Source organism: Erythrobacter dokdonensis DSW-74, assembly GCF_001677335.1.
GTDB classification, from domain to species: domain Bacteria; phylum Pseudomonadota; class Alphaproteobacteria; order Sphingomonadales; family Sphingomonadaceae; genus Erythrobacter; species Erythrobacter dokdonensis.
This window is the reverse complement of record NZ_LZYB01000003.1, coordinates 342,422-400,092: the sequence shown is the minus strand read 5'-3', so window position 1 is coordinate 400,092 and position 57,671 is coordinate 342,422. Positions and strand designations below refer to the sequence as shown.

Genomic DNA, 57,671 nt, shown 5'->3' with positions numbered 1-57,671 from the left:
TCAGGATCGGATCGCCCATGCCGAGCGTCGCCACCTGGATCTCGCAGGCGCGCTGGAGCGCCCACATCTTGACGAACATCCCCTGAATGGTGCGGTCCATGACCACGGGGCCATGGTTGCGCAGCATCAGGATGGTATGATTACCGAGGTTCTGCACCAGCCGCTCGCCCTCCTCGGGCCGCACCGTGACGCCCTCGAAATCGTGATAGCCGATCTGGCCCTGGAAATTGCATGCGTAGAAATTGGTCGGCAGCAGCCCGTCCTTGTGGCTCGCCACCGCCATGGTCGCGGTGGTGTGAACGTGGCAGATAGCGTCGGCCCGCGCGCCCAGATGCTTGTGGAAATAGGCGTGCTGGGTGAAGCCCGCCTTGTTCACCATAAAGGGCGAGCCGCCGACATTATTGCCCTCGACATCGATCTTGACGAGATTGCTCGCGGTGACTTCGCTGTAGAGCAGCCCGAAGGGGTTGATGAGGAAGGTGTTCTCCTCTCCCGGCACCTTGAGCGAGATGTGGTTGTAGATCGATTCCGACCAGCCGAGGTGATCGAAAATCCGGTAGCACGCCGCCAGATCAAGCCGCGCCTGCCATTCTTCCTTGCTGCATTCGCCTTCGAGACTGTTGGGCGTGGGTTTCAGCTGGGTTGCCATGGGCCGTTCCTCTCCGTCTGTCCTTGCCCCATGCTATCGCACGCACAGGGAATGCTTTGCAAGGCGCACGCGGCTCGCTACGCCTGAAAGCGCATGAGCGCATCACAGCAAAGCCTTCCCAAACTGGTCACCGGCTCCATCCCGGGCCACCTCGTCAGCCAGACGCTGCCGATGGTGATCGGGGTGGCGGCGATCATGTCGATCGGGCTGGTCGATTCCTATTTCATCGGCCAGCTCGGTTCGGATGCGCTGGCGGCGATTTCCTTCATCTTCCCGGTTTCGGTGGCGATCACATCGCTGGGGGTGGGGATAATGGTCGGCATCAATTCGGTGGTCGCCCGCGCTCTGGGGGAAGGCGACCACGAGAAGGCCGCGCGGCGCGCCAATTTCGGGATTGTCTTCGCCTGCCTGTGCGGCGCTGTGATGGGACTCGCCCTGTGGCTGGCGATCGATCCGATCTTTACCGCGATGAACGCGCCCGCAGACCTGATGCCGATCATCCGCGAATACATGCGCCCCTATGCAATCGGCTTCCCGCTGATCTTGGCGATCATGGGCTTCAACGGCGTGCTGCGCGGACAGGGAGAAGCGCGCAAGACCAGCACCATCAGCATTTCCTATGCCGCGGCCAACTGGGTACTCGACCCGCTGCTGATCACGGGAGCCTTCGGGTTCGAGGGTTACGGCATGGCAGGGGCAGCCTATGCCACGGTGATCGGCTGGGCGCTGGGCGTTGCAGTGGCGGTGTGGCTGGTGCGTTCGACCAGCTTGCCGCTCGATTTCACGCTGCTCAGGGATTGCTCGCTGATCGATCCGGCCAAGGCGATCATCCGAGTCGGACTGCCGGCGGCTTTTTCCAATGCGATCAATCCGCTGGGCCTTTCGATTCTGACCGCGCTGGTGGCGCTGGAGGGCGAGGCGGCGGTGGCGGGCTTCGGCGCGGCAGGCCGCCTGCAGAGCTTCGTGATCGTGCCGCTGCTCGGCCTGTCGGGAGCGATCGGGGCGATTGTCGGGCAGAACTGGGGCGCGGGCCGCTATGACCGCTCGCGCGAGGCAGCGCTGTGGGCCGCGGGCTTCTGCGTGGTCTGGGGGCTGTTCGTGGCGGTCGCAATGGTGCTCGCCGGAGAGAACTTCGCGCGCCTGTTTACCGAGGATCCCGCCGTCATCGCCGAATTCGCGCTCTATCTCGAAATCGCCGCCTGGGGCTATGCCGGGTTCGGCCTGCTGATTGTCGGCAACGGGATCATGAACGCTGTCGACAAGGCGGGCCTTGCGCTGATGCAATCGGTCGGCCGGGTGTTTCTGGTCATGCTGCCGGTGGCGCTGGTGCTGCAAGGCGGCATGGGCAGCGCGGCAATCTACACCGCCGAACTCGCCGCCAATCTGTTCGGCGCGGTTTCGGCAGTGGTGCTGGTGCGCTTCATCTTTGCGCGTCCCCGCCCCGCCTGGGCGTGACGTTGGCGACCCCGCGCTAGGTCTTCATTAACCAACCTTACCGCATAGCAGTACGCGCGAGACAAAGGGGCGTGCTACTGATGGATGATCTGCTGGCGGAGTTCATCGCCGAGACCCGCGAAATGCTGGAAGCTTCGGGCGGCGAGATCGTCGCTTGGGAAGCCGATCCGGCCGATCGCGCGCGTCTGGATGCGATCTTCCGCTTCGTCCATACGGTGAAGGGCAATTGCGGCTTCTTCGACTTCCCGCGCCTTGCTGCCCTGTCCCACGCCGCCGAGGATGCGCTGGCCGATTGCCGTGCAGGACGGCGCGAACCCGATCAGGCGCTGGTCTCGGCTGTGCTTGCCGTCATCGACCGGATCGCGCTTATGATCGATGCCATCGAAGCAGGCGAGGGTCTGCCCGAAGGCGATGACGCGGCGCTGATCGCGTTGCTGGATGTTTCACGTGAAACGTGGTTCGAAGAGGGGTCAGACGCGAGCGAACCGGCCGTGAACCCCGCGCAAGAGCCCCGTGAAGAGGCTCCAGAGCCGGGCAACGCCGACCAGCCCGCCCCGCTCCGGCGGAGCGATCCGGCCGCCCAGCGCACTATCCGCCTTCCCGTGGAACTGCTCGACCGGGTGATGAGCGGTGTCTCGGACATGGTGCTGGCGCGCAATGACCTGGCCCACCGTTTGCGTCAGGCAGGCAACCAGCCGACCATCGACGGGCCGTTCGAACGGCTCACCGCGATTCTCTCCGACGTGCGCGACGCGATCACGCGGATGCGGATGCAGCGCATCGAGACCCTGTTCGGCGTGCTGCCCCGTCTGGTCCGCGACCTCAGCGCCGAACTCGGCAAGCAGGTGATGGTCGACCTTGACGGCGGCGATGTCGAGCTTGACCGCGAGATGATCGAAACCATCCGCGATCCGCTGACCCACCTCATCCGCAACGCCATCGATCACGGGATCGAAGCCCCTGCCGCCCGCCTTGCCGAGGGCAAGCGCGAGATCGGCCTGCTGACCATCGCCGCAAGGCAATCGGGCAACACCATCGCGATCCAGATCAGCGACGACGGGCGCGGTCTCGACGAGGACCGCATCGCCGCCAAGGCCATTGCCACCGGCCTCATCACCCCTGCAGAACGCAGCGCCATGAGCCGCGAGAAGCTCGTCAATCTGATCTTCGAGCCCGGTTTCTCCACCGCCGAGACCGTCAGCAGCGTTTCGGGCCGCGGGGTCGGGCTCGACGTGGTGCGCCAGAACCTCGAAAGGGTCGGCGGCACGATCAGGGTTGCCAGCCAGCCGGGCGAGGGCACCCAGTTCACCCTGCAACTGCCGCTCACGCTCAGCATCATCGCCGGGCTTACGGTCGATGTCGGCCCCCAGCGCTTCGCGATTCCGCAAGCCTATGTCGAGGAAATCGTCCAGGCTACGCACCAGGCGCTCGACTTCACCCGTATGGGCGAGGCCGCGCTGGTAACCTTCCGCGGCAACCGCATCCCCTGCCTGATGCTGGCCGAGGTTCTGGGACTGGAGGATGCCGCAAGCGATGCGCGCGAACTGACCCTGGTCCTGCTGCGGCTGGCGAGCGGCGATCTGTTCGCGCTGGCGGTTGATCGCATTCACAGCCACGGCGACCTTGTGGTCAAGCCGCTGGCCCCGGCGGTTATGAAATGCGGCCTCTATGCCGGATCGACCCTGCTTGATGATGGCCAGCCGGTGCTGCTGCTCGACGTCGCCAATATCGCCGCCAGCCACGCGCTGGTCACCGACGGGCGAGCGCGGGTGCTGCAGCCGAGCATGCCGGAAACCGCCGTCGAAGCCGACGCGCCGCGGGCCATGCTGTTCACCGATTTCACCGGGCGCCGTTCGGCAGTGCGGCTCGAACTGGTGCAGCGCATCGAAACCGCGCCGACCAGCGCGATCGACACTTCGGGCCAGCGTCCGCGGGTCGTGATCGACGGAACGATCCTGCCGCTTGTCGGCCTGCCGGAGACGCCGGTTACCCGCGACAAGCTGCGCCTGCTGCGCCTCGCCGACGGGGTCTGCGAGGTGCTTTACGCCGTGCGCGAGGTCGAGGATGCGGTCGCGCTGACCGGCGCACTGGTGGCAGTGCCGGAAGATCCGTTGATCGAAGCCATGACGCTCGTCGGCGGCGAGCCTGTCGTTCTTATCGATGCCCATGCCCTGTTCGCCGCACACGGCACGCCGGCCCCTTCCGCCACAATTGCAAGGCCGCGCTGCACCCTGCCGGACAGCGACTGGGCACGCACCATCCTTGCACCGCTGGTGACCAGTGCGGGCTATGACATCCTACCCGAAGGCAGCGCAGCCGAGCCCGGCGCGGTGGCGATCATGTCCGAGGACATGTTCGAGGTTGCCGAAACGCTCGGCCGGGTACCGGAAGGTCCGGTCATCCGGCTGCGCGACCATCCCGAGGAAACGCCGGGCAGCGCCACCATCTACCGCTACGACCGCGAAGCCCTGCTGGCCGCGCTTTCCGCCTTGCGCCATGCCCGCGCCGCCGGAGACAACCGCCCATGACCGAACTGCTTGTCGTCCTCCAGATCGCCGGTCGCCGCTGCGCGGTCAGCGCCCATGACGTGAAGTCGGTGATCGAGCTCGGAACCGTCACCCCGGTGCCCCGCACACCCGATTTCATCGCCGGGATCGCCGCCCTGCGCAGCCAGTCGCTGACCGTGATCGACTGCCGCCGCGCGCTCGGCTTCGAAAGCTCGCAATGGCCGACCGACGAGCGCGCTGCGGTGATTGCAAACGGCGGCCATTCCTACGCGCTGGTCGTGGACCGGGTCGAGGACATCACCACGGCCACCGGCGCTCCCGGCCAGGTGCCGGGCGGATTTGGGCCGGCCTGGTCGCGCGTTGCCACCGGCATGACCGAGACCCGGACAGGGCCAGTGCTGCTGCTCGATCTCGCCATGCTGATCGCCGGCCCCGAAGGCGCGCGCGGGGAAATCGAGACGGTGGCTTAATCCTATGCTTACCAAAGGTTTCTAGTTTCAGGCCGGGTCCAACGCAGGAAATGCCATGAAAACGTGCCTTATCGTCGATGATTCGCGGGTAATCCGGAAGGTTTCGCGGCATATCCTCGAGACCCTCGGCTTTGCCGTGGAAGAGGCCGAGAACGGTAGGGATGCGCTCGATGCCTGCGACGCGGCCATGCCCGATGTCGTGCTGCTGGACTGGAACATGCCGGTGATGACCGGGATCGAGTTCCTCGCCCATCTTCGTCAGCGCCCCGGCGGGGACCGGCCCAAGGTGGTCTTCTGCACGACCGAGAACGATGTTGCGCATATCCGCGAGGCGATCGAGGCCGGCGCGGACGAATATGTGATGAAGCCGTTCGATCACGAAACGCTCCAGATCAAGCTGCAGCTCGTCGGCTACGCGTGACCTCCCCTGCCCGCCCCTTGCCGGTAACCGCCCGGCGCGCCGCGGCAGGCGCCATCCGCGTGATGATCGTCGATGATTCGCTGACCGTGCGCACGATCTTCAAGCGCATGGTGGAAAGCGATCCGACGCTGGTGGTCGCCGGAACCGCGAGCAGCGCCGAACGCGGCATCGCCCAGCTTGCGACCGAACCTGCCGACGTCGTGCTGCTCGATCTCGAAATGCCCGGCATGGGCGGGCTCGACGCGCTGCCCGCCATTCTCGCCACCCCTGCCCGACCGAAGGTGCTGGTGGTATCGTCCCTGACGGTGGACGGGGCCGAACATAGTCTCGCCGCGCTCCAGATGGGCGCCGCCGATACTCTGCTCAAGCCGCGACCGGGCGGGTTTACCGAGGATTACCGCGCCCAGTTGCTCGGCAAGATCCGCGCGCTCGGCACGCCCGCGACCGACGTCGCCAGCGAGGCGCCCGAAGCCGCCCGGCGCTCCTTCGCCCGGCCCGACGCGACGGGATTGCCGCCGCGCCGTCCGGAGGTTGTGGCAATCGGCGCTTCGACGGGCGGGATCCACGCACTGGGCCTGTTGCTGGGCGCGCTCGGTCCACGCTGCGAACTGCCGCTGCTCATAACGCAGCACCTTCCCCCCTCCTTCGTGCCGGTCTTCGCCCGGCAGGTCGAGAATGCCTGCGGCCGCCCTGCCGATATCGCCGCAGAGGGGACCGAGGTTCGGCCGGGCCGGATCCTGATCGCTCCGGGGCATAGCCACATGCTGGTGCGCCGCAGCGGTGACCGGCTGACCGCGCGCCTGTCCACCGAGCCCGTGCCGAGCGGCTGCCTGCCCTCGGTCGATCCGATGCTCGCCAGCCTGGCCCAGGCCTGTGACGGCCGTGCGCTGGGGGTGATCCTGTCGGGCATGGGCCGTGACGGGGTGCTCGGCGCGCAGGAACTGGTGAATTCCGGCGGTACGGTCTACGTTCAGGATGCCGATAGCAGCGCGGTGTGGGGGATGCCCGGCGCCATCGCCAAGGCCGGGCTCGCCAGCCTGATCGCATCGCCCGGGAAAATCGGCGAGACCATCATGGCCAGGCTCGCCGCCCCGCTGGCCAGGCAGAGCTGAGACGGCACCTTGGAAACCAGCGAAGCCTCGCACCAGATCATCGCCGATCTGCTTGCGGCCCGGACCGGCCAACAGCTCACCGAAAGCCGGCGCTGGCGGGTCAATTCGGCGCTGGCAGGCGTGTTCCGCGAACACGGCATCAGCAATGTCGACCAGCTGGTGTGCCTGCTTGCCACCCCGGAAGCTGAGCATGGCGGCCCCGACCTGTCGCAAGAGGTGGTCGAGGCGCTGCTGAACAACGAAACCTATTTCTTCCGCGACAAGCCGACCTTCGACCAGCTCCCGCAGGACATCCTGCCCGAACTCGCGCGTCGCCGCGCCGACACTAAACGGCTTTCGATCTGGTCAGCGGGCTGTTCGACCGGGCAGGAGATCTATTCGCTGGCGATGCTGTTTGCCGAGCAGGCGGAGCGCTGGCGGGGATGGACCATCGAGCTGCTGGGCACCGATGTCTCGCACCGGGCGATCGATGCCGCGCGCAGCGGGCTGTACAGCCAGTTCGAGGTGCAGCGCGGCCTCGGCGTCACGCAGATGCTGCGTCACTTCGACGAAACCCCGCAGGGCTGGCAAATCCGCAGCGAGACCCGCCGCCTCGCGCATTTCCGCCAGCACAACATGCTCGGCCCCCATCCCGGACGCCAGCCCTTCGACCTGGTACTGTGCCGCAACGTGCTGCTCTATTTCGACCGCATGACCCGCGCTACCGCTTTCGACCGGCTTGCCAATGCCCTGACGCCGGACGGTTTTCTGATGCTGGGTGCGGGCGAGACCACGGTTGGACAGACCGAAAGGTTCCGTCCCTCGGCACGGCGGGCGAGCTTTTTCGAACCGCTATGTGCGGCGGACGAGATGCGGCGCCTGCGCTTCGGCTGAAGCCGTGACCGCGGCGTGCCTTCGGTCGCCTTCGGGGTCAGGGTTTACGCTTCCTTAGCCGCTGTCTTTTACGACGATCCCGATCGCAGGCGGCACGCTCCGCACTGCGTTGCTCGGGAACAATATCTTGTCGGTGACCCAAAAGCCCCTGCGTCTGACACCTGCCGGCCTGGTGCTGGCACCGCTGCTCGTCGCCAGCGTGATGACAGGGGCCACGGTGCTGGCCGTCAGCCTCAATGACCGGCTGACCATCACCGCTCCCGGCCCGCTGCTCGCCGCCACCCTGCTTGTCTATTCGGCGGTTCTGCTGCTGCTCGGCCGCACCGCGATCGCCAGTGTGCGCGAGCTGGAGGAACTGGGCACAACCGATTCGCTCACCGGCCTGCCCAACCGCCGCGCGCTGCATGATGATATCGAGCGGTTCTCGAGCGGCACCGAAGAGGTCGCGCTGGCGCTGATCGATCTTGATGCCTTCAAGCAGGTCAATGATCACTACGGCCACGCGATGGGCGACGAATTGATCGTGCAATGCGCCCGGATGCTGCGCGAGGCGTGCAGCCAGGAGGCCCGGTGCTACCGGCTTGGCGGAGACGAGTTTGCTGCCGTGATGCGCGGGAAGGTCGCGGGCACCATCCTTGAAGGCATGTGCCGCACCCTGCTCGAACGGCTCGTGAGCCCGATCCCGATCGGTGATCGACAGATTTCGGTCGGTGCCAGCATCGGACTGGCACGCAGCATCGAAAACCATCGCCTGCCCTCGTCCGAATTGCTGCGGCGTAGCGACGTGGCAATGTCCATGTCCAAGCGCAGCGGCAAGATGCGCTGCACCTGGTTCAACGAGAGCTTCGACCGGCGGCGCGAGCGAATGCGCGAGATCGAGGACGAGATCCGCACCGGGATTGCCGCAGGCGAATTCGCGCTCGCCTATCAACCGCTGGTCGATGCCGGGGATGGCCGGATCGTTGCCGTGGAAGCACTGCTGCGCTGGGATCGGGGAACGCGCGCCGCGCTCGGCCCGAACGTGTTCATTCCGGTGGCCGAGGAATCGGGGCTCATCAACCCGCTCGGCCTGTGGGCGCTGCGGCAGGCGGTCGCCGATGCGCTGCGGTGGGAGGGGATCACCCTGTCAGTCAACATCTCCGCCGCCCAGTTGCGCAACCCGGAATTCCCGATCAAGCTGGGCGAGGTGCTGGAAGAAACAGGCTTTCCCCCGCATCGGCTCGAACTGGAAGTGACCGAAACCTGCCTGGTGCTCGATCCGGTCATTGCAGAACGCACGCTGGACGTGATCCGCGCCTTCGGGGTGCGCATCACGCTTGATGATTTCGGCACGGGTTACGCCTCGATCGGCTTCCTGCGGCGCTTCCGCTTCGAGAAACTGAAGCTCGATCGAAGCCTTGTCGAACTGGCGGGCGGGGATGACGGCAGCCGGGCCATGATGCTTTCCAGCATTGCCCTTGCCCGTGCGCTCAACATGGGGGTCACAGCCGAGGGGGTCGAGACCGAGGAGCAAGCCGAGCTGGTGCGCCTTGCCGGATGCGACCAGATCCAGGGCTGGCTCTATTACCACGCCCTGCCCGCCGACGAGATCGACCGTCTGATTGCGGCGCAGGCCAAGACCGCCCGCGGAGAGCAGGCCGCATGAGCGCGGTCCAGGATATCGCGCTTGACCTTGCTGCCGAGCGCGCCGCGCAGCCGCAGGAAGACACGGCCCGCCCGAACAAGGACGTGCGCAGCTGGTTCGATGGCCTGTCGGTTGGCGGGAAGGTCACCTTCTTCTTCACCGTCAATCTCGTCTTCGCCTTGTGCGCCGGGCTGTTCGCGATCGGCGGCTTCATCGAACTCGGCGAACGCGCGCAGCGGATCAACCTCACGCATGATCACGCAATCGAAGCCGAGCGGCTGCTGGTCCACCTCAGCGAAAGCCAGCGCCACGCCGAGATGCTGGTCGCCGGCGGGGATGACGCACGCGCGCGCAAGGCGCTCGACGAACTGGCAGCGGCCGACCGGAACATCACCGGCCTTGCCGAAATCATCGGCAAGAGCAATGTCGCCGCCTATGACCGGCTGGCGCTGATCCGTGAAGGCGTGGCCGATTTCCGTCGCCAGATCGCGGCCTTCGAAGCGAGCGCTGGCGACCGGCTGCGCCGCGATGCCCAGGCCCGCGAAGTCGGTGCGACCGGCGGAGCGGTGCTGGAGGCTGGCCGCGACATGGCGCAATTGCTGGGCCGGGACGCGGATGCACTTTCCGACGCGGGTGCCGACCTCATTACCACGCTGCTGTTCGTGTGGATCGGCATCGCGACGGCGCTCACGCTGATCACGCTGGTGGCCCATCGCTATGTCAATCACAATGTCGGCGGCGCGCTGAAGACCATGGCCGGCCAGATGACCCGGCTTGCCACGGGCGAGAAGGATGTCGCCATCACGGGTCACGAACGTCGCGACGAGATCGGTGACATGGCGCGTGCGCTGCAGGTGTTCCATCGTGCGGGGGTCAGGCTGGAACGCCTGAGCAGCGAGCGAGCCGAACGCGCCGCCGCCGAGCGCGAGGAACAGACCCGGCTGCAGTTACAGCAGGAGGAGGCCCGCCTCGCCCGCGAGACCATGCTGCGCGATCTGGCCGACCAGTTCGAGCGCACCGTCGGCGAAGTCGTCACCGGGGTCGTCGCCGCGTCGAGCCAGTTGCAGACAACTTCGAAACTGATGGCAGCCACCGCCGAGGATACCAGTCGCCGCAGCACCGAGGCGGCTGGCGCGATGGAGGAAGCCAATATCGGCGCGACTGCCGCCGCCTCGGCGAGCGACGAGTTCGCCATGTCGATCGGCGAAATCAGCCGTCAGGCCGCATCGTCGGCCGAGCTGGCGCGCGAGGCCACACTGTCCGCCCGCGAGGCCGACAGCACCATCGGGGCGCTGACCAGCTCGGCACAGCAAGTGGGCGAGATCGTCGAGCTTATCCAGACCATTGCGCGGCGCACCAACCTGCTCGCGCTCAACGCGTCGATCGAGGCGGCGCGCGGCGGCGAAGCCGGGCGCGGGTTCGCGGTCGTTGCCAGCGAGGTCAAGGAACTCGCCAACCAGACCAGTCGTGCGACCGAGAAGATCGCCGAGCAGATCCGCACGATGCAGGACACCACCGGCGCCAGCGTTTCAGCGCTGCGCATGATCGCCGGGCAGATCCAGCAATTGGAAACCACGGCCGTCTCGATTGCCAGCGCCGTCGACCAGCAGTCGGTCGCCGGACAGGATCTTGCCCGCAGCATCGATCTGGCCGCCCGCGGCACCGAAAGCGTCGCCGGACATATCGAGGACGTGCGGCAGATGGCACTATCGACCGGAGCGGCTGCCAGCCAGGTGCTTTCCAGCGCCGACAGCCTCGAAACCCAGGCGGCAACCTTGCGCCAGCAGGTGCAGGGCTTCCTTGCCAGGGTGCGCGCCGGGTAATCCGTGCAATTCCCTAGGCTTCGGACGCCATTCAAGCATTTGGAAAGGATTTTCCTTCACAATTGCTTGAACCAGAGCCCCGGGGGATTGCGGCATGAACATGATGACTGTCCAGGAGCGCCGCGAGGAACAGGCCGTTCCCGAATTCGTGCGCGACCTCAGATCGGAGTTTGAATCCGAAGATTCGAATACTGGTGCGGTGATCGGCAATGCACCGGCGCAGAGCAGTTTCCTCGAACGCTTCGCGTGGTTCCGCGATCTCAGTCTCGCGAACAAGATCAACGCGATTTTCGGCACCTTCTTCGCTGTCGGTTTCGTCATGTCGCTGGTGCTCGGGCTCGGGCTCGGAGAGCTCTGGAACCGCTACAATGCCACCGCCCGGGTTCAGGAGGCGGTCGTGGCGGCGGGCGAACTGCAATCGGCCGCGGGCGAACTGCGCTATCATTCGGTACGCGCGCTCTATGACAGATCCTCCAGCCTGCGCGAAAGCCAGCGGGCGAGCGAAGCTGCCGTCATGACGCAAGTCTCGGCCCTCGACGCCATGATGAATGAACACGTGTCGGACATGGCCCCGCGTGCCGAAGCCCTGCGCGCGCGCATCGACGCGCTGCGCACCGAATTCGACCGGGCGCAGGAGGCTGTCCGCTCCGGAGACAGAGCCAATGCCGTAGTCACTGCTGTCGCCGCAGAAGGCGATCGTGTGCTGGAAGAAGCGCGCAGCCTGACCATGGACCTGACCGCCCGTGCCGAAAGGCAGGAGACCAGCGGCATCGCCTATTTCTTCAACATGATCCTTATTCTGGCGGTGCTGGCGACGATTGGCGGCGTTGTGCTGCTGCTCGGCCTGGCCTATCTCTCGCGCGATTTCTCGCGCAAGATTGTCGAGATTGCCAGCGGCATGAACCAGCTTTCCAGCGGTGATCGCCACTTCACCATCGAAGGGGGCGATCGCAAGGACGAGGTCGGGCAGATGGTCCGTGCGCTCGAGCTGTTCAAGCGCGCGAACAAATGGATGGAAGACCGCGCGCGCGAACGCTCCGAACGGGTCGAGCAGGAATTGCAGATGCAGCAGGAGCGCGAGCGCGAACGGCTCGAAGCCGAGGCCAAAAAGGCCGCGCTGCTCGACGAGGTGGCGCGCCAGTTCGAGCGCACCGTGGGCGATGTCGTGAACGGCGTCGCCGCGGCATCGAGCCAGCTCCACACCACGGCCACCCGCATGGCATCGAGCGCCGAGGAAGCGAGCCGCCGCACCGGCGAAGTCGCCGCCTCGATGGAAGAGGCCAATGCCGGCGCCACCGCAGCAGCTGCCGCGAGTGACGAGTTCGCGCTTTCGATCAGCGAAATCAGCCGCCAGGCGGCTTCATCCAGCGAACTCGCGCGGCTCGCGACCGAAGCAACGGGCGAAGCGGATGAGACCATCTCCGCGCTCGCCGCCTCGGCCGAGGAAGTCGGCCAGATCGTCGAACTGATCCAGACCATTGCCCAGCGCACCAACCTGCTCGCGCTCAATGCCAGCATCGAAGCCGCGCGCGGCGGCGAGGCGGGCCGCGGGTTCGCGGTTGTCGCGAGCGAGGTCAAGGAACTGGCGATGCAGACGAGCCGCGCGACCGAGAAGGTCGCCGACCAGATCCGCGCGATGCAGTCCACCACCGGCGCGAGCGTCAAGGCGCTGCGGTCGATAGCGGGGCAGGTCAAGGAACTGGAAGCCACAGCCGTCTCGATCGCTACCGCGGTCGACCAGCAGTCGGTCGCGGGACGCGATCTTGCCCAGAGCATCGACCTTGCCGCGCGCGGCACCGAAAAGGTCTCGGGCCATATCGAGGACGTGCGCCAATTGTCGCTCTCGACCGGCGCGGCTGCAAGCCAGGTGCTCTCCAGCGCCAACGAGTTGGAGGCGCAAGCGGCCCATCTCAGCGATCAGGTGCGCGGCTTCCTGGGTCGGGTGCGGGCAGGCTAGGCAGGGGCTGTGCGGGGGGCTAGGGGGTGGCCATGACCACGCCCTTCCTCCTGCTCCAGCGCATCGTCCCGCAACACGCGCTTTCGCGTCTGGCAGGGTCCGTCGCCGCCAGCGAGCGCAGGTGGATCAAGGCACAGCTGATCCGCCGGTTTGCCGCAGCCTACGAGGTTGATCTTGCCGAGGCAGCGCGCGGGATCGACGAGTTCGAAAGCTTCAACGATTTCTTCACGCGCGAGCTGAAATCGGGCACGCGCCCGCTTGCCGATGCGGAGCGGTTCATCCTCAGCCCCGCCGATGGCGCGGTCAGCCAGCTCGGCACGATCAGCAAGGGTCGGATTTTCCAGGCCAAGGGCCGCGATTTCAGCACGGCGGAGCTGCTCGGCCACGGCGATGAAAGCGCGCAACGTTTCGAGGGAGGGACGTTCATCACGGTCTACCTGTCGCCGCGCGACTATCACCGCGTGCACATGCCGGCGACAGGGCGGCTGCAATCGAGCGTCTACATCCCGGGTGACCTGTTTTCGGTCAACCAGCAGACCGCCGAAGGGATCGACCGCCTGTTCGCGCGCAACGAAAGGCTGGCCTGCATGTTCGAAGGCGAGGATGGCCTGTTTGCCAGTGTGATGGTGGGAGCGATGATCGTTGCCGGCATCGATACGGTCTGGCCCCATGCCTTCACCGGCCACGCCCGCGCGCCTGTGCGCGAGGACTTCGGGGCGGATGGCATGGCGCTGGAGGCTGGAGCAGAGATGGGCCGCTTCTATCTCGGATCGACCGTGATGTTGTTGTTCGAACCCGGCCGCGTCGAATGGGATGCGAGCTTATCACCTGGCGCCCCGGTCAGGATGGGGCAGGCGCTGGGCCGGCGGCTGAAGGCCTAGGCAAAGCGCCGATCGTCTGCACGGCGAACACGAAAAGCGCCCGGCAGCGGGGCTGCGGGCGCGATGACCGATGGTGAAGGGTTTTGACGGTGGTTGCGGGAGTTGGATTTGAACCAACGACCTTCAGGTTATGAGCCTGACGAGCTACCGGACTGCTCCATCCCGCGATACCGTTCTTGTCGGCGTTCCTCGCTCATACGACCCTGAGGTCGTGTCGCTGCGGGCGGCCGGTCGGCCTTGCGGACCCTGCGGGTCCGATCAGCCAGCTTCCTTTGCTGTCGCGGAAGGAAGCCTGTGTTTTGCGCCGAAGCGCAAAGACGCCAAAAGGGCCGCCCAGATGGGTCGGCCCTTTCGACTTTGTGAATGGGTTTGTTTCCGCGCATCCACCGGCTGCAATGCCTGGCGACGACCTACTCTTCCGTGCCTTAGGACACAGTACCATCGGCGCTGTCTGGTTTCACGGCCGAGTTCGAGATGGGATCGGGTGGGTCACAGACGCTATGGCCACCAAGCAATGAAGCCGGTGGAATGCGGGTTTAAATCGATGCACACTCACTGCGGGTGAGTGGTAAAGGGCGTATCTGGCTGACCAATTCTCACCTTCAAGCCGATCCTGCAGTGCAGGACTGACGTTGATGGCGGGATTCATCAAGCGCGATATGAACTATTAGGACCGGTTAGCTCCATGCATTACTGCACTTCCACACCCGGCCTATCAACGTGATGGTCTATCACGGTTCAAAGATACCTAATCTCAAGGGAGGCTTCCCGCTTAGATGCTTTCAGCGGTTATCCCGTCCGTACATAGCTACCCTGCGGCACTCTTGGCAGAATGACAGGTACACCAGAGGTACGTTCACCCCGGTCCTCTCGTACTAGGGGCAACTCCTTTCAAGTATCGACGCCCACGGCAGATAGGGACCAAACTGTCTCGCGACGTTCTGAACCCAGCTCACGTACCACTTTAATTGGCGAACAGCCAAACCCTTGGGACCTGCTCCAGCCCCAGGATGTGATGAGCCGACATCGAGGTGCCAAACGATTCCGTCGATATGAGCTCTTGGGAATCATCAGCCTGTTATCCCCGGCGTACCTTTTATCCGTTGAGCGATGGCCCTTCCACGAGGGACCACCGGATCACTATGACCGACTTTCGTCTCTGCTCGACTCGTCAGTCTCGCAGTCAGGCAGGCTTATGCCATTGCACTCTCGCAGACGGTTTCCAACCGTCCTGAGCCTACCATCGCGCGCCTCCGTTACTCTTTAGGAGGCGACCGCCCCAGTCAAACTACCCGCCACAGAGGGTCCCTACACCGGATAACGGTGCGAGGTTAGACATCAGAAAACAGCAGGGTGGTATTTCACCTATGGCTCCACGACAGCTGGCGCCGTCGCTTCAAAGCCTCCCACCTATGCTACACAACTCTTTCCTAATGCCACTCTGAAGCTGCAGTAAAGGTGCACGGGGTCTTTCCGTCTAACCGCGGGTACTCCGCATCTTCACGGAGAATTCAATTTCGCTGAGCATATCCTGGAGACAGTGGGGAAGTCGTTACGCCATTCGTGCAGGTCGGAACTTACCCGACAAGGAATTTCGCTACCTTAGGACCGTTATAGTTACGGCCGCCGTTTACTGGGGCTTCAATTCGGAGCTTTCACTCCTCCTCTTAACCTTCCAGCACCGGGCAGGCGTCAGACCCTATACGTCGTCTTGAAGCCGACTTAGCAGAGTCCTGTGTTTTTGATAAACAGTCGCTACCCCCTGGCCTGTGCCCCCCACCAAAAGTTGCCTTAAGATGGGGCCTCCTTCTTCCGAAGGTACGGAGGCAATTTGCCGAGTTCCTTCAGGATACTTCTCTCAAGCGCCTTGGTATACTCTACCTGACCACCTGTGTCGGTTTCGGGTACGGTCTATACGGAGAGGCTATTTCCTGGAACCTCTTCACTGCCCCACCAATCCAATAAGGAAGGACAATTTACGAGATCCGTCACACATCTCCAGGCCCACGAATATTAACGTGGTTCCCATCGACTACCCCCTTCGGGCTCGTCTTAGGGGCCGGCTCACCCTGCGCCGATTAGCGTTGCGCAGGAACCCTTGGTCTTTCGGCGAGAGGGCATCTCACCCTCTTTGTCGCTACTCATGTCAGCATTCGCACTTCCGATACGTCCAGCGTCGGTTACCCTTCGCCTTCACTCGCTTACGGAACGCTCCGCTACCGCTGCAGTAAACTGCAACCCTAAGCTTCGGTGCATATCTTTAGCCCCGTTACATTTTCGCCGCAGGAACCCTTATTTAGACCAGTGAGCTGTTACGCTTTCTTTAAAGGATGGCTGCTTCTAAGCCAACCTCCTGGTTGTTTTGGGATTCCCACATGCTTTCCCACTTAGATATGACTTGGGGACCTTAGCTGTAGGTTAGGGCTGTTTCCCTTTTGACGACGGACCTTAGCACCCGCCGTCTGTCTGCCAGACAAGACTCGATGGTATTCGGAGTTTGGTTAGGTTTGGTACCGCTCGCGCAGCCCTAGCCCATCCAGTGCTCTACCCCCATCGGCATACATCTGACGCTCTACCTCAATAGATTTCGCGGAGAACCAGCTATTTCCCGGCTTGATTGGCCTTTCACCCCTAAACACAAGTCATCCGAGCATTTTTCAACATGCAACGGTTCGGCCCTCCAGTGCGTGTTACCGCACCTTCAGCCTGCTCATGCCTAGATCGCCGGGGTTCGGGTCTAATCCAACATACTCAGTCGCCCTATTCAGACTCGCTTTCGCTTCGCCTACACCTAACGGCTTAAGCTCGCATGCTAGATTAAGTCACTGACCCATTATGCAAGAGGTACGCTGTCACCCCCTATGGGGCTCCAACTGCTTGTAAGCATCCGGTTTCAGGTACTGTTTCACTCCCCTAATCGGGGTGCTTTTCACCTTTCCCTCACGGTACTGTGTTCGCTATCGGTCATGTACGAGTATTTAGGCTTGGAGGGTGGTCCCCCCATGTTCAGACAGGATTTCACGTGTCCCGCCCTACTCAAGTCCTTCATCATCACTTTCGCATACGGGGCTGTCACCCGCTACGGCCACACTTTCCAGAGTGTTCTGCTAGTTGAAATGAAGGCACTGGCCTGGTCCCGGTTCGCTCGCCACTACTACGGGAATCTCTGTTGATGTCTTTTCCTCCGGGTACTGAGATGTTTCAGTTCCCCGGGTTCGCTTCACCAAGCCTATATATTCAGCTCGGTGATACCTTATCCACCTCGCCCGGCTGGCCCGAAAGCCAACTGGAAGAAATGGTGAAGGTGGGTTTCCCCATTCGGAAATCGCCGGATCAAAGTTTGCTCACAACTCCCCGACGCTTATCGCAGCGTGCCACGTCCTTCATCGCCTGTACATGCCAAGGCATCCACCAAATGCTCTTACCTCACGCTTGAGAATCCACACCATCAACGACAGGCCTGCATAAAAGCCTGATCGCTTGAAGATGGTGGGAGAATTATCTCAGCCAGATAATCAATTTGATTGATTTGTGATGCATCGATCGCCGGCACGAGGCGAACCCCGTCCGATACAATCCATGCGCCACGGCATCGATTTAAAAACCCATTCACAATGTCAAAGATCGGCAACCGAAGTTGCCTGACCCGCCGTAGCGGGATCCGCTTTCGTTTCATCTATCGGACTGAAGTATGCCTGGTGGAGCCTATCGGGATCGAACCGATGACCCCCTGCTTGCAAAGCAGGTGCTCTCCCAGCTGAGCTAAGGCCCCTTAAAGCAATGGTGGGCCTGAGAAGATTCGAACTTCTGACCTCACCCTTATCAGGGGTGCGCTCTAACCGACTGAGCTACAGGCCCACTCCACTGCGTCCGGCCACCATTCCCGAAGGAACAGGCTGCCGCGTGGGCGTGAGCCGGCTCAGGCACACAACCTATCGCAAGCGACAGGCTGTATCCGATTGATGAAAGGACATGAGGACGACGGCAATGTTCTTTGGAAACCGCGAAGCACTTCCCCGGGCTGGCCGAGGCGCTTTCGCGAAGATCCTTAGAAAGGAGGTGATCCAGCCGCAGGTTCCCCTACGGCTACCTTGTTACGACTTCACCCCAGTCGCTGAACCCACCGTGGTCAGCTGCCTCCTTGCGGTTAGCGCACTGCCTTCGGGTGAATCCAACTCCCATGGTGTGACGGGCGGTGTGTACAAGGCCTGGGAACGTATTCACCGCGGCATGCTGATCCGCGATTACTAGCGATTCCGCCTTCATGCTCTCGAGTTGCAGAGAACAATCCGAACTGAGACAACTTTTGGAGATTAGCTCACCCTCGCGGGATAGCTGCCCACTGTAGTTGCCATTGTAGCACGTGTGTAGCCCAGCCTGTAAGGGCCATGAGGACTTGACGTCATCCCCACCTTCCTCCGGCTTATCACCGGCAGTTTCCTTAAAGTGCCCAACTAAATGATGGCAACTAAGGACGAGGGTTGCGCTCGTTGCGGGACTTAACCCAACATCTCACGACACGAGCTGACGACAGCCATGCAGCACCTGTCACTAGGTCCCCGAAGGGAAGAAATCTGTCTCCAGAAGTCGTCCTAGGATGTCAAAGGCTGGTAAGGTTCTGCGCGTTGCTTCGAATTAAACCACATGCTCCACCGCTTGTGCAGGCCCCCGTCAATTCCTTTGAGTTTTAATCTTGCGACCGTACTCCCCAGGCGGATAACTTAATGCGTTAGCTGCGCCACCCAAGTTCCATGAACCCGGACAGCTAGTTATCATCGTTTACGGCGTGGACTACCAGGGTATCTAATCCTGTTTGCTCCCCACGCTTTCGCACCTCAGCGTCAATACCTGTCCAGCGAGTCGCCTTCGCCACTGGTGTTCTTCCGAATATCTACGAATTTCACCTCTACACTCGGAATTCCACTCGCCTCTCCAGGATTCTAGCTTCCCAGTTTCAAAGGCAGTTCCGGGGTTGAGCCCCGGGATTTCACCTCTGACTTAAAAAGCCGCCTACGTGCGCTTTACGCCCAGTAATTCCGAACAACGCTAGCTCCCTCCGTATTACCGCGGCTGCTGGCACGGAGTTAGCCGGAGCTTATTCTCCCGATACTGTCATTATCATCTCGGGTAAAAGAGCTTTACAACCCTAAGGCCTTCATCACTCACGCGGCATTGCTGGATCAGGCTTTCGCCCATTGTCCAATATTCCCCACTGCTGCCTCCCGTAGGAGTCTGGGCCGTGTCTCAGTCCCAGTGTGGCTGATCATCCTCTCAGACCAGCTATGGATCGTCGCCTTGGTAGGCCTTTACCCCACCAACTAGCTAATCCAACGCGGGCCCATCCAAAGGCGATAAATCTTTGGTCCGAAGACATTATCCGGTATTAGCTCAAATTTCTCTGAGTTATTCCGAACCTAAGGGCAGGTTCCCACGCGTTACGCACCCGTGCGCCACTAGACCCGAAGGTCTCGTTCGACTTGCATGTGTTAGGCATGCCGCCAGCGTTCGTTCTGAGCCAGGATCAAACTCTCAAGTTGTGTCACACACCAATCAGGCATGGGGAAAACCCCATCGACCTCACTGGCATGAGCTTCAAGGAGCCGATACCTGCACTGTCAAACGTAATGGATACGAATGAACATGCTTGCCATCCGGGCAGGCGTGGAGCCCGCGTCGGATGTGGCGATCGGCTTGAGTTAACCGGTTACCGGAGCCTTGAGGTCCCCGGACCGGGCGCCGTCGCCCACATGTCCCTTCATCAAAAACCAACGATGTCAAAGAACCGCCAGACAGTAATAGCGGACAGCGATGGTTTCCCCGATTTACACCGGGGGACCGGCTATCCGAATTTGTTGGCGACCGTCGCTAGCGGGGCCGGTCGAAACCGTCAGCGCCGCGTCGGTGAGGGCCATATATGGGCGGCCTCAGATTCGGTCAACGCCTTTTTGCAATTTTATTTCACGCGGGCGCAAGAACCGCAGAAATCCCTCATTTTTTTCCAATTCCAGGCCGCGCTCCGGCACATCTAGCCGCAGGAATCGCGCGGCGGAATCGGGCCGGTCGGGCGATTCAGCCCTCAAATGCCCCCCTGCCGGGCCCGCAGGCCGGGTGAATCGCTCCGTTTCACCCCGGCCTGACGGAGCTCCGGCCATCGCGGATCGATTCGTTGGTCGCGTTTGGGAGTCGCACGCTTCGATGGTAGTCTTGTCGCCAGCGGTGCCCGGCCCGGGGCCGGACCGCCGGGAGAGACCTATGACGTGTCATGCGCCGCAAGGCCTGCCCTTGCTTGCCGCCATGCTGCTGGCGAGCCAGGCCGCAGCCCAGCAGCCGCTGCAATCCGCCGGGACGGGAATCATCGATCCCGCCGCCGCCGAAGTGCTCGCGCTCGAGGAAGAGGCGAACCGCCGGCTCACCGTGCAGGTGCATATCGATGGCAACGGTCCCTATGATTTCATGATCGACACGGGCAGCCAGGCGACCGCCGTCACCCGCGAGATTCACGAGGGACTGCGCCTGCGGCCTGCGGGAACGGCGATGCTGGTGGGGATGGCATCGCGCCGCGCGGTTGATCTGGTCGAGGTCACACGGCTCGACATCGGCAGCCACACCATCACCGATCTCGCCGCACCGGTCCTCGACCGCGAGAATATCGGTGCAGACGGAATCGTCGGGCTCGATTCGCTTCAGGACCTGCGGGTGATGATCGACTTTCGCGACCGGACGATCGCGCTCGAGGACGTTCGCGGCAAGAACGCGCGCAACCGGGGGTTCGAGATCGTGGTCCGTGCGCGCGAGCAGCTTGGCCAGCTGCTGATCACCGATGCGCTGGTCGAAGGCATCCGCGCCACCGTGATCATCGATACCGGCGCGCAGACGAGCCTTGCCAATAATGCCCTGCGCGAGCGCATCAGGACCAAGCGCGCGGCCGAAGTGACCACCACCGACGTGAACGGCGTCGATCTTATCGGACAGATGTCGCTGATGCGCAGCGTCACCATCGAGGGGCTGTCGCTGACCAATATCCCGCTGACCTTCGCCGATGCGCCCGCTTTCGATGCGCTGGGCCTGAGCGAGACGCCTGCATTGTCGCTCGGGATGCAGCACCTTGCACTGTTTGACCGGGTCGCAATCGATTTCGCCAACCGGAGGGTCCTGTTCGACGTGCCGCGCGACGTCGCACGCGCAATCCGCGAGAACCGCTCGAAGGGATATCTGCGCAGCTTCTGACAGGTCGCCCGCGCGCTTGCGGGTTGCGCATCATGGCGTAGGCGACCACATGAGGGCGGCCATGCCACCCGACAGTCAGCAACCCGCCGATCCCGACAAGCCCGCTCGCGCCGTCGAGGGCTGGCCCACGCTGCGCCGTTTCCTGCCCTATCTGTGGCCGAGCGACCATCCCGCCCTGCGCACCCGCATCGTGGTGGCGATGGGGCTGGTGCTGGGGGGCAAGGCGATCACGCTGGCCCTGCCTTTCGCCTACAAGGGCGCTGTCGACGCGATGTCGGGGAACGTCGATGAGGGGCTGATGATCGCGCTGGCGATGGTCGCAGCCTATGCGCTGGGGCGTTTCACCGCGGTCGCTTTCGACAACCTGCGCAACATCGCTTTCGAGCGGGTCGGGCAATATGCCTCGCTGGCGCTTGCAGAGGACGTGTTCCACCGGCTCCACCGCCTGTCGCTCAGGTTCCACCTCGCGCGGCGCACGGGCGAGGTCACCAAGATCATCGAACGCGGCACCAAGAGCATCGACCAGATGCTCTATTTCCTGCTGTTCAATATCGCCCCGACCATCATCGAGCTCGTCGCGGTTGCCGTGATCTTCTACATCAATTTCGGGATCGAGCTGGTGGCGGGCACGGCGCTGACTGTGCTCGCCTACGTCTGGGTGACGCGCGCGATCACCGAATGGCGCACCAAGCTGCGGCGCGAGATGAATGAATTGGACGGCAAGGCGCTGCACCGCGCGGTGGATTCGCTGCTCAATTTCGAGACGGTGAAATACTTCAATGCCGAACATCGCGAGGAGGTCCGCTATTCGCAGGCCGCGCGCGCCTATGCCGAAGCCGCGATCCGTTCGGAAAACTCGGTCGGCCTGCTCAATATGGCGCAGTCGGTCATCACCAATGCGCTGGTGGCAGGCGCGATGGCCTATACCGTGTGGGGCTGGAGCAAGGGACAGTTCACCGTGGGGGATCTGGTGCTGGTCAATACCTACCTGATCCAGCTGTTCCGCCCGCTCGATGTGCTGGGCTGGGTCTATCGCACCATCCGGCAGGGGCTGGTCGACATGGCCGAGATGTTCCGCCTGATCGACACCGATATAGAGGTGAAGGACGTAGCAGGCGCGCCCGCGCTGATCGTGCGGACGCCCACTGTCGTGTTCGACAACGTCACCTTCGGTTACGAGCCGGGGCGTACGATCCTCGACGGCCTGAGCTTCAAGGTGCCTGCCGGTTCGACCACCGCGATCGTCGGGCCTTCGGGTGCGGGCAAGAGCACCATCGGGCGGCTGCTGTTCCGCTTCTACGACCCGCAAGGGGGGCGTGTGCTGGTCGGCGGAGAGGATATTGCGCTCGTCACGCAGGACAGCTTGCGCCAGCAGATCGGTATCGTCCCGCAGGATTCGGTGCTGTTCAACGAAAGCCTCGCCTACAATATCGGCTACGGGGCCGAAGGGGCGGACGAGGCGCTGATCGAACAGGCCGCGCGCGATGCGGCGCTGATGCCGCTTATTTCCCGCCTGCCCGAAGGCTTCGGCACCATGGTCGGCGAACGCGGCTTGAAGCTGTCGGGCGGCGAGAAACAGCGCGTCGCCATCGCCCGCACGCTGGTCAAGAACCCGCCGATCCTGCTGCTGGACGAGGCGACCAGCGCGCTCGACACCCGCACCGAACAGGAAATCCTCGGCACGCTGAAGCGGCTGGAGGAAGGGCGCACCACCATCGCCATTGCCCACCGGCTGTCGACCATCGCGGATTCGGACAACATCCTGGTGCTCGATCACGGGCGGCTTGCCGAAAGCGGCACCCATACTGCACTTCTGGCGAAGGGCGGACTTTATGCCGAAATGTGGTCGCGCCAGGCGAGCGAGCAGCGCGGCGAAGGCGAAGCGGTCGCCAGCGAAGCGGCCGAATAATAGCGCCGCGCCGGGCATTGCCCCTGACCATCGCGCTGGTTAGTCCTGCTCCATGCCCTCAACCGGGGCCCGCCGTATGGAGAGAGAACCCGCCGATGCGCCATATCCGCCTGATTGCCGCCCTGCTTGCCCCCCTTCCCCTTGGCGCTGCGCTGCCCGCTGCCGCGCAGGATGCCCCCGCCTCCGCCGAAACGCCCGCCATTCCTGTTCCCGCCGCCCTGACTGCCGAAGACATGCCGCCGGTTCCGCTCACGCTGGCGGAACGCGCCCGGCCCTATCTCGAGGCGCGCGGCGCTTCCTTTGCGGGCTGGGACCCGAATGCCCGCGCGGTGCTGATCTCGACCCGCTTCGCCAATGTCAGCCAGCTGCACCGCGTCGAGGCGCCGATGGGCGCGCGCACCCAGATCAGTTTCGAGGCCGAACCTGTACGCGGCTCCTACGCGCCCAAGCGGGGTGACATCATCCTTGTCACCAAGGATCGCGGGGGCGACGAATATTACCAGTTCCACACGCTCAAGGAGGGACGCCTAACCCTGCTGACCGACGGCAAGAGCCGCAACCAGCTCAATTCCTGGAGCGAGGACGGCGAACTGATCGGCTTCAGCTCGACCCGGCGCAACGGAGTTGATTCGGACCTCTACGTCATGAACCCGCGCGACCCTGCTTCGGCCCGGCTCGTGCACGAAAGCAAGGGCGGTGGCTGGGCGCTGACCGGCTTTTCGCCTGACAAGAAGACCGCCTATGTCGCCGATTACCAGTCGGTGCAGAACCTCGATCTTTACACGCTCGACCTTGCCAGCGGTGCGATGACCCCGATCGGCGATCCGGCGGAAGAAATCGCCTATGGCGGCCTCGCGGTCGCTCCTGACGGCAGCCTTTGGGTAACCAGCGATTACGGCGCCGATTTCCAGCAATTGGGCCGTCTAGACCCGGCTTCGGGGGTGTTCACCCCTGTTTCACGTGAAACATGGGACGTCGACAGCTTCGACCTGTCGGAAGACGGCAAAACCATCGCCTATGTCGTCAACGAGGCCGGGACCGACCGCCTGCGCCTGCTCGATGTGGCGACCGGCAAGGTAACCAGGGTCGATGCCCTGCCCGCAGGCCAGATCAGCGGCGTGAGCTTTGCGCCATGGGGCGAAATCGGCTTCGCCTTCTCCAGCGCCAAGAGCGCGGCGGACGTCTGGTCATTGGACCCCAAGACCATGAAGCTCACCCGCTGGACGCAGAGCGAGACCGGCGGGCTTGATCCGAAGACGAACGTCGAGCCGCGCATCGTAACCACGAAAAGCTTCGACGGGCTCGAGGTCTCGGGCCTGCTCTACCAGCCCGATCCGGCGAAGTTCAAAGGCCCGCGTCCGCTGATCGTGTCTGTCCACGGCGGGCCGGAGGGGCAATCGACTGCAGGCTTCATGGGCCGCAACAACTATTACCTGAACGAACTCGGCATCGGCATCTTCTACCCCAACGTGCGCGGCTCGACAGGCTACGGCAAGACCTTTGTCAGCCTCGACAACGGCCCGTTCAAACGCGAGGATTCGGTCAAGGACATGGCCGCGTTGATCGATGCCGTGCGCGCCGATCCGGCGGTCGATGCGGGCAAGGTGGGCCTGACCGGCGGCTCCTACGGCGGGTACATGTGCTATGCCGCCGCCGTCCAGCTGAAGGACAAGCTGGCCGCGACCCAGTGCACCGTGGCGATCAGCAATTTCGTGAGCTTCCTCGAAAACACCAATCCCTACCGGCAGGACCTGAGGCGGGCGGAATACGGCGACGAGCGCATCCCCGAACAGCGCGCCAAGCTGGCCGAGATCAGCCCGCTCACCCGCGTGAACGAGATCGAAAAGCCGATGTTCGTCATTACCGGCGCCAATGACCCGCGCGTGCCCAAGTCCGAAGCCGACCAGATGGTCGCCGCGATCCGCGCGAACGGGGGCGAGGCCTGGCACCTCGTTGCCGCCGATGAAGGCCACGGTTTCCGCAAGAAGGCCAATTCGGACTACGCCTTTCTGGCGCAGCTGATGTTCTGGCAGGAACACCTGCTCGGGAAGTGATTACCCGGCCCCGCCGGCGAGGCGCTGGAGAATGACCAGCGCCTCGTCGCGGCGCTCCCACGGCACGAACAGGTGATCGTGGTGATATCCGGCCACGACATTGCAGGCGATTCCCCCATCCGCCAGCGCGGCAGAGACCGCCGCGGTCAGCCCTACGCCTTCAAGCGCGGAATGCACCGTCAGGGTAATCCTCGCAAAGGGTGTTCCCGCCCGCTCGCCGGGGACGATCGCGGTGATGCCTTCATCCTCGCGGATCACCGCAAACGCATCGGCGGGAGGCGGACCATCGACCACCTCGAAAAACCACGCCCGGGCGTCCAGCGCGGGAGCCATGCCCGCCAGCATCGCCGCAAGCTCGCTGACGGGCTGGCGCGCGGTCACAGGATATACTTCGAAAGATCGGTATTGCCCGCCAGCCCGGCCAGCCGGTCACGGACATAAGCGGCGTCGATCCGGATAGTCTCTCCCGCGTGGTCCTCGGCCTCGAAGCTGATTTCCTCAAGCAGACGCTCCATCACGGTCTGCAACCTTCGCGCACCGATATTCTCGACGCTGGTGTTAACCTGTGCGGCGATGGCAGCGATTTCGGCAATCGCATCCCCGGTAAAGTCGAGCGTCACCTCCTCGGTGCCGAGCAGCGCCTTGTATTGCGCGACGAGATTGGCGCGGGTTTCGGACAGAATGCGCACGAAATCGCTTTCCGTCAGCGCGCGCAATTCGACCCGAATCGGCAGGCGGCCCTGCAATTCGGGCAGCATGTCGGACGGCTTTGCAACGTGGAACGCACCCGACGCGATGAACAAGACGTGGTCGGTCTTCATCGGGCCGTACTTGGTGGCAACCGTGGTGCCTTCGATCAGTGGCAGCAGGTCACGCTGCACCCCTTCGCGCGACACCGAGCCGCCGCGCACGTCGCTGACCGCGATCTTGTCGATCTCGTCTAGGAAAACGATACCGTTGGTCTCGGCATTCTGGAGCGCGGCACGGGCAACATCGTCCTGATCGAGCCGTTTGTCGGCTTCCTCATCCACCAGCCTGTCCCAGGCATCGGGCACGCGCAGCTTCTGGCGGCGGGTGTTCTTCCTGCCGAAGGCCTTGCCCATCATGTCGGAGAGGTCGATCATCTGCATCGAACCGCCCATGTTGCCCATGTCGAACGGGGCGGAAGGGCTGTCGGCGACCTCTATCTCGACCTCGACATCGTTCATCGCATTTTCGACGATCCGCTGGCGGAAGGCCGCGCGGGTCGCCTCGGAGGCGTTCTCGCCAACCAGTGCATTGAGCAGGCGGTCCATCGCCGCTTCGGACGCCGCCTCGCGCACCTTCTCGCGGCGGCGTTCCTTTTCGAGCCGGATCGCCTCTTCCACCAGATCGCGGGCAATTTGTTCGACATCGCGTCCGACATAGCCGACCTCGGTGAACTTGGTTGCCTCCACCTTGACGAAGGGAGCCTCTGCGAGCTTGGCCAGCCGGCGGCTGATCTCGGTCTTGCCGCAACCCGTGGGCCCGATCATCAGGATGTTCTTGGGCGTGACCTCGTCGCGAAGATCAGCGCCGAGCCGCTGGCGGCGCCAGCGGTTGCGCAGCGCCACGGCGACGGCGCGCTTGGCATCCGTCTGGCCGATAATGTGTTCGTCGAGCGCGGCGACGATCGCCTTGGGGGTAAGATTGTCGATCATGGAATTCCGGTTGCTCAGACGGTCTCGACCGTCAAATTGCCATTGGTGAAGACGCAGATTTCGGCCGCGACCGCCATCGCCTTGCGCGCGATCGTCTCAGCATCGCTTTCGTAATCGGCGAGCGCCCGCGCAGCGGCGAGCGCGAAATTGCCGCCCGAGCCAATCGCGGCGATATCGCCCACCGGCTCCAGCACATCGCCATTGCCGGTCAGCACCAGCAGCGTGTCATGGTCGGCGACGATCATCAGCGCTTCCAGATTGCGCAGGTATTTGTCGGTGCGCCAGTCCTTGGCCAGCTCGACCGCGGCGCGCATCAGCTGGCCGGAATATTGCTCCAGCTTCTTTTCCAGCCGTTCGAACAGCGTGAAGGCATCGGCGGTCGCCCCGGCGAACCCGGCGATCACCTTGCCATCGCCGATCCGGCGCACCTTGCGGGCATTGGGCTTCATTACGGTGTTGCCCATCGACACCTGCCCGTCACCTGCAATGACAGTGGTGCCGCCGCGCCGGACGCCGATGATGGTGGTGCCGTGCCACTGGATGAGGCCGTGGCTCGCCGTGTCGCTTGTCATGCCCGCGAATATGGCGCGCCCGCCGGCAGGATCAAGCACGCCGCCACTGACAGGTCAGGGGCCGCCCGGTCCACCTGCCCCCGGAATGCCTCCACCGCCGACCTGGCCGATATTGCCGAACAGGTCTTCAAGGAAGCCGCGTTCACGGCCAAGGGTCGGGGTCTTGTCGCCATCGGGATCGAGATAGACGACCTGATCCACTCCGCTGCGATCGACTTCGATTACCCGGCCACCTTCGTCAAAGCGCACCGCAAGCACGGAATGCTGCCGGATCCGCGGGCGTGTGAAAGGCCGCTGTCCGGTGATGCTGGAGACATAATACCAAGTTGGCTGACCGAACTGGCTGGTGAAGGTCGGGCGACCGAGGGTGCCTTCGACCGAACGCTGGTTGTCGATTCCGGGCTGGATAACCTCGGTCAGCAGCGGATCGGTGATATAGCCGCGCGATTCGCGGATCGCCGAACAGGCCGGCAGCAGCGCGGCCAGGCCGAGTACAACGGCAGCACGCGCCAAACCGGTCTTGCGACCTGCTCCGGAGTTCATTTTCGCTACTCGCGTCAAAACCTGTCTGTCCCGTCTCTTGCCTGCTGATCGCGGCGGTCTCATATCCCTTGGGTCTTGCGCTTTAAGGGGCTAGGCACAAGCTTGCAACGCACCATCTGCCCAATGCAAGTCGCGCGTAATGACGCAGCGGGCTTGAACCGGGCTTGAACGCATCCCCACGGGAGCGGCGTGCGTAGTCTGCGAGGCACCCGGGCGCAGGGCCGGACCGGCGCAATTGAAAGGCAAGGACACCGCAATGTCGTTTCTCTCCCGACTATTGGGCACCGCTCCCGACCCGCGCGAAGCCGTGCGCCCGCTTTGGCACCGCGTGATCGAACTGGCGCGCGAGCCGGCCTATTATGCCGAATGCGGTGTCGCGGATTCGATCGCCGGACGCTTCGATCTCATCACCGCCATACTAAGCACCGTGATGGTGCGTATCGAGGCCTCGGAAATGCGCGCCGAAAGCGCGCTGCTGGCGGAACTCTTCGTCGAGGACATGGACGGGCAGCTGCGTGAATTCGGCGTCAATGACGTGGTCGTGGGCAAGCGCATCGGCAAGCTGATGAGCGTGCTTGGCGGGCGGCTTGGTGCTTATCGCGGCGCGCTGAATGCGGGCGACGCAGAGCGGTTGACCGCAGCCGTGGCGCGCAACGTGACCTTTGCCGAAGGGGCCGACGAGGCCGCCGGCGCGGCAATGGTCGCCGACCGCCTGCTCAAGCTGTCACAGCGCCTCGCCCGGTTCAGCGACGAGGATATGCTGAAGGCGAGCGCGATCTGGTGACTATGCCCCTGCCCCCTTCCGAACTGTCCCGGATGATCAAGACCCGGCCGCTGCCGGGCGCGCCGGTAGTGATCGAAGCGGACGAGGTTGAGCGTGCAGCGCTGGCGGAACGCTTCGGCCTGGGCGCGGTTCGCTCGCTGCGGGCCGAAGTCTCACTCGAGGCCAAGCCGCGCGCGATCCGTGCGACAGGCAGCCTGCGGGCGGACATCATGCAGCCCTGCGCGGTCTCGGGCGAGGATTTCCCTGTGACCATCGAGGAACCCATCGATCTGCGCTTCGTCGAGGAAGACGCCCGCTCGCTGCCCGAAGATGAAGATGCCGAAATCGAACTCGAAGCCGATGACTGCGACGAGATCGGCTATGCGGGCGACATGTTCGACCTTGGCGAGGCGGTCGCGCAGACGCTGGGCCTGGCGATCGATCCCTATGCCGAAGGGCCCAATGCCGACGCAGCGCGCAAGGCCGCCGGGATCGTCAGGGAAGGCGAACAGGAAGGCCCGCTTGCAGCAATGCTCGCGGCACTGAAGAAAGACTGACGTCTGCGCCTGTCCAATTAGGCCGGCAGCGCCAGGTGCTTCGCGCCGAACACCGCCTGCCAGCTTTCAATTTCGTCCACCACCGCTTCGTCCACCGCATGGACAAGCGCCGCGGCTGCCTCATAGGTCAGCGCCTGCCCGGAACCGGACAGCAGCAGGTCGATGCGCTTCTCGACCTCGCCGAGCCGTTCCGCAGCCGCGCGCGAGATCGCTCCGAAACGCTCGAAATCCCCGAAATAGCGCACGCCGGCGATGTTTGCGCCGAGCGTCGGGAAGGCCACGCCGAGAAAGGTGAACAGCGGGGAGAGCCCATCGGCCCAGCTCCTGGGCGCAATTGCGGTCACGGTTGCGAGTTTGAGAAGGAGATAGGCCAGCACCGAAATCACCGCGAGCGTAAAGCAAGTGGCCGCGACCCGGTCGAGCCGGTGATGAACCCGCTCCAGCCGTTCGGCCTTGGCTTCGTGATAGGCACGCTGGGCCGCAACATGCGGGCGCACGACGCCTTCGAGGCAGGCGCGCAGATAGTCGCGGGTCAGGCGCGCACGCGGCAGGCCGACTTCGCGCAGTGCGTGGCGGGCAAAGTGTTCGGGCCACTCTCCCTCGCTCCCTTCCCGGCCTGCGCGCGGCCAGCGCCCGATCGGACGCGAGACACCGAGCAGCAGGAGAGCGGGCGCATGGCGCAGATATTCCGCCACCCGGCGCAGCTCGAACCAGCGCCGGTGCCAGCCGCGCCGCGATCCAGCCCAGGTGATGGCGAGAATCCCTGTCAGCAGCAGCAATTCGACCGAGGCAAACACCCATTTTACCTTGCCCAGTCCCAACGGATAGAACGCAAGGCCGACGATCACCGCCAGGGCCGCCAGCACGAAGTTGACGCACATGCCGCTGCGATAGGCATCGGACAGGCGGCTTGCGATGCCGTCCGCACGCGCGAATATCGGCAGCAGCGTATCGCGCAGTCGTGCCGCAAGACGGAGATCGGCCCCGGGCGCCTCCTGTGCTGCCCTGAGCAGGCCTGCCGCGCTTCCTGCCGCGATGGCGTCGGGCGCCTCATAGTCGATCTGCAGGCGTCCGGGCAGCAGTCGGCCATCGCCGAACACCTGCTCGATCATGCGGTATAGACCGAAAACACGGCTTGATCGCGGGCGCCATTGCTCGCGCGCGAGTTGCTCCGGTCTCCAACCCTCGACCACCACCGCTGCGCGAATGATTGCCGCCAACCGGGCATCATCGCGCGCTGCATCGGTGCCGAGGGAACCGAAATGGCCGAGCTCCTCGGGCCGCGTGAGGATCGACCAGGCTTGCGGCATGGCCGGATCGATCAGCAGCACCGGGGTGCCCATCGTCAGCGCGGCGACCACGGTATGTCCCGTACCGCCCGGGAGGTTGGAAATCTTCCCGTCCCATATCGCGATGACCAGATCCGTGCGCTCGACCATCACGCGGCCCGCTAGCGCAACATTGTCAGAGGCCAGCGCCTCGAAAGCCCGCACCGCGGCGCGGTCTTCCGGCGCATCGAGCATGGCCAGGAAAAGCGCCTCCAGTTCGGCATCGCGATCGGCCAGCTCGAACAACTGAGCCTTGGTGGTGATCGCCCGGATCGCCGCAGCGCGGCGCTCGACCTCGGGGTCTGCGGCCCGCTCGCCACGGCACAGCGCGGCCGCATCCGCGCTGGTCACCGGATGGGCGTTGATCGCGAGATTGAGATCGGCGCCAAAGGGCATGGGTACCGCAAGGTCCCAGCCGCGGGCCAGCGCGAGTTCGGCAGCGACCTGATCCGTGCCGTCCACCAGCAGGCTGTGCAGCCGGACCGTACCGCGTGTGCCGGGAAAGCCCTTCTCGATCGCGTCGATCCGACCGAACAGCTGGTCAAGCGCGGCGGCAATCGCTTCGGCGTGGGCGGAGAAGGAAGGGTTCGTGGCCCGATGCCCGGTGATGCCGAGCGCCAGTCGCGGCTGCCACTCGGCTTCGAGATTGGCGAAAGGCAAGGGATGCATGGGTTGGCTGTCACTCCTTGCCGGGCAGACCATGTGGCCCACATTTAACGCCTTGGCTCGCCCAGTTACAAGGGGCGATGCGCGCGAAGTGCGGTTTGACGCGCCGCGCGCAAGGGCGCATTGTCGCAATGGGGAAACGGGAGACGGGGTGATGGCGCGCGGATTTGTTTTGCTGCTGGGAGCGCTCCTGGGCTGCGCGATACCGGCAGCGGCGCAGGATATGTCGCCGGGCAGCTTTCCGACGAGCAGCGCCTTGGTAGAACGCGCTGACCCCGACGAGTCGCCCGCCCGCCGCGAGCGCGAGGAAGCCGCGGCAAGAGCAGACCGGACGGCTTGTGATGAAGGCAAGAGCAGCGGCTGCGCGGCGCTCGGCCTTGCCTATCTGACCGGCGCCGGCGTGCCGCAGAACCGGCCGCTTGCCGAAGTGCTGCTGCGCGAGGCCTGCGATGCGGACGAGGGCACTGCGTGCATGGGGCTGGGCCAGCTCTACTTGCCGCGCGTGGCCTTCAGCGAAGAGGACAAGGCGATGCTGGAGCAGGCGGGCAGCGCCTTCGATCGCGGCTGCCGCCTCGGTGTGCTGGATGCCTGCGAGCGGGTGGCCGCTATCCTCGACGGCACCGATGAGGTGGCCGCCGATGCGCTGCGCCGGGATACTTGTGCGAAAGGCGGAACCGCCTCCTGCCGTAGGCTTGCCGACGACTTGTCGATGCGTGATGAAAGCGCTGCGGCCCAAACCGAAGCACAGCGCGTCTTCGCTCGGCTGTGCCGCTCAGGCGACCGCGAATCCTGCGTCAGCCACGCACGCTGGCTGACGCAACAACAGGAGCGTGACGAGGATTCTCGCTCACCCGAACTTCGGGAGATCCAGTCGCTAGGTTGCCGCGCAGGCGATGGCTACCTGTGCCATGATCTGGCGATGGCCGTCTTCGCCGAAGGATCCGGTCCACCCGAACAGCGGGTCGAGGCGCTGGCCTTGTTCGACCGGGCCTGTGACAATGAATCGGACTTTTGCAGCATTCGGACAGCAATCCATGCCCGCCCGCTGCTGGTGCAAGGCTGCGAGGCAGGCAGGGCGCAGGATTGCTATGCCCTGGGCGAACTCTATCAGGCGCCGGGATCGCCACTGGAGTCCGCTGCCGATGCGCGCGCACCGATGGGCAAAGCGTGCGAGGGCGGCATCATCGAGGCTTGCACTATCGCCGCCGAACTCGCGCTGCAGGACAGCGCGCCCGATGCCGCAGCGCGGGCCGAACGCTGGTACCGGACCGGCTGCGCCGGCGGGCAAGCGGGTTCATGCATCGCTTTCGGCCGCAGGCTGGTTGACGGCGATGGCTTCCCCCGCGATCCCGGACAGGGCTATCCGCTGCTCGCGTCGGCATGTGCGAGCGGGCGAACCGATATCTGCGACGAGCTTGAGACCCGGACGGCCACCGATCCCGAGGCTCCCGTGCCGGTCGCCGACAATAGCTATCTGCCCGATGACCCCGAAGCTCTGGAAGAACGCCAGCGCCGGATCAACGAGGAAAACGCCGCCGAACGCAGGGCTTGGCGCGAGTCGGTCTGCACCAGCACCGCGGTCACGTTCCGGGGCACACTCTACGAGGATACCATCTGCGATCCGTTGCAGCGGCTGATCGGCGGCTACCGCCTGCGCCCGGGGCAGGCGCCGTGGCAAGCGCTGTTGTGGCGTCCCGAAAGGCTGGGCACGGAAATCCTGCGCCCGGGCGCACGGGTAGCCTGCGGCGGCGCGATGGTCGCCACTGGCTGGATTCTTACTGCTGCCCACTGCATCGTCGACAAGAACAAGAAATCGCTGCTCGGGCCGGGCCACCGCATCAGGCTCGGGGTATACAATCCCCAGGCCGATGAAGGTGTAAGCTATCCCATCCTGCGCGCGATCCCCCACCCGCGCTATCACGAGCCGAGCCGGGCTTTCGATATCGCGCTGGTGAGGATCGATCCGCGCTCGGGCGTCAAAGGCGAGGCGACCAATTCGATCCGCGCTATCCGGCTGGATCCCGTCTCGCTGGACAAGCGCACGATCACGAACGGCCTTCCGGTCTATACCTATGGCTGGGGCCTTACCGCGCTTGAGGGAGAGACGAGCACATATCTCAAAGGCGCGAAGCTGCGGCTGGAGGATCCTGCGGCCTGCACCCGGCGCACGAAGTTTCGCGGACCACTGCTGGAAGGCGCAGTTCTGTGCGCCAGCGCGCCCGATAACTCCCAGGCATGCTACGGTGACAGCGGAGGTCCGCTGATTACCTATGGCGATACCGGCAACGTTCCAACGGTAATCGCGGTGGTCAGCGCCGGAGAGGACTGCGGCACGACCGGCGTGCCGAGCCGCTATACCCGGATCGCCAAGGTGCGCGACTGGATCGACGACACGATGGCCGGGCGTCCGCACAATCCGCGGCGCCGCTAGGCAGGCTGGCCGTGTCTGGATGCGTGGCCAGCCTGCCGCGTCATCTTATTCGCCGACGCCGGTCTCGGGACCGACTGGATTGCCGGGCGCCATCGCCGGGCCAACCGGGTTGCCGTTGGGGTCGGTACCTTCCGCAGCCTCAGCCGCAGCTTCAAGCGCCGCAGCCTCCTCATCGGTCATGGCCTCACCCTCGGCGGGTGCGGCTTCGGCGGCCTCGGCAGCCGGTTCCTCCGCCGGAGCTTCGGGCGCTTCGCCGCCGCACGCCGCCAGAGCCAGCGCAGCGCCGGAGAGCACGGCAACAGTGAGAATCTTCTTCATGTCTTTCCCCTTCATGTCCCCCTATCGGGCGACGAGGGGCTATCATGAGGAAAGGCGCAAAAGCAAATCCTCAAACGCAGGTTGCCCGCGCAAGGGATTTAGCAACGGATCGTTGCGCGCAAACAGCATCCCCGGATCGCGCGATCCGTAGGCACGTTCGAGCAGCGCCAGCGCCTCGGACGGCTCGCCGCGCTGGGCGCGGATCTGCGCCTGCTGATAAAGGCTAGCGTCCCCGTATTCGGCAACAAGCTGCGACAACGCGTTCTCTGCCGCGGGTGCGTCGTCCAGTTCCCAAGCGGCTATGGCCCGCGCCGTAAGCGAGAATACCGACACTGGCTCCGCCTTGGCAGCAGCCAGCGCTGCGGTGGCATCGCCCTGCATCAGGCGGGCATTGGCAATCGCGAAATGGGCACTGGCGAGGCTGGGATTAAGCTCCAGCGCGCGCTGCATATGGTCAACCACCGCCGAATAATCATGCGCCAGCAGGGCAATATAACCGGCGGTACGGAACGCACGCGCGTTGAGCGGGTCGAGCGGGAGCACCCGGTCCATCATGGCCATCGCGCTTTGCGGGTCGGCACCATAGGCATTGAACATCGCCACCGACCGCAACGCGTCGGCATCACCCTGCGCCAGCCGCTCGGCGGCCTGGTAATGCGACAATGCGGCGCCACGATTGAGCTGGCCGTTGTTGAGCGCAAAGCCCAGCGCAAGATGGCCCTGGGTCAGCCGTTCCTCGAGCGCCAGTGCACGCTCGGCGGCCTCGATTGCAGCGGCGAACAGTGGTGCCACATCGGCAGGGTCGCTGGCAGCGTTGGCGATCGCGGAGAGCATGTTTGCGCGCATCGCATGCGCTGCGGCATAATCGGGATCCGCGGCAATCGCCGCATCGAACTGGGCGAGCGCGCTGCGATCACTCTCTACCCCGGCAGACAGGTCGGCCAGCGCACGGCCGCGCAGAAAGGCTTCGTAAGCGGCGATACTCGCAGTCCCGCCGACATCCTGCTGTGCGGCGATGCTGGTCCTTGCTTCCTCATCAGAGGCAACCTCGGCGACAAGCGAGAGGGCGACCGTCTCGGCAATCTCCGACTGAAGCGCGAACACGTCCTCCAATGCGCGGTCATAAGTCTCCGCCCAGCGCACCAGACCTCCCTCGATCTGGACCAGTTCGGCAGAGACGCGCATGCGCGCCTCGTCGCGCTGCACGCTGCCGCGCAGGATATGATCGACCCCGAGCGTGCGTCCGATCGCGAATTCATCCTCTCCCGCGATTGCGCCCGAGGATGTAGGCGCAGCGACCTTGAGCCGCGGATTGCGCACCAGCACCGAACGCAATTCGTTCGACAGACCATTGGAAAACCACGACTTGCTGTCATCGCCAGTGAGATTGGCAAAGGGCAGCACCACCATCGATACCGCTCCGGCGGCGCTCGGGGCGAAAAGTCCGGTGGCCCAGGCGCCCGCCAGCGCCACAGCTCCGGCCACGCCGACCCCGCCGATAATGGCCGACCGGCGGGAAAGAGTGATGCCCTTCGCTGCCTGCACGGTGCCGGACGGGGATGGGGCAAGGGCTGCACCCGCTGACGCATTGCCCCCGGCGATCGGTGCCTCGCCAGCCTGGCGCGTGACGGCAGCAAGGATCTTCTGCGCCTGGGATGCCGCCGGATCGCCTGACCAACCGGCAATGTCTAGTAATTGGAACTGACGGAAGCCGAGCGGAGCCATGGTGCCATCGAGTGACAGCGGCACCAGGCAGCCGCGCTCGCGTCCGCGCTGCGCCTCGTCGCGCACCCAGTGCGATGCGACCGAGGTCTTCGACCACAGCACCACGACACAATCCGCGGCTTCCAGCGCACCTTCAGTGGTGGCGAGATAGTTCTCGCCACCTTCGAGCCTGCCGTCCCACCAGACATCGAAGCCGTGATCCTCAAGCAGCCCGATCACCGGACGCGAACGGTCAAGGTCCGCACGCGAATAGCTGAGAAAGACTGTCGGGCGGGGCCCGTCAGGCATCTCTTCAGCATCGTTGCGCGTCACCATCGTCGCCGCTCCATCGAGTTCAACAGCCTGACCGTTACATCGAAACCGGCTACCGCGCCACGCCGTCGTGCAACCGGCAGGCTTGCCGCGCCTGTCATCGCGCCACCGTCCGGCTGACGCGATAGTCAGCGAGGGACATCAGGTAGACAAGCCGCCAGCGCAAGCGGTTGAGCGGCGTAGCCCGCCGCGCGTACCAGTGCGGGGTGACCTTCGTGCTGCCCGTCTCGAGATGGTCGATCAGACCGCGCAGCGCCTCGGCCACCTGCGGGTCGCGGATCCGCACCATCAGTTCGACATTGATCCGGAACGAACGCTTGTCGAGATTGGCGCTGCCCACATAGCTGGCATCGTCAACCACCAGCAGCTTCATGTGAAGCTTGCATGCACCGAACTCGAAAATGTGCACGCCGGCCGCCAGCAGTTTCTTGTAGAGCAATCGCGCCACATCGATCGCGGCACCAATGTCGGATTTGCCGGGCATGATCATCCGCACCCTGCCCCGCCTGGCGACCTTGGCGATCTGAGACCGGAAACTGCGGGGCGGAGAAAAATAGGCCGAGACCGTATCCAGCCGCCGCGCCCGGGCGAGGTCCTTCCGGAACTGCCAGGCCCAATGGCCGCGCCGCACCAGAGGGCCGCCGACCAGCAGTTGCACCGCCCCGTCGCCGCCGTCCCACTGCCTGACCATGTCGCGCAGGTATCGCAACTGGCCGCCCTGACCCGATTGCTCGCTTCTGACCCAGTCGGCGACCAGTGCGAACCACGCGGCGAAGCGCTCCACCACGGGCCCCTCGATGACCACCGCCAGATCGCACCAGCCGTTGGCCTCCGGCGGATTGAAATAGTGATCCGAGACGTTGGCTCCGCCGGTCATCACCCGGCCTCCATCGGCAATCACCAGCTTCTGGTGGTTGCGCACCAGATAGCGGGTTCCCCAGCGCGCGGAAAAAATCGCAAAACCGCCGCCTGCGCGGATCAGCGGGTCGAAGAAGGCGCGGCGGGCATCATTGCCGAAGTCGTCGACGATCAGTTGCACCGCGACACCGCGCCCGGCGGCCGCGACCAGCGCATCGCGCACCTTCGTGCCCGAGGCATCATCATCGAAGAGATAATAGAACAGGCATAGGCTGGTGCGGGCGTTGTCGATCAGCTCGAGCAACGCTGCCAGCCGGTCGGCACCGTGCGGCAGGAAAGTGAAGTCATGCCCTTGAGCGGTGATGCGAAAGCGCGGCGGATCGGTATAGCGATCAGTTTCCGGTAGCCTAGCCATGCGTGGGTTATGCCCGTCCATGAGCGGACCATAGCCCGAAACCGGGCGGCGCGCATTATCTTGACTTGCGGGCCCTGCATCCCTAGCTGCTCGGTCTTCCCGATCATTCCGAATCCGAAAAGGCCGCCCATGGCACGCGTTACCGTTGAAGATTGCGTCGACAAGGTTCCCAACCGCTTCGACCTCGTCCTGCTCGCCGCCCAGCGCGCGCGTGAAATCTCCGGCGGCAGCGAGCTGACGATCGATCGTGACCGCGACAAGAACCCGGTCGTGGCTCTGCGCGAGATCGCGGAACAGACCATCGCCCCCAAGGAACTTCATGAAGCGCTGGTCACCAGTCTGCAGAAAATCCTGCCGGACGACGAGGACGAGGCGGACGAAATCGGCTCGCTCAGCCAATCTGCCGAAGCGCTGCGGATCACGGCCTCGGCCCCCGCCCGCACCACCTCGCTCGGTGGCGATTACGACGGCTGAGACGCTTCGTCCGATGCTGCAACCCGAACAGGGCCACCCCGCGGGGTGGCCTTTTTCGTATTCGCGCCCATGACAGCTTTCTGACCCACAGCGGGCCGCACTTGCCTTTGCACCTTGCGCCCCTATCCCTCCGCCCTGTAATCAAACCGTAACACGGAAGGGCAGGCAGTTCGGCATGGCATCGATTGCGGTCTACAGCGTCAAGGGCGGGGTCGGAAAGACGACGCTGGCGGTCAATCTCGCGTGGTGCTCGGCAGGGATTTCGCGCCGCAAGACGCTGCTTTGGGATCTTGATCCGGCCAATGGCTCGGGCTTTCTGCTGGGGATCGACCCGAAGAAGAAACGCGCTGCCGACAGCGTGTTTGCCGATGGCACCGACCCGCTCAAGCTGGTTCAGACCACAGCCTATGCCAATCTCGACTTGCTGCCTGCTGACGAGAGTATCCGTACGCTCGGCCGCCAGCTCGACCGGCTGGGCAAGAAGAAGCGGCTGGCAAAGCTGGTCGAGGGACTGTCCAAGCACTACGACCGGATCATCTTCGATTGTCCGCCGGTCCTTAACGAGGTGAGCGCGCAGGTGATGCGCGCCGCCGATCTGGTCATAGTCCCGCTCCCGCCCTCCCCGCTCTCGGCCCGCGCCTTCGATGTCGTGGTCGAGGAAGTGCGCGGCAGCGGCAAGGGTCATCCGCCGATCCTCCCGGTGCTGTCGATGGTGGACATGCGCCGCACGCTCCATCGCGAGGCGCGCGAGGCCAATCCCAAATGGCCCGTGATCCCGCTCGCCAGTGCGGTCGAACAATGCGCCGTCGAACGCAAGCCGGTCGCCGCCTTTGCCCCGCGCTCACCTGCCGCACGCGCCTTCGCGCAATTATGGACAGCGATCGAACGCAAGCTCGCCTCGCGCTGAGCCGGAGCTGGAGTCCGACAAGCCGCTGGCATCATTCACACTATGCCGCCATAGTCAGGCTCCGCAAATCGGGTCAGGGGGCGCAGCGATATGAACGGAGTTGGCGAAGGGATCGGTGCGGCGATCGAAGGCGGCATCCTTTCGCGCGCGGTCGAACCTTCGCGCGGAGAGGCCACGGGCGCACCCCCTGCGACCAGCGAATGCCTCAATTGCGGGGCGATGGTCACGGGCCCTTACTGCGGCGAGTGCGGGCAGAAAGCCCATGTCCACCGCAGCCTTGCCGCGATCGGGCACGACATCATGCACGGTGTGCTCCATCTCGACGGCAAGCTGTGGAATACCCTGCCGCTGCTCACCTTCAAGCCGGGCCAGCTGACACGCCGCTATATCGAGGGCGAACGGGCGAAATTCGTCAGCCCCATGGCGATGTTCCTGTTCAGCGTATTCGCGATGTTTGCGGTGTTCCAGATGGTGGGGCTTTCAGTCGCCGACGACTTCGCCGAAGGTTGGGCCAATTATGAACAGGACAAGGGACAGCCGTCAGCATTCACGGAAAATATCCGCAAACAGATTCAGACCCTTGAGCGGGAGCGCGCGAGCCTTGCAAGGAATGACCCGCGCCGGATCGAGATCGACAATGAACTCAAGGGTCTCCAGACGATCCTCGACGGCAGTCCGCTCGATCTCGACGATCAGGGCAGCATCGAATTCACCGCAACCGGGATCGAGACGCTCGACAATGGCCTGATCGAGAAGTGGAAGAAGAACCCCAGTCTGATGCTCTACAAGCTGCAGGCGAACGGCTACAAGTTCAGCTGGCTGCTGATTCCGCTATCCCTCCCGTTTGTATGGCTGATGTTTGCCTGGCGGCGCCGATACAAGGCCTATGATCATGCCGTCTTCGTGACCTATTCGCTGGCCTTCATGTCGCTTTTGTTCATCGCGATTTCACTGATAAGCGCGATCCCGGGAGGCGGCGGCTGGGCCGTTGCGCTGTTTATGATCGGCGCGCCGCTGCATCTCTACAAACAATTGCGCTACGCTTATGGACTCACGCAGTTTTCGACGACATGGCGACTGACGGTGCTGCTGTTGTTTGCGATGCCGATCGTGCTCTTGGCGTTCGTGCTGATCCTCGGCGTGCTGGGCGCCTTCTGACGGCCAAAACAAAGGGCGCCGGAATTGCTCCCGGCGCCCGCTTGGTGATCTTGGTCTCGGGATCAGGCTCCCTGCGGAGCCTCGTCGCCGTCCGCGCCCTTGGCGCCGCCGAAGCGCTTGCCCGCCTTGGGGATCGCCGAACCGCGCACCGGAGCCGGAATACTCGGCCCGCGCGGGGAATCGGGGCGGTCGACTTTGCCGGTCTCGAGCAGGGTCTTGATCTCCTCGCCTGTCAGCGTCTCGTATTCGAGCAGCGCCTGGGCGAGCAGGTGGAGCTGGTCCTCGTGGGTCTTGAGGATGTCGGTCGCACGCGCATGGGCGCCTTCGACCAGCCCCTTGATTTCGGCATCGATCAGCTTGTTGGTCTCGTCCGAGGCCATGGTGCGCATCGTCTGGCCCATGCCCAGATAGCCGTCCTGGCTCGATTCGTACTGGAGCGGGCCGAGTTTGTCGCTCATCCCCCAGCGGGTCACCATGTTGCGGGCAAGATCGGTGGCATACTGGATGTCGGACGAGGCGCCCGAAGACACCTTGTCGTGCCCGAAGATGATCTCTTCCGCCACGCGCCCGCCCATGCTGACCGACAGGTTCGCATGCATCTTGTCGCGATGGTAGGAATAGCTGTCCCGCTCCGGCAGGCGCATCACCATACCCAGCGCGCGGCCGCGCGGGATGATGGTAGCCTTGTGGATCGGATCGGACGCGGCCTCGTGGACCGAGACGATCGCATGGCCGGCCTCGTGATAGGCGGTCATCTTCTTCTCGTCGTCGGTCATTACCATCGAGCGGCGTTCCGCCCCCATCATGACCTTGTCCTTGGCGTCCTCGAACTCCTGCATCGCCACCAGCCGCTTGTTGCGACGCGCGGCCAGCAGCGCGGCTTCATTGACGAGGTTGGCAAGGTCCGCGCCCGAAAAGCCCGGCGTGCCGCGCGCGATCACGCGCGGGTTCACGTCGGGAGCCAGCGGCACCTTCTTCATGTGCACGCCGAGGATCTTCTCGCGCCCGTCGATATCGGGCACGGGGACCACCACCTGCCGGTCGAACCGGCCCGGACGCAGCAGCGCGGGGTCAAGCACGTCGGGACGGTTCGTCGCGGCGATGATGATGATCCCTTCGTTGGCTTCAAAGCCGTCCATCTCGACAAGGAGCTGGTTCAATGTCTGCTCGCGCTCGTCATTGGAATTACCGAGCCCGTGGCCGCGCGAACGGCCGACCGCGTCGATTTCGTCGATGAAGACGATGCAGGGCGCGTTCTTCTTGGCCTGTTCGAACATGTCGCGCACGCGGCTCGCGCCGACGCCGACGAACATTTCGACGAAGTCCGAGCCCGAGATGGTAAAAAACGGCACGCCCGCTTCGCCAGCAATGGCGCGGGCCAGCAGGGTCTTGCCGGTGCCGGGCGAGCCGACCAGCAGCGCGCCCTTGGGGATCTGGCCGCCAAGCTTGGAGAAGCGCTGCGGATCGCGCAGGAATTCGACGATTTCCTGCAATTCCTCGCGCGCCTCGTCGATGCCGGCAACGTCGTCGAAAGTAACGCGGCCCGAACGTTCGGTCAGCAGCTTGGCCTTGGACTTGCCGAAGCCCATCGCGCCGCCGCCGCCGCCCTTCTGCATCTGGCGCAGCGCAAAGAAGGCAATGCCGAGGATCAGCAGGAAGGGCAGCGAATTGAGCAGGATGAACAAGAGCACGCTTTGCTGTTCGCGCTGCTTGCCGGTGAACTGCACCCCGTTGTCTTCCATCAAACGGGTGATTTCGATGTCGTTGGGAACCGGAACGGTCGAGAAACTCTCGCCATTTTTGAGCGTGCCTGTGATGATCTCCTCACCCAGCTGCACGTCCTGAACCTCGCCCTGCGCCACCGCATCGCGGAAATCGGAATAGCGGATCGAGGTGCCGGGGTTCTGGCCCGCATTGCTGAACAGGGTCACGACCAGCAACAGGGCAAGGAAAATCCCGCCCCAGATCATCAACTGCCTGACCCACGGATTGGGGCCGTCAGGCTGCTGCTGCGGATCGTTCTGCTCGCTCATCGGCTGGATTCCTTTCTCACGCCTGCAATGTAGGGCGCGCGGGATGAATGGCAAGATAATGCGCAGGCTCGCGCATGATGCTAATTTTCGAACAGCGTAATGCGAATTATCGATGCTCCGCCCGCGGTGCGGACGGGGCATAGGCGGCAAGAAACACCTCGACCGCGCCCGAGATACGCAGCCGGCGCGCTTCGGGAGGCACAGTCGCGCCGAAACGCCGCTCGAGATCGCCCATGCCCTTGCACATCGAGACGAATTGTTCGGCGGCCAGCTGGGGATCGGCGATGGCCAGCTCGCCCGCCGCCACGGCATGGCCCAGCCAGGCGGCGAAAGCCTGCTTCATTCGCCTCGGCCCGGCCTCGAGAAAGGCTTCGCCAAGCGCGGGTTCGGTTTCCGTCTCGGCGGCGATGCGGCGCTCGAACTGGATCATTTCGGGGCGGAACAGGAAGGCGGACATGGCCTCGCCGATCGCGGTCAGGCGATCGCGGATGCTGCCCGCCGGCATGGCCTCGAGCGAGAAGTGCCCGCGCATCTTCTCGCATTCGCATTCGACCGCAGCGGTAAACAGCGCGCGCTTGTCACCGAACTGGTTGTAGATCGTCACCTTGGACACACCGGCATCGGCCGCGACCTGCTCGATCGAGGTGGCGGCATAGCCGTTATAGAAGAAATGCTGCGCGGCGGTTTCCACGATCGCACGGCGCTTCGCCGCGTCGAGCGGGCGTCCGGCCCGGCGCGGTTTTGCGGAATTTTCCGTGGCGGTTGAACCGCATGTTGACAAAATGAACGGCTCCGTTCAATTAAACGCTGCCGTTCAATAATGGTGTGATTCGGCTATCGACGCAACCCTCCCTGCGTACAAAGGTTCCGCTATCGTGCTTTGGATCGCTATCCGGATGCTCACCGGTGATGCCCAGAAGTTCTACGGGCTATTGTTCGGCATTGCCTTCTCGACGCTGCTCATCACCCAGCAGATGACGATCTTCGTCAATCTCGTGCAACGCGGTGCCAGCGGCGTCTACAACGCGCCCGAGGCCGAGGTGTGGGTGATGGATCCGGTCAGCCGCACCACCGATGTGAGCTATGCCATGCCGCCGACCGCGCTCGACAAGGTGCGATCGGTGCAAGGCGTGGAATGGGCCGTGCCCCATCTTCGCGCCGTGGCCAATGTCCGGACCAAGGAAGGCGATCTCGAAGGCGTGGGCGTGATCGGGGTCGATGACGCGACGCTGATCGGCCTGCCGGCGCGCATGGCGAAAGGCGACAAGTCGGTTCTGTTCGCGCCCGATGCCGTGGCGGTGGATGATACCGGCTCCTTGCGCTTCTTCCCGCCGGAGATCGATCCGGTGGGCCAGCGGCTCGAACTCAACGACCAGCGTGCCGTGATCCGTGGCATCGCGGATTCGATACCCAGCTTTACCAGCACGGTGGTGCTCTACACCCGCTATTCCAACGCGCTCAATTTCGTGCCCGGGACGCGCAACCGGCTGAGCTTCGTGCTGGTCGGCGTGAGCGAGGGCCAGACCCCTTCGGAAGTCGCCGCCCGGATCGAGCGCGAGACCGGACTGAAAGCCCGGACGCGCGAGGAATTCGCTCAGGCGGGGATCGATTTCATCATCGAGAACACCGGCATCCCGACCAACTTCGGTATCACCGTGTTCCTCGGCTTCGTCGTCGGCGTGGCGATCGTCGGTCTGACCTTCAGCCTGTTCATCCGCGACAACATCAAGCAGTTCGGCGCGTTGAAGGCGATTGGGGTAACCAACGCCAAGATCGTGCGCATGGTGGCGGCGCAGGCGGGCCTTGTCGGCCTGATCGGCTATGCGCTGGGGGTGATCGGCACGGTGGTGTTCATTCTGGCCTTTTCCGCCAACCCGTTCTTCAAGGGCTTCTACATCCCCTGGCAGGTGCCGCTGATCAGCCTTGTGGCGGTGGCGATCATCCTTGCCATCACCGGCTTCATCGCGCTTCGCAGCGTGCTCAAGACCGAACCGGCGGCGGTGTTCCGGTGAGCGAGACAGCCATGACCGCCACCGTCAGCCCCCCCTGCGATGCCGAAGCGGCCATCTGCGCGCGCGGGATCGTGCGCGAGTTCGAGGCGGGGCAATCCACCATCCGTGTCCTGCACGGGATCGATGCCGACATCCGTTCGGGCGAGATGACCTATGTCGTGGGCGAAAGCGGATCGGGCAAGACCACGCTGATCTCGATCATGTGCGGCATCCTCTACCCGACGGAAGGTGAGGTGAAGGTGTTCGGCACCGACATCTACAAGCTGTCGGACACCGAACTGGTCAACTTCCGGCTCGACAATATCGGCTTCATTTTCCAGCAATATAACCTGATCCCCTCGATCGACGCGGCTTCCAACGCAGCCGTGCCGCTGATCGCGCAAGGGGTGCCGCTCCACGAAGCGCGCGAGCGCGCCAAGGTGCTGCTCGACAAGCTCAACATCCTCGACCAGGCCGACAAGCTGCCACGCCAGCTTTCGGGCGGGCAGCAGCAGCGCGTCGCCATCGCCCGCGCGCTGGTGCACGAACCGCGCCTGGTGGTGTGCGACGAACCGACCGCCGCGCTCGATGCGCGTTCGGGCCGGCGCGTGATGGACCTTTTGCGCGAGGTCGCGGTCGCCCCCGGCCGGGCCTGCATCATCGTCACCCACGACAACCGCATCTTCGATCTGGCTGACCGGATCATCGTGCTCGAGGACGGGCGCATCACCCATGACGGCAAGGACATGCCCGATGATCACTGATGCCGTGCCCGCCCCACCCCTTTCCTGCAATCCGAGGACATCATGGCCATCTTGCCCCGCAATCTGAGTTTCTCGCGCCAGATCCTGCCGATCCTCGCGGTGATCGGAGTGATCGTTGCTGCCTGGTACATCATCAGCGGCCAACCCGATCGCGAGATCGTCGAGCCGGCGGAGCAGCCGCCGAAGGCGGTGGGCGCATTGGCCGACGCGCCGCGCGTCGCGGGCGCGGGCGTGGTCGAACCGGCGAGCGAGGTGATCGACATCGGCTCGGCGCTGTCGGGTCTGGTCACCGAGGTTCGGGTGCGCCCGGGTGACAGGGTGGCGCAGGGCGAGGTGCTGTTCCGCGTTGATGATCGCGCGGCCCGCGCCAGCCTCGCGCAGGCCGATGCCGCAATCAGTGAGGCACGAGCAGCGATCAGCGAGGCGATGACGGCACAGCGCACCGCCCGCCAGCAACTCGACCTCTATCGCAGTCTGACCGATCCGGCCGCCGTCAGCCGCGCCGAGGTGATCCGCGCCGAGGGCGAGGAAGCCGCCGCCACTAGCCGCCTCGGCCTTGCCAGGGCGCGTCTGGCCGCCGCGCGGGCCGCCGCTGCCACGGCGCGCACCGAAACCGAACGTCTGACCGTGCGCGCGCCGATCGCGGGCGAAATCCTCGCCGTCAACATCCGCCCGGGCGAATTCGTCGCGACCCAGGGCGGCAGCAGCCAGCCCTTCATCCAGATGGGCGACACCGATCCGCTCCACGTGCGCATCGACATCGACGAGAACGAAGTCGCGCGGGTCAAGCTCGGCGCGCCCGCCGTCATCAGCCCGCGCGGCGCGGCGGAACTCCACGTCGAGGCGCAATTCGTGCGCGCCGAGCCGCAGGTGGTGCCCAAGCGTTCGCTTACCAACAGCGCCGCCGAGCGGGTCGACGTCAGGGTCTTGCAACTGATCTACGCCTTGCCCGAAAGCGAGGATTTCCGGGTCGGCCAGCAGGTCGATGCCTTCATCGCGGCCAAGGATGGGCCGACGGATGCGGAGGACTGAGGCGATGCGCCGTCCTGCCCTCTTATCCGCCGCACTGCTGCCGCTCATGCTGGCCGCCTGCATGGCGCAGCCCGCACCGGACATCGCCACCCCCACGCCCGACTTGCCGGACGCTTTTGCATTCCGGCCGGAGACCGCTGCCAAGACCGGGCTCTCCGCGCTGATGCCAATGGACGATCCAGCCTACCGCGCGCTGTCGCAGGCGGCGCTGGCGGATGCGCCCAGCCTTGCCGAAGCCGCCGCCCGGATCGAAGCAGCACGCGCCGGTGCCCGCCGCGCCGGGGCCGAGCGCCTGCCCAACATCACCGCCGACGGCAGCGTGAGGCAGAACCGGATCAACCCGGCGCAGTTCGGCCCGGCCGGCCAGCAGGGGCTGATCCCCAGCGAACAGACCTTCTACGGCGCGAATATCACCGCAAGCTGGGACCCCGACATTTTCGGGCAATTGAAGGCGCAGGAGCGTGCCGCGATAGCCCGGATCGACGCCGCCAGCGCACAGGCGCACGGCGTGCGGCTGGCGCTGCTTTCGGAAATCGCCGCGAGCGTGATCGACTGGCGGGTGCTTGACGCGCGCGCTGCCGAAATCAACACCGACGTCGCGGCCGCCGAGCAACTTGCAGCGCTTGCAAAGGTGCGTGAGGATGCCGGGATCGCCCCCGGCTTCGACCGCGTCCGGGCCGAGGCGACCGCCAGTTCCTCCAAGGTCCGACTGGCCGCGCTCGACAGCGAGCGCGCGCGCCTGATCGGAAGGCTTGTGACGCTAACCGGACAAGACGGCGCTTCTGTGCGCGCAGCACTGGCTGGCTCCGGCACGCCGCTGGCAATGGCCGATGCACCGGCGGCCCTGCCTTCCGACTTGCTCGCCAACCGGCCCGACATCGCCGCCGCCGCTGCAAACCTCGCCGCCAGCGATGCCGACCTTGCCGCAGCGGCGCGGGCGCGTTTTCCGCGCATCACCCTGTCGGGTGTGATCGGGCTGCTGGCATTTGACCCGGACGACTTCTTCGATTCGGATTCGCTGGTCGGCACTCTGACCGCCGCGGTCGCCGGACCGCTGCTCGATTTCGGGCGCGTGGGCGCGGGGATCGATGCCGCCGCTGCTGACAAGCGCGCCGCCTTTGCTGCCTATCGGGCTGCGGTATTTCAGGCGCTGGGCGATGCAGAGGCAGCTTACGGCGTGGTTGCCGCAGCCGATCGCGAAGCGCAGCTGGCCGTGGATGAACATGGCAAGCTCACCCGCGCAGCATCGCTGGCCGAAGCCCGCTACCGCGCGGGGCTGGCAAGCTTCCTCGAAGTGCTCGAAGCGCGCCGCGCTGCCGATGCCAGCGGTGAACGCGCGGCCGCTGCGATGGGCCGCGCATCGCGAGCCCGGGTCGTCCTGTGGCAGGCGCTGGGCGGCGAGGTGATGGCCTCAGCCGCGCCGCTGGATCAGGGCTGAGCGCTCGCACCGGCAAACCACCTCGTCGCGCTGGTTCCACATTTCGTGGACCCAGGTGACGATGCCTGCATCGGGGCGCGATTTGCTCTCCCGCAGTTCCTTGACCTCGGAAGTCGCGCGCAGGGTGTCGCCGATGAAAACCGGCTTGGGCGTGACGACATTGTTGAAGCCAAGATTGGCGACCAGCGTGCCGAGCGTCGTGTCCCCCACCGACAGCCCGACCAGCAGGCTGAAGGTGAAGGTCGAATTGACGAGGATCTGGCCGAATCCGCTCGCCTTGGCCGCCTCGACATCGAGATGCAGCGGCTGCGGATTGTGGGTCATCGTCGAGAACAGCAGGTTGTCGGTCTCGGTGACGGTGCGGCGGATCTCGTGTTCGATCCGGTCACCCACCTGCCATTCGTCAAAGAACCGCCCCGCCATCAGGAGCCTGCCGTCCAGCGTGCGACCACATCCGCGCCGTCATCCGCGCTCGACCGGACAGCGCCGGGCGTGCGGCTGAAACGCGGGGCGGGCGCGGTATGCCACTCGCCCTCGTGCTGCACATAGGCCCCGCGCGCCTGCATGTGCGGATGATCGCGTGCCTCGTCGAGTTCAAGCACCGGGGCAAAGCAGGCATCGGTGCCTTCGAGCAGTTCGCACCATTCAGCTTGCGTCTTCGTGGCGAACAGGGCGGCCAGCTTGTCGGCGTAATGGTCCCAGTTGGCGGGGTTCATCTGGCCCTGGGCCAGTTCTTCGGGCGCTCCGGCCCGGGCCAGCAGTTCGGCGTAGAACTGGCTTTCGATCGCGCCGAGCGAGATTTCCTTGCCGTCCGCACATTTGAAGCAGCGGTAGAAATGCGCCGCCCCGCCGAGCATCCCCTTGCCCCTTTCGGTGGTGATGAAAGGCCGGCCGCGCACGCCGAAGAAGAAACTCATCAGGCTGGTCGCGCCATCGACGATCGCGGCATCGACCACTTGCCCCTTGCCCGACCGCTCGCGTTCGTAGAGCGCGGCCATGATCCCGAAGGCGCAATACATCGACCCGCCGCCGAAATCACCGACCAGGTTCTGCGGCGGCGTGGCAGTCTCTCCGGCCTTGCCTACCGCCGAGAGAGCGCCGGTGATCGCGATGTAGTTGATGTCGTGACCGGCAGCTTGCGCAAGCGGGCCGTCCTGCCCCCAACCGGTCATCCGGGCATAGATGAGGCGCGGATTTGATGCGAGCAGTTCCTCCGGCCCCAGCCCCAGCCGCTCCATCACGCCGGGACGAAAGCCCTCGATAAGAACATCGGCCCTCGCCACCGCGTCAAGACAGAAGGCCTTGCCTTCCTCGCTCTTGAGATCGATGCCGACGCGGTGCCGCGCACGCTCGACCACCGGGTTCGACACGACAGCGCCGGGACGGTCGATCCGCACCACTTCCGCGCCAAGATCGGCCAGCAGCATGGCGACGTGCGGTCCCGGGCCGATGCCGCTGAATTCGATCACTCTGAGGCCGGCAAGCGGCCCTGACGGCTGGTTCATGCAACTCTCCCTTTGCGTAAGAGTCTCTGGCGCGCGCGATGGCCAAGGGCAAGTCCCGAGATTGCGAATGGCCGCCCAAGCCGCACCATCGCCCCGCAAAGGCAAAATTGCTTGTCGTGGCGAGCGCAGCGTATAGCTGCACGCGGCATGCGTGAACTGACCCATCTCGAACGGCTCGAAGCCGAAAGCATCCATATCTTCCGCGAGGTCGTGGCCGAGGCGGAAAATCCCGTCATGCTCTATTCGGTGGGCAAGGATTCTTCGGTGATGCTGCATCTGGCGCGCAAGGCCTTCTACCCTGCGCCGCCGCCTTTCCCGATGCTGCATGTGGCAAGCGGGTGGGACTTTCAGGACTTGCTCACCCACCGCGACCGGACCGTGCGCGAATATGGCCTGAAGCTGATCATCGCCGAAAACGAGGAGGCCGAGGCGCAGGGCATCAATCCCTTCGACACCGGCAGCGCCCTCTATTCGCAGGCGCAGCTGACCGATCCCTTGAAGCGCGCCTTGAGCGCGCACGGCTTCGACGCGGCCTTCGGTGGCGGACGGCGCGACGAGGAAAAGGCGCGCGCCAAGGAGCGTATCTTCTCCTTCCGCACGGCCGCGCACCGTTGGGACCCGAAGAACCAGCGCCCCGAACTGTGGAACCTCTACAACGCGAAGAAGAACAAGGGCGAAAGCATCCGCGTCTTCCCGCTGTCGAACTGGACCGAACTCGACATCTGGCAATATATCGCGCTCGAGAACATCGATATCGTGCCGCTCTATTTCAGCAAGCCACGCCCGACGGTGGAGCGCGACGGGATGATCCTGGTGGTCGACGACGAACGTTTCCGACTGGAGGAGGGCGAGGAACCGGTGATGCGTCCGGTGCGCTTCCGCACGCTGGGCTGCTACCCGCTCACCGGCGCGACCATCAGCGAAGCGACCGAGATGAGCCACATCATCCAGGAAATGCTGCTAGCCACCAGTTCCGAGCGGCAGGGGCGGGCAATCGACAAGGGACAATCGGCCAGCATGGAAGACAAGAAGCAGGAGGGGTATTTCTGATGGACACGCCCTCCAGCTTCCAGACCGACACCCTCATCGCCGAGGACATCGGCGCCTATCTGCACCGGCACCAGCACAAGAGCCTGCTGCGCTTCATCACCTGCGGCAGCGTGGATGATGGCAAGTCCACGCTGATCGGCCGCCTCCTCTACGATTCGAAAATGATCTTCGAGGATCAGCTCGCCGCGCTCGAAAACGACAGCAAGCGCCACGGCACGCAGGGCGAGGAAATCGACTTCGCGCTGCTGGTCGATGGTCTTGCGGCCGAGCGCGAACAGGGCATCACGATCGATGTGGCCTACCGCTTCTTCACGACCGAAAAGCGCAAGTTCATCGTCGCCGACACGCCGGGACACGAACAATACACCCGCAACATGGTGACGGGCGCCTCGACCGCCGACCTCGCGGTTATCCTGGTCGACGCGCGCAAGGGCGTGCTGCAGCAGACCCGGCGGCATTCGTGGCTGGTTCACCTGCTCGGCATCCGCCACGTGGTTCTGGCTGTGAACAAGATGGATCTGGTGGGCTACGACCGGACAATCTTCGAGCGGATCGTCGAGGACTACCGCGCCTTTGCGCAGGACGTGGGAATTGATGATTTCACCGCGATCCCGATCTCGGGCTTCAAGGGCGACAACATCACCGCCGCGCCTTCGGCCAACACCGCGTGGTATCAAGGCCCGGCGCTGATCGAGCATCTGGAAAGCGTCGACGTCGACAATGCCGCCGAGCAGGCCCAGCCGTTCCGGATGCCGGTGCAGTGGGTCAACCGTCCCAATCTCGACTTCCGCGGGTTTGCCGGGCTGATCGCCAGCGGGACGGTACGCGTGGGTGACCCGGTGCGGATCGTGCCGTCGGGCAAGACCAGCACGGTCAAGACGATCACCACCTTCGACGGCGATCTGGAGGAGGCAGTTGCGGGCCAAGCGGTAACCATCAGCCTTGCCGACGAGGTCGATTGCAGCCGGGGCGACGTGATCGCCGCCGCGAGCGATCCGCCGCAGGCCTCCGACCAGTTCAGAGCCACCCTCGTGTGGATGGACGAGGAGACGCTCAAGCCCGGGCGCGGCTACTGGCTCAAGCTCGGCACGCAGCTGGTCACCGCCACCGTCCAGCCGCCCGAATACGAGATCGACGTCAACAGCCGCGAACACCTTGCAGCCAAGACGCTGGGCCTCAATTCCATCGGCGTGGCTGAATTTGCGACCGACCGCCCGATCACCTTCGAGCCCTATTCCACCAGTCGCCAGCTGGGCGGGTTCATCCTGATCGACAAATATAGCAACGCCACGGTGGCAGCCGGGACAATCGAATTCTCGCTTCGCCGCGCCGACAACATCCACTGGCAGCCGACCGCGATCACCCGCGAGGATCATGCCGGAATGAAGAACCAGATCCCCCGGGTATTGTGGTTCACCGGGCTTTCGGGCAGCGGCAAGTCGACTATCGCCAATGCGGTCGAACAGCAGCTCCACATGATGAACCGCCATACCTTCCTGCTCGACGGCGACAATGTCCGCCACGGGCTCAACCGCGATCTCGGCTTTACGGAAGCCGACCGGATCGAGAACATCCGCCGGGTCGGGGAAGTGGCGAAGCTCATGGCAGATGCGGGCCTGATCGTGCTCACGGCGTTTATCTCGCCCTTCCGGGCCGAGCGGCAGATGGTGCGCGAAATGCTGGCGCAAGGCGAGTTCATCGAAATCTTCGTCGACACGCCGCTCGAGGTGGCGGAGGCGCGGGACGTGAAGGGCCTCTACCGCAAGGCACGAGAGGGCAAGCTCAAGAACTTCACCGGGATCGATAGTCCCTACGAGCCACCCGAAAACCCGGAAATCCGCGTCAACACGGTGGACATGACCCCCGAAGAGGCAGCGCGCTACATCATCCAGCAGATCCTCCCGCTGAAATGACACGCGAGAGCATGACCGACGCCGCGCTGGCCGCACACCTCGCTGCTGAAGCCGGACGATTGCTGATTGATGTGCGCGAGGGATCGGACCTTGCCGGCAAGGCCTTGGGCAACGAGGGCGACGTGGTGGCCAACCGCTTCCTGTGCGAGGCCATCCGCGCGGCGCGACCCGATGACGGGCTGCTTTCCGAAGAGGAAAGGGACAATCCGGCACGGCTCGGCAAGTCGCGGGTATGGATCATAGATCCGGTCGACGGCACCCGCGAATACAGCGAAGGACGCAGCGACTGGGCAGTCCATGTCGCGCTGGCGGTGGATGGCCTTCCCGTGCTGGGGGCCGTGGCGTTGCCGGGCCTGGCGGGCGAGGTGGTCATGCGCTCCGACCAGCCGCAATCCCTTCCGGCCATGACGCCGCATCCGCGCTTCCTCGTCAGCCGGACCCGCCCCGCGCGCGAGGCCGAGGCCGTCGCCAAGGCGCTCGGCGGCGCGCTGGTGCCGATGGGCAGCGCCGGGGCCAAGGCAATGGCGGTGGTGCGAGGCGACGCCGAAGTCTACCTCCATTCCGGCGGTCAGCACGAATGGGACAGTTGCGCGCCGGTAGCGGTAGCGCTGGCGCACGGACTGCACTGTTCGCGCATCGACGGCTCACCGCTGATTTACAATCAGGCCGACACATTCATGCCCGATCTGCTGATCTGTCGCAGCGAATGGGCCGCCCCCGTGCTGGCCGAAGTCGCGCGGCTGGCGCCCGGCGATTGACAGCCCCTCGTGCTTGTTGAAAGGTCGATGCGAGGCCTTTGTGCAGGACAATAAGCGGAATCTGGCAAGCGGTGGGCAAAAACAGCATCAGGGTGCTTGCCGTTGCCTCGGGCGGGGGTCACTGGGAACAGCTGATGCTGCTGCGTCCGACCCTTTCGCGTTATGATATCCGCTTTGCCACGACAGAGCCCGCGATGGCAGCCCAGCATGGCATTGCCGATGCAGACCGTTTGCCGGACTGCAACCAGAACAGGCCCGTGCGCTCGGCAATCTGTGGGCTGGTGGCGCTGCGGGTGGTGTTGAAACACCGACCGGATGTGATCGTGTCGACCGGCGCGGCGCCGGGGTTCTTTTGCATCCTGGCCGGACGGCTGATCGGCGCGCGCACGCTCTGGATCGACAGTGTCGCCAATGGCGAGGAGCTGTCGATGTGCGGCAAGCTTTCCAAGCGTTTTGCCCATGAATGCTGGACCCAGTGGGAGCACCTCGCGGGCGAAGACAACCCGCGCTATTTCGGGGCGGTGCTTTGATCATCGTCACTGTCGGTATGCAGCTCGGCTTCGACCGCTTGATCGCAGCGATGGACGCGCTGGCACCCGGGCTTGCCATGCCGGTGATCGCGCAAACCGGAAAGGGCTTGTACCGGCCGCAGAACATGGAAGTGCGCGAGAAGATCGCACCTGCGGAGTTCGAGGCCCTCGTGGAGCGCTGCTCGCTGATCGTCAGCCATGCGGGGATTGGCACGGTGCTGACCGCCGCGCGCTTCGGAAAGCCGATCCTCGTCATGCCGCGGCGTGCCGATCGCGGCGAGCATCGCAACGATCACCAGCTGGCAACCGTCGACAAGTTCGCCGGACGGCCGGGTATTCTGGTCGCCGCTGACGAGAGCGAACTGGCCCCACGCATTGCCGAGGGGCTGGCGCTGAAGGATTGGTCGGCCGCCCGATCGTCCACGGCCCGCCAGTTGCACGAAGCGCTGGCCGCCTTCATCGAGAGCCGCCCGCTCTGATCGGCGACATGGGGAGCGATGGGGCGGGCAACGGGGCGCCCTCATGGTGAAACCCACGGCAAGCCTAACGCGATCTTAACGGCTTTGCCGCCATGGTCCGGCCCGGATACGCGGGACCGTGAACTCATGAATGCACCTTTCAAAGCGGCGGCTTCGCTTGGCCAGGATGCCGGCCAGCATGCGCCCGAACATCAGGTCGCGGTCATCGGTCTGGGCTATATCGGACTGCCGACCGCCGCGTTGCTGGCGTCCTATGGCTGGAGTGTTTGCGGCGTCGACGTATCGCCGCGGGTGGTCGAGACAGTGAATGCCGGCGGGGTGCATATCGAGGAACGCGATCTGGACCGTCTGGTGCATGACGCCATCACCGCCAAGACACTGGTCGCCTCGACCGAGGTGCCAACGGCAAGCTTCTACATGATTGCCGTGCCCACCCCGCTGGGGCCCGATAACGCCCCGGACATCTCCTATGTCGAGGCTGCCGCTCGCGCCATCGCGCCCAGGATCCTTCCCGGCGCATGTGTCATCGTCGAGAGCACCTCGCCGGTCGGCACCACTGAACGGGTCGCCGAAATCATCGCCGAACTGCGCCCCGATATCGCGGTGCCATGTGATGGAAGGACCGGGGATGCCGACATCGCACTCGCCTATTGCCCGGAACGCGTGTTGCCGGGCCGGATCGTCAACGAACTGGTGCATAATGACCGCGTGATCGGCGGGGTGACAGCGGCCTGTGCGGAGCGCGCGGCGGTGCTCTATACTTCTTTCGTCAAGGGCGATTGCCTTTACACCAGCGCCCGTGTGGCCGAAACGGTGAAGCTGGTCGAAAACAGCTTCCGCGACGTCAACATCGCCTTTGCCAACGAACTGTCGATGATCGCGGATACAATCGGTGTGGACGTGTGGGAGGTGATCCGGCTCGCCAACCGCCACCCGCGCGTCAACATCCTTCAACCCGGCCCCGGCGTGGGCGGGCATTGCATCGCGGTCGATCCGTGGTTTCTGGTGGCAGGCGCTCCTGAAGCTGCCCGACTGGTGCGCACCGCGCGCGAGGTCAACGACTACAAGGCGGTGCACACCGAAGGCAAGATCCGTGCGCTGCTCGATGCGGTACCGGATGGCAAGGTCGCGCTGCTTGGCCTCGCCTTCAAGCCCGATATCGACGACTTCCGCGAAAGCCCGGCGCTCGAAATCGCCGAGGCGCTTTGTCTTACCCACGCAAGCCGGATTCTGGTGGTCGAGCCCTTCACCGAGAGCCTGCCCGCTTGCCTTGCCGGAACCGGCGCACGGCTGGTGACGCTTGACGCGGCGCTGCGCGAATCGGAGATTGTGGTGGTGCTGGTCGATCACACCGCGTTCAAGCATCTGGCGCCTGCCGATCTGACGGGCAAGCTGGTGTTCGATACGCGGGGTATGTTGCGGCAATGAATGAAACGGGCGCGAAGCCGCGCATCCTCGTCACCTTCGGCACCCGTCCCGAAGCGATAAAGATGTTCCCGGTGGTCTTTGCGCTGCGCGAAACGGGGCTGTGCGATGTGAAAGTGGTGGTGACGGCCCAACACCGCGAATTGCTCGATTCCGTGCTGGCTCTCGCCGGGCTTAGACCCGACCTTGACCTCGACTTGATGCTTCCAGACCAGTCCCTGGACGGTCTTGCGAGCCGGATTCTGACCCGCTTTGGCGAGGCTTTGGATACCCTACGGCCTGACCGGGTGCTGGTGCATGGCGATACGCTGACCACGATGATGGCATCGCTGGCGTGCTATTTCCGGCGGATCCCGGTAGGTCACGTCGAGGCGGGATTGCGCAGCGGGGACATCTATTCGCCCTGGCCCGAGGAAGTGAACCGCAAGGTTACAGGAGTGGTTGCCGACCTGCATTTTGCCCCCACCGGGACCGCTGCCGCAGCTTTACGCGCTGAAAACGTGCCGGAAAAATCCATACACGTTACAGGCAACACGGTGATTGATGCCCTACTTTTCGCGCAAAGGAAGATCGCTGCTGATCCCTCGCTCGCGCCGACCATCGGCCCCCTGCAGGAACGGTTTGCGGGGAAGCGGATCATCGCTGTTACTGCCCACCGCCGCGAGAATTTCGGCACAGGAATGGAGCAGATTGCCAAGGGATTGCAGATGCTTGCTGCACGGGATGACGTGGCGATCATCTATCCGCTCCATCCCAATCCCAATGTCACTCAGGTCATGCGGCCGGCGCTGGCTGGGCGCGATAATATCGCGCTGGTCAACCCTCTGGATTATATTGATTTTGTAGCGATGATGGCGGCCTGCGACATCGTTCTGACAGACTCGGGCGGAATTCAGGAGGAGGCACCCAGCCTCGGCAAGCCGGTGCTGGTGCTGCGCGATACGACAGAGCGGCCCGAGGGCGTTACTGCGGGCACGGCCAGGCTTGTGGGTACCGATCGACGCAAAATCACGGCGGAAACGGTGCGCTTGCTGGATGATGAGGCCGCATATAAAGCGATGGCTCTGGCGCATAATCCTTATGGCGATGGTACTGCCAGCCGGCGGATCGCCGGGATCCTGGCGGGCATCTGACAAGCGGCCGCCCGACCCTGTCAGGGATGCGCGCGCACAAGTCGGATGTACTGAATGGCGGCGATCATCACCACCAGACTTGAGCCGAGATCAACAACCCAGTTCAGCTTGAGCGGACCATAAAGCAAAGCATCCATCGCGTGTAGCGAGGCGAGTCGTAGGGCGATAAGGAAGATGATCGCCAACGCAGCGATGACACTTACCAGCCTGGCAACATTGCGGCGTCCGCGCAGATTGCGGGTCTTCCGGTAGATGAGCCCAAGCGTGCCGATGCCCGCCAATGCAATAATCGCCGCCGAAAGCGGAGCCTGCAGATCGCGGCGCTGCCCATATTCACCGCTGGCCCTGAGTGATGCGCGTAAGGTCGAGCGCAGCCACTCCTCCACTTCCAGCATGCGCAGCGCAATCAGCATGCCGAAAAGCAAGGCTAGAAGCGCCCAAAATCGCCAATGTCCCGGCATTTGCCTATAGCGCTTGGCTGTGATTGCAGCCGCGATGCAGGCCAAAATCACAAGACCGTAAACACCGCTGGCGGCGAGGCTTAGCGCGGAGGGTCCGGCTGACATTGATCACCTTCCTGATGCTCGAGCGCATTGCGACGCGCTGTGGCCTCATGCGGTCAAAAATTGCGATCATCAAGGCGTAGTGGGCCGTCGATCGACCATGGCGCGTCTAACTTGTGCAACGCAATCGGCAAACCGTTCCTGCGCGGCACATCCCCGCATTCGGCACCGGCAAGGCCGCTGCATTAGTGTTGCACTGCGAAAATCGTGCGTCTAAGCAAAAGTCCGTAGGCCGCAGGGCCGATCTGCCTGCTCAAGGAGAGACCCGTGACTTTGCTGACGTCCAACCCCGTACGGAAAGCCTCCCTCGTCTCGCTCGCAATGGCTTTGCTGGCTGGCTGTGCATCGACACCGGACCCGATTATCGGTGCAAGCGTGATCCAGCCGCGGACTGATCTTGGGCAATCAGATTATTCGTTCCAGCGACCCACGACCTATCAGTTGCGACCGGCGGACAAGATTTCCGTGCGAGTGTTCCGCGAGCCTGACTTTTCGCTCGACAGCGTTCAGATCGGGGTTGAAGGTAACGTGTCCCTGCCCATGCTCGGCTCCATTCCGGCTGCCGGAATGACAGCAAAGCAGTTCGAGCAGGAAGTCACGCGTAGGCTTGCCGCCGTTGGTCTCAAGTCGCCGATGGTGAGCATCAACATCGCCGAATATGCATCCCATCTCGTAACGGTCGAGGGTGCGGTGGAGACGCCGGGCGTCTACACCTTCCAGCCAGGTGCGCGGCTCTCTTCGGCCATCGCGCTCGCAAAGGGGCCGACGCGGACGGCGAAAGTCGATCAGGTCGCGGTTTTCCGTGAAAGCGCCGATGGGATCATGGTCGCCAAGTTCGATTATGGGCAGTTGCGACAGGGCACGATGCTGGATCCCGTGCTCCAGCCGGGCGACCGTGTGGTGATGGGCACTGATGGCCTTTCGGTGTTCTGGAATGACCTTCTAAGGGCCTTGCCTGCGTTTGGCGTCTTTGCCGCCGCAGGCCTCAGAAACTAAATCCCATGAACGAAAGATCGATCGTCCAGGCCCCCGAGTCCAGTCACAAAGGCGCTTGGCTGGACGCCTATATGCCTGATGGCCCATTGGGCCAGATCGGGCCCGCTGGGCCGCGCGCTCAGTTATTCAATTTTGCGACGATCCGCGGCATCATTTACCGTCAGCGCTGGATTGTGGCATCAACGATTGTTTTGGCTTTGCTCGGCGGCCTGATCGTGACACTGTTGTCCACCCCCGTCTACGAGGCAAGCGCCAAGGTTGCGATCAAGCCTTTCGGCACAGCAGTAGTCGAAGGGCAAGAGGTCATGCAGGGCTACAGCCCGATCCAGATCTACGATTATATCGCGACGCAAACAGAGGTCATCAAGAGCCGCAGCATGGCCGAAACCGTGG

Annotated in this window: 46 protein-coding genes, 3 tRNA genes and 3 rRNA genes (2 of these 52 running past the window's edge); 32 read left to right on the top strand and 20 right to left on the bottom strand. The window is 64.2% G+C overall.

Features of this window, described 5'->3' with window-relative positions; genetic code table 11:
* Positions 1-649, bottom strand: partial view of a class II aldolase/adducin family protein gene (locus I603_RS08250; protein WP_068863927.1) — the 5' portion only. Its footprint begins 131 nt before the window's first position; the window shows 649 of its 780 coding nt (coding positions 1-649); its start codon is at positions 647-649; its stop codon lies beyond the left edge, outside the window.
* 93 nt (positions 650-742) lie between these two features.
* On the opposite strand from I603_RS08250, the gene I603_RS08245 reads away from it, so the two are divergent.
* The 10 genes from I603_RS08245 (at position 743) to asd (ending at position 13,772) form a co-directional block, all read left to right on the top strand.
* Positions 743-2,104, top strand: a complete 1,362-nt coding sequence (locus tag I603_RS08245) for an MATE family efflux transporter (RefSeq protein WP_068863925.1) — start codon at positions 743-745, stop codon at positions 2,102-2,104.
* Between the two features lie 80 nt (positions 2,105-2,184).
* A complete protein-coding gene (locus I603_RS08240; RefSeq protein ID WP_068863923.1) occupies positions 2,185-4,632 on the top strand; it encodes a chemotaxis protein CheA in 2,448 nt (815 codons plus the stop codon).
* Positions 4,629-5,081 carry a chemotaxis protein CheW gene (locus I603_RS08235; RefSeq protein ID WP_068863921.1) on the top strand — a complete coding sequence of 151 codons (453 nt, stop codon included), beginning with the start codon at positions 4,629-4,631 and terminating at the stop codon, positions 5,079-5,081. Before I603_RS08240 ends, I603_RS08235 begins: the two co-directional genes overlap by 4 nt.
* 55 nt (positions 5,082-5,136) lie before the next feature.
* Positions 5,137-5,502 (top strand): response regulator, encoded by a 366-nt coding sequence (locus tag I603_RS08230; RefSeq protein WP_068863919.1) that lies wholly within the window; start codon positions 5,137-5,139, stop codon positions 5,500-5,502.
* Positions 5,499-6,614 carry a chemotaxis-specific protein-glutamate methyltransferase CheB gene (gene cheB, locus I603_RS08225; protein WP_232305298.1) on the top strand — a complete coding sequence of 372 codons (1,116 nt, stop codon included), beginning with the start codon at positions 5,499-5,501 and terminating at the stop codon, positions 6,612-6,614. The genes I603_RS08230 and cheB overlap by 4 nt, the downstream gene beginning before the upstream one ends.
* Positions 6,615-6,623: 9 nt before the next feature.
* Positions 6,624-7,487, top strand: a complete 864-nt coding sequence (locus I603_RS08220; RefSeq protein ID WP_068863917.1) for a CheR family methyltransferase — start codon at positions 6,624-6,626, stop codon at positions 7,485-7,487.
* Between the two features lie 133 nt (positions 7,488-7,620).
* Positions 7,621-9,132 (top strand): putative bifunctional diguanylate cyclase/phosphodiesterase, encoded by a 1,512-nt coding sequence (locus I603_RS08215; RefSeq protein ID WP_232305297.1) that lies wholly within the window; start codon positions 7,621-7,623, stop codon positions 9,130-9,132.
* Positions 9,024-10,934, top strand: coding sequence for a methyl-accepting chemotaxis protein (locus I603_RS08210; protein ID WP_415858452.1), 1,911 nt, complete (start codon positions 9,024-9,026; stop codon positions 10,932-10,934). The genes I603_RS08215 and I603_RS08210 overlap by 109 nt, the downstream gene beginning before the upstream one ends.
* Positions 10,935-11,028: 94 nt before the next feature.
* Complete coding sequence (locus tag I603_RS08205; RefSeq protein WP_068863913.1) at positions 11,029-12,891, top strand: methyl-accepting chemotaxis protein; 1,863 nt, start codon at positions 11,029-11,031, stop codon at positions 12,889-12,891.
* Positions 12,892-12,923: 32 nt separating this feature from the next.
* Complete coding sequence (asd, locus tag I603_RS08200; protein ID WP_068863911.1) at positions 12,924-13,772, top strand: archaetidylserine decarboxylase; 849 nt, start codon at positions 12,924-12,926, stop codon at positions 13,770-13,772.
* Between the two features lie 90 nt (positions 13,773-13,862).
* Here the strand turns inward: asd and I603_RS08195 are convergent.
* The 6 genes from I603_RS08195 to I603_RS08170 form a co-directional block, all read right to left on the bottom strand.
* Positions 13,863-13,939: transfer RNA gene (locus I603_RS08195), tRNA-Met, on the bottom strand.
* A gap of 230 nt (positions 13,940-14,169) precedes the next feature.
* Positions 14,170-14,284, bottom strand: a 5S ribosomal RNA gene (rrf, locus tag I603_RS08190).
* A gap of 135 nt (positions 14,285-14,419) precedes the next feature.
* A 23S ribosomal RNA gene (locus I603_RS08185) occupies positions 14,420-17,207 on the bottom strand.
* Between the two features lie 261 nt (positions 17,208-17,468).
* A tRNA-Ala gene (locus I603_RS08180) sits at positions 17,469-17,544 on the bottom strand.
* 9 nt (positions 17,545-17,553) lie between these two features.
* Positions 17,554-17,630 (bottom strand) — tRNA-Ile (locus tag I603_RS08175).
* Between the two features lie 194 nt (positions 17,631-17,824).
* Positions 17,825-19,309: ribosomal RNA gene (locus tag I603_RS08170) — 16S ribosomal RNA — on the bottom strand.
* Together the 16S, 23S and 5S rRNA genes with 3 tRNA genes alongside form the textbook arrangement of a ribosomal RNA operon.
* Positions 19,310-20,024: 715 nt before the next feature.
* Between I603_RS08170 and I603_RS08160 the strand changes: the two genes are divergently transcribed.
* From I603_RS08160 to I603_RS08150, 3 genes are all read left to right on the top strand, one after another.
* On the top strand, positions 20,025-20,999 hold the full coding sequence (locus tag I603_RS08160) for an aspartyl protease family protein (protein WP_068863908.1): 975 nt from the start codon (positions 20,025-20,027) through the stop codon (positions 20,997-20,999).
* Positions 21,000-21,060: 61 nt separating this feature from the next.
* The gene (locus I603_RS08155; protein ID WP_068864153.1) at positions 21,061-22,908 is read left to right on the top strand and encodes an ABCB family ABC transporter ATP-binding protein/permease; all 1,848 of its coding nucleotides are present in this window, start codon (positions 21,061-21,063) and stop codon (positions 22,906-22,908) included.
* 95 nt (positions 22,909-23,003) lie between these two features.
* Positions 23,004-24,962, top strand: a complete 1,959-nt coding sequence (locus I603_RS08150; protein ID WP_086621725.1) for a S9 family peptidase — start codon at positions 23,004-23,006, stop codon at positions 24,960-24,962.
* On the opposite strand, the gene I603_RS08145 is transcribed toward I603_RS08150, so the two are convergent.
* From I603_RS08145 to I603_RS08130, 4 genes are read right to left on the bottom strand one after another with little or no spacing between them, the layout of a single operon-like run.
* A complete protein-coding gene (locus I603_RS08145; RefSeq protein WP_232305296.1) occupies positions 24,963-25,343 on the bottom strand; it encodes an ACT domain-containing protein in 381 nt (126 codons plus the stop codon).
* On the bottom strand, positions 25,340-26,641 hold the full coding sequence (gene hslU / locus I603_RS08140; RefSeq protein WP_068863906.1) for an ATP-dependent protease ATPase subunit HslU: 1,302 nt from the start codon (positions 26,639-26,641) through the stop codon (positions 25,340-25,342). Before hslU ends, I603_RS08145 begins: the two co-directional genes overlap by 4 nt.
* 14 nt (positions 26,642-26,655) lie before the next feature.
* The gene (gene hslV / locus I603_RS08135) at positions 26,656-27,213 is read right to left on the bottom strand and encodes an ATP-dependent protease subunit HslV (protein ID WP_068863904.1); all 558 of its coding nucleotides are present in this window, start codon (positions 27,211-27,213) and stop codon (positions 26,656-26,658) included.
* A gap of 54 nt (positions 27,214-27,267) precedes the next feature.
* Positions 27,268-27,756: an outer membrane protein assembly factor BamE gene (locus tag I603_RS08130; RefSeq protein WP_068863902.1), complete on the bottom strand. Its 489-nt coding sequence runs from the start codon at positions 27,754-27,756 to the stop codon at positions 27,268-27,270.
* Positions 27,757-28,012: 256 nt separating this feature from the next.
* Between I603_RS08130 and I603_RS08125 the strand changes: the two genes are divergently transcribed.
* Positions 28,013-28,540, top strand: coding sequence for a ubiquinol-cytochrome C chaperone family protein (locus I603_RS08125; RefSeq protein WP_068863900.1), 528 nt, complete (start codon positions 28,013-28,015; stop codon positions 28,538-28,540).
* A 2-nt stretch (positions 28,541-28,542) separates the two neighbouring features.
* Positions 28,543-29,076 carry a YceD family protein gene (locus I603_RS08120; RefSeq protein ID WP_198157234.1) on the top strand — a complete coding sequence of 178 codons (534 nt, stop codon included), beginning with the start codon at positions 28,543-28,545 and terminating at the stop codon, positions 29,074-29,076.
* A gap of 17 nt (positions 29,077-29,093) precedes the next feature.
* On the opposite strand, the gene I603_RS08115 is transcribed toward I603_RS08120, so the two are convergent.
* On the bottom strand, positions 29,094-31,073 hold the full coding sequence (locus I603_RS08115; protein ID WP_068863898.1) for a hypothetical protein: 1,980 nt from the start codon (positions 31,071-31,073) through the stop codon (positions 29,094-29,096).
* 151 nt (positions 31,074-31,224) lie between these two features.
* Between I603_RS08115 and I603_RS08110 the strand changes: the two genes are divergently transcribed.
* A complete protein-coding gene (locus I603_RS08110) occupies positions 31,225-33,501 on the top strand; it encodes a trypsin-like serine protease (RefSeq protein WP_068863896.1) in 2,277 nt (758 codons plus the stop codon).
* 45 nt (positions 33,502-33,546) lie between these two features.
* Here I603_RS08110 and I603_RS08105 read toward each other — a convergent pair whose 3' ends face one another.
* The 3 genes from I603_RS08105 to I603_RS08095 all read right to left on the bottom strand — a co-directional run bounded on the left by I603_RS08105 (position 33,547) and on the right by I603_RS08095 (position 37,129).
* The gene (locus I603_RS08105) at positions 33,547-33,819 is read right to left on the bottom strand and encodes a hypothetical protein (protein ID WP_143736670.1); all 273 of its coding nucleotides are present in this window, start codon (positions 33,817-33,819) and stop codon (positions 33,547-33,549) included.
* Positions 33,820-33,861: 42 nt separating this feature from the next.
* Positions 33,862-35,859: a TIR domain-containing protein gene (locus I603_RS08100; protein ID WP_068863892.1), complete on the bottom strand. Its 1,998-nt coding sequence runs from the start codon at positions 35,857-35,859 to the stop codon at positions 33,862-33,864.
* 94 nt (positions 35,860-35,953) lie between these two features.
* The gene (locus I603_RS08095) at positions 35,954-37,129 is read right to left on the bottom strand and encodes a phospholipase D-like domain-containing protein (protein WP_068863890.1); all 1,176 of its coding nucleotides are present in this window, start codon (positions 37,127-37,129) and stop codon (positions 35,954-35,956) included.
* A gap of 129 nt (positions 37,130-37,258) precedes the next feature.
* Between I603_RS08095 and rpoZ the strand changes: the two genes are divergently transcribed.
* From rpoZ to I603_RS08080, 3 genes are all read left to right on the top strand, one after another.
* The gene (gene rpoZ / locus I603_RS08090; protein WP_068863888.1) at positions 37,259-37,603 is read left to right on the top strand and encodes a DNA-directed RNA polymerase subunit omega; all 345 of its coding nucleotides are present in this window, start codon (positions 37,259-37,261) and stop codon (positions 37,601-37,603) included.
* A 175-nt stretch (positions 37,604-37,778) separates the two neighbouring features.
* On the top strand, positions 37,779-38,510 hold the full coding sequence (locus I603_RS08085; protein ID WP_068863885.1) for a ParA family protein: 732 nt from the start codon (positions 37,779-37,781) through the stop codon (positions 38,508-38,510).
* A 90-nt stretch (positions 38,511-38,600) separates the two neighbouring features.
* Positions 38,601-39,668: a DUF3667 domain-containing protein gene (locus I603_RS08080; RefSeq protein ID WP_068863884.1), complete on the top strand. Its 1,068-nt coding sequence runs from the start codon at positions 38,601-38,603 to the stop codon at positions 39,666-39,668.
* Positions 39,669-39,730: 62 nt separating this feature from the next.
* Here the strand turns inward: I603_RS08080 and ftsH are convergent, their stop codons facing one another.
* Both ftsH and I603_RS08070 read right to left on the bottom strand, forming a co-directional pair.
* A complete protein-coding gene (gene ftsH / locus I603_RS08075) occupies positions 39,731-41,701 on the bottom strand; it encodes an ATP-dependent zinc metalloprotease FtsH (protein ID WP_068863882.1) in 1,971 nt (656 codons plus the stop codon).
* A gap of 106 nt (positions 41,702-41,807) precedes the next feature.
* Positions 41,808-42,392, bottom strand: a complete 585-nt coding sequence (locus tag I603_RS08070; protein WP_232305295.1) for a TetR/AcrR family transcriptional regulator — start codon at positions 42,390-42,392, stop codon at positions 41,808-41,810.
* 184 nt (positions 42,393-42,576) lie between these two features.
* On the opposite strand from I603_RS08070, the gene I603_RS08065 reads away from it, so the two are divergent.
* Genes I603_RS08065 through I603_RS08050 form a run of 4 tightly spaced genes read left to right on the top strand, consistent with a single transcriptional unit; the run spans position 42,577 to position 46,926 of the window.
* The gene (locus I603_RS08065) at positions 42,577-43,713 is read left to right on the top strand and encodes an ABC transporter permease (protein WP_068863879.1); all 1,137 of its coding nucleotides are present in this window, start codon (positions 42,577-42,579) and stop codon (positions 43,711-43,713) included.
* On the top strand, positions 43,710-44,456 hold the full coding sequence (locus I603_RS08060; protein ID WP_232305294.1) for an ABC transporter ATP-binding protein: 747 nt from the start codon (positions 43,710-43,712) through the stop codon (positions 44,454-44,456). The genes I603_RS08065 and I603_RS08060 overlap by 4 nt, the downstream gene beginning before the upstream one ends.
* A gap of 42 nt (positions 44,457-44,498) precedes the next feature.
* Positions 44,499-45,488 (top strand): efflux RND transporter periplasmic adaptor subunit, encoded by a 990-nt coding sequence (locus I603_RS08055; RefSeq protein WP_068863875.1) that lies wholly within the window; start codon positions 44,499-44,501, stop codon positions 45,486-45,488.
* Positions 45,489-45,492: 4 nt separating this feature from the next.
* Positions 45,493-46,926 (top strand): efflux transporter outer membrane subunit, encoded by a 1,434-nt coding sequence (locus I603_RS08050; protein WP_068863873.1) that lies wholly within the window; start codon positions 45,493-45,495, stop codon positions 46,924-46,926.
* Here I603_RS08050 and I603_RS08045 read toward each other — a convergent pair.
* Complete coding sequence (locus I603_RS08045) at positions 46,900-47,349, bottom strand: MaoC family dehydratase (RefSeq protein WP_068863871.1); 450 nt, start codon at positions 47,347-47,349, stop codon at positions 46,900-46,902. The two genes, I603_RS08050 and I603_RS08045, sit on opposite strands and share 27 nt — an antisense overlap.
* Positions 47,349-48,431 carry a CaiB/BaiF CoA transferase family protein gene (locus I603_RS08040; protein WP_068863869.1) on the bottom strand — a complete coding sequence of 361 codons (1,083 nt, stop codon included), beginning with the start codon at positions 48,429-48,431 and terminating at the stop codon, positions 47,349-47,351. The genes I603_RS08045 and I603_RS08040 overlap by 1 nt, the downstream gene beginning before the upstream one ends.
* A gap of 147 nt (positions 48,432-48,578) precedes the next feature.
* Between I603_RS08040 and cysD the strand changes: the two genes are divergently transcribed.
* The 7 genes from cysD to wecB all read left to right on the top strand — a co-directional run bounded on the left by cysD (position 48,579) and on the right by wecB (position 55,719).
* A complete protein-coding gene (gene cysD, locus I603_RS08035) occupies positions 48,579-49,481 on the top strand; it encodes a sulfate adenylyltransferase subunit CysD (protein ID WP_068863867.1) in 903 nt (300 codons plus the stop codon).
* Entirely contained in the window at positions 49,481-51,394 is a 1,914-nt protein-coding gene (cysN, locus tag I603_RS08030) for a sulfate adenylyltransferase subunit CysN (protein WP_068863865.1), read from the top strand. The genes cysD and cysN overlap by 1 nt, the downstream gene beginning before the upstream one ends.
* A gap of 11 nt (positions 51,395-51,405) precedes the next feature.
* The gene (locus I603_RS08025) at positions 51,406-52,152 is read left to right on the top strand and encodes a 3'(2'),5'-bisphosphate nucleotidase CysQ (RefSeq protein ID WP_269747008.1); all 747 of its coding nucleotides are present in this window, start codon (positions 51,406-51,408) and stop codon (positions 52,150-52,152) included.
* A gap of 134 nt (positions 52,153-52,286) precedes the next feature.
* A complete protein-coding gene (locus I603_RS08020; protein ID WP_232305293.1) occupies positions 52,287-52,682 on the top strand; it encodes a glycosyltransferase family protein in 396 nt (131 codons plus the stop codon).
* Complete coding sequence (locus I603_RS08015) at positions 52,679-53,161, top strand: glycosyltransferase (protein WP_068863860.1); 483 nt, start codon at positions 52,679-52,681, stop codon at positions 53,159-53,161. The genes I603_RS08020 and I603_RS08015 overlap by 4 nt, the downstream gene beginning before the upstream one ends.
* Before the next feature lie 126 nt (positions 53,162-53,287).
* A complete protein-coding gene (gene wecC, locus I603_RS08010; RefSeq protein ID WP_068863859.1) occupies positions 53,288-54,589 on the top strand; it encodes a UDP-N-acetyl-D-mannosamine dehydrogenase in 1,302 nt (433 codons plus the stop codon).
* Complete coding sequence (gene wecB / locus I603_RS08005; protein ID WP_068863857.1) at positions 54,586-55,719, top strand: non-hydrolyzing UDP-N-acetylglucosamine 2-epimerase; 1,134 nt, start codon at positions 54,586-54,588, stop codon at positions 55,717-55,719. Before wecC ends, wecB begins: the two co-directional genes overlap by 4 nt.
* 20 nt (positions 55,720-55,739) lie before the next feature.
* On the opposite strand, the gene I603_RS08000 is transcribed toward wecB, so the two are convergent.
* The gene (locus I603_RS08000) at positions 55,740-56,285 is read right to left on the bottom strand and encodes a hypothetical protein (protein ID WP_143736671.1); all 546 of its coding nucleotides are present in this window, start codon (positions 56,283-56,285) and stop codon (positions 55,740-55,742) included.
* A gap of 264 nt (positions 56,286-56,549) precedes the next feature.
* On the opposite strand from I603_RS08000, the gene I603_RS07995 reads away from it, so the two are divergent.
* Together I603_RS07995 and I603_RS07990 are read left to right on the top strand one after the other, a co-directional pair.
* Complete coding sequence (locus I603_RS07995; protein ID WP_232305292.1) at positions 56,550-57,278, top strand: polysaccharide biosynthesis/export family protein; 729 nt, start codon at positions 56,550-56,552, stop codon at positions 57,276-57,278.
* A gap of 5 nt (positions 57,279-57,283) precedes the next feature.
* Positions 57,284-57,671, top strand: partial view of a GumC family protein gene (locus I603_RS07990; protein ID WP_068863851.1) — the start only. Its footprint extends 1,826 nt past the window's final position; 388 of the gene's 2,214 nt are visible here — the first part of the coding sequence; its start codon is at positions 57,284-57,286; its stop codon lies off the right edge, out of view.

Coding starts and splice junctions, on each gene's coding strand:
- cysN (WP_068863865.1), top strand. CDS start 49,481: ATGGACACGCCCTCCAGCTTCCAGACCGACACCCTCATCGCCGAGGAC.
- hslU (WP_068863906.1), bottom strand. CDS start 26,641: ATGATCGACAATCTTACCCCCAAGGCGATCGTCGCCGCGCTCGACGAA.
- I603_RS08235 (WP_068863921.1), top strand. CDS start 4,629: ATGACCGAACTGCTTGTCGTCCTCCAGATCGCCGGTCGCCGCTGCGCG.
- I603_RS08040 (WP_068863869.1), bottom strand. CDS start 48,431: ATGAACCAGCCGTCAGGGCCGCTTGCCGGCCTCAGAGTGATCGAATTC.
- wecB (WP_068863857.1), top strand. CDS start 54,586: ATGAATGAAACGGGCGCGAAGCCGCGCATCCTCGTCACCTTCGGCACC.
- I603_RS08050 (WP_068863873.1), top strand. CDS start 45,493: ATGCGCCGTCCTGCCCTCTTATCCGCCGCACTGCTGCCGCTCATGCTG.
- ftsH (WP_068863882.1), bottom strand. CDS start 41,701: ATGAGCGAGCAGAACGATCCGCAGCAGCAGCCTGACGGCCCCAATCCG.
- I603_RS08150 (WP_086621725.1), top strand. CDS start 23,004: ATGCGCCATATCCGCCTGATTGCCGCCCTGCTTGCCCCCCTTCCCCTT.
- I603_RS08120 (WP_198157234.1), top strand. CDS start 28,543: ATGCCCCTGCCCCCTTCCGAACTGTCCCGGATGATCAAGACCCGGCCG.
- I603_RS08000 (WP_143736671.1), bottom strand. CDS start 56,285: ATGTCAGCCGGACCCTCCGCGCTAAGCCTCGCCGCCAGCGGTGTTTAC.
- I603_RS08095 (WP_068863890.1), bottom strand. CDS start 37,129: ATGGCTAGGCTACCGGAAACTGATCGCTATACCGATCCGCCGCGCTTT.
- I603_RS08205 (WP_068863913.1), top strand. CDS start 11,029: ATGAACATGATGACTGTCCAGGAGCGCCGCGAGGAACAGGCCGTTCCC.
- I603_RS08025 (WP_269747008.1), top strand. CDS start 51,406: ATGACCGACGCCGCGCTGGCCGCACACCTCGCTGCTGAAGCCGGACGA.
- I603_RS08230 (WP_068863919.1), top strand. CDS start 5,137: ATGAAAACGTGCCTTATCGTCGATGATTCGCGGGTAATCCGGAAGGTT.
- I603_RS08115 (WP_068863898.1), bottom strand. CDS start 31,073: ATGCATCCCTTGCCTTTCGCCAATCTCGAAGCCGAGTGGCAGCCGCGA.
- I603_RS08130 (WP_068863902.1), bottom strand. CDS start 27,756: ATGAACTCCGGAGCAGGTCGCAAGACCGGTTTGGCGCGTGCTGCCGTT.
- I603_RS08085 (WP_068863885.1), top strand. CDS start 37,779: ATGGCATCGATTGCGGTCTACAGCGTCAAGGGCGGGGTCGGAAAGACG.
- wecC (WP_068863859.1), top strand. CDS start 53,288: ATGAATGCACCTTTCAAAGCGGCGGCTTCGCTTGGCCAGGATGCCGGC.
- I603_RS08160 (WP_068863908.1), top strand. CDS start 20,025: ATGACGTGTCATGCGCCGCAAGGCCTGCCCTTGCTTGCCGCCATGCTG.
- rpoZ (WP_068863888.1), top strand. CDS start 37,259: ATGGCACGCGTTACCGTTGAAGATTGCGTCGACAAGGTTCCCAACCGC.
- hslV (WP_068863904.1), bottom strand. CDS start 27,213: ATGACAAGCGACACGGCGAGCCACGGCCTCATCCAGTGGCACGGCACC.
- cysD (WP_068863867.1), top strand. CDS start 48,579: ATGCGTGAACTGACCCATCTCGAACGGCTCGAAGCCGAAAGCATCCAT.
- I603_RS08125 (WP_068863900.1), top strand. CDS start 28,013: ATGTCGTTTCTCTCCCGACTATTGGGCACCGCTCCCGACCCGCGCGAA.
- asd (WP_068863911.1), top strand. CDS start 12,924: ATGACCACGCCCTTCCTCCTGCTCCAGCGCATCGTCCCGCAACACGCG.
- I603_RS08210 (WP_415858452.1), top strand. CDS start 9,024: ATGCGACCAGATCCAGGGCTGGCTCTATTACCACGCCCTGCCCGCCGA.
- I603_RS08240 (WP_068863923.1), top strand. CDS start 2,185: ATGGATGATCTGCTGGCGGAGTTCATCGCCGAGACCCGCGAAATGCTG.
- I603_RS08045 (WP_068863871.1), bottom strand. CDS start 47,349: ATGGCGGGGCGGTTCTTTGACGAATGGCAGGTGGGTGACCGGATCGAA.
- I603_RS08110 (WP_068863896.1), top strand. CDS start 31,225: ATGGCGCGCGGATTTGTTTTGCTGCTGGGAGCGCTCCTGGGCTGCGCG.
- I603_RS08100 (WP_068863892.1), bottom strand. CDS start 35,859: ATGGTGACGCGCAACGATGCTGAAGAGATGCCTGACGGGCCCCGCCCG.
- I603_RS08245 (WP_068863925.1), top strand. CDS start 743: ATGAGCGCATCACAGCAAAGCCTTCCCAAACTGGTCACCGGCTCCATC.
- I603_RS08105 (WP_143736670.1), bottom strand. CDS start 33,819: ATGAAGAAGATTCTCACTGTTGCCGTGCTCTCCGGCGCTGCGCTGGCT.
- I603_RS08155 (WP_068864153.1), top strand. CDS start 21,061: ATGCCACCCGACAGTCAGCAACCCGCCGATCCCGACAAGCCCGCTCGC.
- I603_RS08055 (WP_068863875.1), top strand. CDS start 44,499: ATGGCCATCTTGCCCCGCAATCTGAGTTTCTCGCGCCAGATCCTGCCG.
- I603_RS08080 (WP_068863884.1), top strand. CDS start 38,601: ATGAACGGAGTTGGCGAAGGGATCGGTGCGGCGATCGAAGGCGGCATC.
- I603_RS08020 (WP_232305293.1), top strand. CDS start 52,287: ATGCTGCTGCGTCCGACCCTTTCGCGTTATGATATCCGCTTTGCCACG.